This is a genomic window from bacterium (assembly GCA_018814885.1).
Classification (GTDB): Bacteria; Krumholzibacteriota; Krumholzibacteriia; order LZORAL124-64-63; family LZORAL124-64-63; genus JAHIYU01.
Genome location: JAHIYU010000098.1, coordinates 1 through 43,288 on the forward strand (window position 1 = coordinate 1; position 43,288 = coordinate 43,288).

At 66.9% G+C, this 43,288-nt stretch carries 30 protein-coding genes, 8 tRNA genes and 1 other RNA gene; 6 read left to right on the plus strand and 33 right to left on the minus strand.

What is annotated here, in order from left to right; translation table 11 throughout:
• The 7 genes from dnaX to KJ554_06060 form a co-directional block, all read right to left on the minus strand.
• On the minus strand, positions 1-1,224 hold a 1,224-nt coding region (gene dnaX, locus KJ554_06030; GenBank protein ID MBU0741898.1), incomplete at its 3' end, for a DNA polymerase III subunit gamma/tau.
• A 74-nt stretch (positions 1,225-1,298) separates the two neighbouring features.
• An RNA gene (ffs, locus tag KJ554_06035) (signal recognition particle sRNA small type) lies at positions 1,299-1,396 on the minus strand.
• 37 nt (positions 1,397-1,433) lie between these two features.
• A tRNA-Ala gene (locus tag KJ554_06040) sits at positions 1,434-1,509 on the minus strand.
• A gap of 27 nt (positions 1,510-1,536) precedes the next feature.
• Positions 1,537-1,626, minus strand: a tRNA-Ser gene (locus KJ554_06045).
• Between the two features lie 17 nt (positions 1,627-1,643).
• A tRNA-Ser gene (locus tag KJ554_06050) sits at positions 1,644-1,731 on the minus strand.
• 89 nt (positions 1,732-1,820) lie between these two features.
• The gene (locus KJ554_06055) at positions 1,821-2,264 is read right to left on the minus strand and encodes a nucleoside deaminase (GenBank protein MBU0741899.1); all 444 of its coding nucleotides are present in this window, start codon (positions 2,262-2,264) and stop codon (positions 1,821-1,823) included.
• Positions 2,265-2,344: 80 nt separating this feature from the next.
• Positions 2,345-2,421: transfer RNA gene (locus tag KJ554_06060), tRNA-Arg, on the minus strand.
• 519 nt (positions 2,422-2,940) lie between these two features.
• On the opposite strand from KJ554_06060, the gene KJ554_06065 reads away from it, so the two are divergent.
• Positions 2,941-8,754 (plus strand): fibronectin type III domain-containing protein, encoded by a 5,814-nt coding sequence (locus tag KJ554_06065; GenBank protein ID MBU0741900.1) that lies wholly within the window; start codon positions 2,941-2,943, stop codon positions 8,752-8,754.
• A gap of 67 nt (positions 8,755-8,821) precedes the next feature.
• Positions 8,822-13,435 (plus strand): fibronectin type III domain-containing protein, encoded by a 4,614-nt coding sequence (locus tag KJ554_06070; protein MBU0741901.1) that lies wholly within the window; start codon positions 8,822-8,824, stop codon positions 13,433-13,435.
• A 74-nt stretch (positions 13,436-13,509) separates the two neighbouring features.
• Here KJ554_06070 and KJ554_06075 read toward each other — a convergent pair.
• From KJ554_06075 to KJ554_06125, 11 genes are all read right to left on the minus strand, one after another.
• Positions 13,510-13,586 (minus strand) — tRNA-Arg (locus tag KJ554_06075).
• Positions 13,587-13,603: 17 nt separating this feature from the next.
• Positions 13,604-13,691 (minus strand) — tRNA-Ser (locus KJ554_06080).
• Positions 13,692-13,702: 11 nt separating this feature from the next.
• Positions 13,703-13,789: transfer RNA gene (locus tag KJ554_06085), tRNA-Ser, on the minus strand.
• A gap of 91 nt (positions 13,790-13,880) precedes the next feature.
• Entirely contained in the window at positions 13,881-15,767 is a 1,887-nt protein-coding gene (locus tag KJ554_06090; GenBank protein ID MBU0741902.1) for a hypothetical protein, read from the minus strand.
• Between the two features lie 25 nt (positions 15,768-15,792).
• Entirely contained in the window at positions 15,793-16,935 is a 1,143-nt protein-coding gene (mnmA, locus tag KJ554_06095; GenBank protein MBU0741903.1) for a tRNA 2-thiouridine(34) synthase MnmA, read from the minus strand.
• A gap of 27 nt (positions 16,936-16,962) precedes the next feature.
• On the minus strand, positions 16,963-17,754 hold the full coding sequence (locus KJ554_06100; GenBank protein ID MBU0741904.1) for a tetratricopeptide repeat protein: 792 nt from the start codon (positions 17,752-17,754) through the stop codon (positions 16,963-16,965).
• A 54-nt stretch (positions 17,755-17,808) separates the two neighbouring features.
• The gene (locus tag KJ554_06105; protein ID MBU0741905.1) at positions 17,809-19,089 is read right to left on the minus strand and encodes a hypothetical protein; all 1,281 of its coding nucleotides are present in this window, start codon (positions 19,087-19,089) and stop codon (positions 17,809-17,811) included.
• On the minus strand, positions 19,086-20,453 hold the full coding sequence (locus KJ554_06110; protein MBU0741906.1) for a hypothetical protein: 1,368 nt from the start codon (positions 20,451-20,453) through the stop codon (positions 19,086-19,088). Before KJ554_06110 ends, KJ554_06105 begins: the two co-directional genes overlap by 4 nt.
• Before the next feature lie 36 nt (positions 20,454-20,489).
• A complete protein-coding gene (locus KJ554_06115) occupies positions 20,490-20,942 on the minus strand; it encodes a biopolymer transporter ExbD (protein ID MBU0741907.1) in 453 nt (150 codons plus the stop codon).
• Position 20,943: 1 nt separating this feature from the next.
• The gene (locus tag KJ554_06120) at positions 20,944-21,585 is read right to left on the minus strand and encodes a MotA/TolQ/ExbB proton channel family protein (protein MBU0741908.1); all 642 of its coding nucleotides are present in this window, start codon (positions 21,583-21,585) and stop codon (positions 20,944-20,946) included.
• 51 nt (positions 21,586-21,636) lie between these two features.
• Positions 21,637-22,665, minus strand: coding sequence for an energy transducer TonB (locus KJ554_06125; GenBank protein MBU0741909.1), 1,029 nt, complete (start codon positions 22,663-22,665; stop codon positions 21,637-21,639).
• Positions 22,666-22,736: 71 nt separating this feature from the next.
• Here KJ554_06125 and murB point away from each other — a divergent pair, with 71 nt between their 5' ends.
• On the plus strand, positions 22,737-23,723 hold the full coding sequence (gene murB, locus KJ554_06130) for a UDP-N-acetylmuramate dehydrogenase (protein MBU0741910.1): 987 nt from the start codon (positions 22,737-22,739) through the stop codon (positions 23,721-23,723).
• Between the two features lie 104 nt (positions 23,724-23,827).
• The gene (locus KJ554_06135) at positions 23,828-24,748 is read left to right on the plus strand and encodes a hypothetical protein (protein ID MBU0741911.1); all 921 of its coding nucleotides are present in this window, start codon (positions 23,828-23,830) and stop codon (positions 24,746-24,748) included.
• A gap of 59 nt (positions 24,749-24,807) precedes the next feature.
• Here KJ554_06135 and KJ554_06140 read toward each other — a convergent pair whose 3' ends face one another.
• The 4 genes from KJ554_06140 to KJ554_06155 form a co-directional block, all read right to left on the minus strand.
• Complete coding sequence (locus tag KJ554_06140) at positions 24,808-26,352, minus strand: YifB family Mg chelatase-like AAA ATPase (GenBank protein MBU0741912.1); 1,545 nt, start codon at positions 26,350-26,352, stop codon at positions 24,808-24,810.
• A 290-nt stretch (positions 26,353-26,642) separates the two neighbouring features.
• Complete coding sequence (locus tag KJ554_06145; GenBank protein ID MBU0741913.1) at positions 26,643-27,323, minus strand: hypothetical protein; 681 nt, start codon at positions 27,321-27,323, stop codon at positions 26,643-26,645.
• A gap of 19 nt (positions 27,324-27,342) precedes the next feature.
• Positions 27,343-28,044: a hypothetical protein gene (locus KJ554_06150; protein ID MBU0741914.1), complete on the minus strand. Its 702-nt coding sequence runs from the start codon at positions 28,042-28,044 to the stop codon at positions 27,343-27,345.
• A gap of 376 nt (positions 28,045-28,420) precedes the next feature.
• Positions 28,421-28,582 carry a DUF1931 domain-containing protein gene (locus KJ554_06155; GenBank protein ID MBU0741915.1) on the minus strand — a complete coding sequence of 54 codons (162 nt, stop codon included), beginning with the start codon at positions 28,580-28,582 and terminating at the stop codon, positions 28,421-28,423.
• Between the two features lie 240 nt (positions 28,583-28,822).
• Between KJ554_06155 and KJ554_06160 the strand changes: the two genes are divergently transcribed.
• Positions 28,823-30,190 (plus strand): dipeptidase, encoded by a 1,368-nt coding sequence (locus KJ554_06160; GenBank protein ID MBU0741916.1) that lies wholly within the window; start codon positions 28,823-28,825, stop codon positions 30,188-30,190.
• Between the two features lie 54 nt (positions 30,191-30,244).
• A tRNA-Glu gene (locus tag KJ554_06165) sits at positions 30,245-30,319 on the plus strand.
• Positions 30,320-30,343: 24 nt separating this feature from the next.
• Here KJ554_06165 and KJ554_06170 read toward each other — a convergent pair.
• The 11 genes from KJ554_06170 to KJ554_06220 form a co-directional block, all read right to left on the minus strand.
• Entirely contained in the window at positions 30,344-30,832 is a 489-nt protein-coding gene (locus tag KJ554_06170) for a response regulator (GenBank protein MBU0741917.1), read from the minus strand.
• Between the two features lie 12 nt (positions 30,833-30,844).
• Positions 30,845-31,513, minus strand: coding sequence for a hypothetical protein (locus KJ554_06175; protein MBU0741918.1), 669 nt, complete (start codon positions 31,511-31,513; stop codon positions 30,845-30,847).
• Between the two features lie 23 nt (positions 31,514-31,536).
• Positions 31,537-31,917 carry a response regulator gene (locus KJ554_06180; protein ID MBU0741919.1) on the minus strand — a complete coding sequence of 127 codons (381 nt, stop codon included), beginning with the start codon at positions 31,915-31,917 and terminating at the stop codon, positions 31,537-31,539.
• A gap of 7 nt (positions 31,918-31,924) precedes the next feature.
• Positions 31,925-33,676 (minus strand): two-component sensor histidine kinase, encoded by a 1,752-nt coding sequence (locus KJ554_06185; protein ID MBU0741920.1) that lies wholly within the window; start codon positions 33,674-33,676, stop codon positions 31,925-31,927.
• Between the two features lie 4 nt (positions 33,677-33,680).
• Entirely contained in the window at positions 33,681-34,910 is a 1,230-nt protein-coding gene (locus KJ554_06190) for a response regulator (GenBank protein MBU0741921.1), read from the minus strand.
• A 70-nt stretch (positions 34,911-34,980) separates the two neighbouring features.
• Positions 34,981-37,242 carry an STAS domain-containing protein gene (locus tag KJ554_06195; GenBank protein MBU0741922.1) on the minus strand — a complete coding sequence of 754 codons (2,262 nt, stop codon included), beginning with the start codon at positions 37,240-37,242 and terminating at the stop codon, positions 34,981-34,983.
• 305 nt (positions 37,243-37,547) lie between these two features.
• Positions 37,548-38,036 (minus strand): response regulator, encoded by a 489-nt coding sequence (locus KJ554_06200; protein MBU0741923.1) that lies wholly within the window; start codon positions 38,034-38,036, stop codon positions 37,548-37,550.
• Between the two features lie 84 nt (positions 38,037-38,120).
• The gene (locus KJ554_06205; protein MBU0741924.1) at positions 38,121-40,154 is read right to left on the minus strand and encodes an anion permease; all 2,034 of its coding nucleotides are present in this window, start codon (positions 40,152-40,154) and stop codon (positions 38,121-38,123) included.
• A gap of 73 nt (positions 40,155-40,227) precedes the next feature.
• Entirely contained in the window at positions 40,228-40,779 is a 552-nt protein-coding gene (locus tag KJ554_06210; protein MBU0741925.1) for a CBS domain-containing protein, read from the minus strand.
• Between the two features lie 42 nt (positions 40,780-40,821).
• Positions 40,822-42,510 (minus strand): ATP-binding protein, encoded by a 1,689-nt coding sequence (locus tag KJ554_06215; GenBank protein MBU0741926.1) that lies wholly within the window; start codon positions 42,508-42,510, stop codon positions 40,822-40,824.
• A 386-nt stretch (positions 42,511-42,896) separates the two neighbouring features.
• On the minus strand, positions 42,897-43,085 hold the full coding sequence (locus KJ554_06220; GenBank protein MBU0741927.1) for a hypothetical protein: 189 nt from the start codon (positions 43,083-43,085) through the stop codon (positions 42,897-42,899).
• Between the last annotated feature and the right edge of the window lie 203 nt (positions 43,086-43,288).

Below are 43,288 nucleotides of genomic sequence, written 5' to 3' on the forward strand. Positions count from 1 at the left end.
CGCACCGCCCGCCGCACCCGGCAGGCGCTTTCGCCCTCCGCTGGCGGCCGGAGCCGTCCCGCCCGCGTCGCCACCGGCGTGCGGCATGCCGGTCAGGGTCTCGAAACGGCGCACCAGATCCGACAGCAGGACGCGGGATTCCAGCAAGGCCAGCTCCACCAGGAGGGCTTCCAGCAGCACGCGCGGCTGAGTGCTGCGGTGGATGCGCTCGAAGCCGCGGCTGGCGTGGTCGAGCAGGGCCAGCAGATCCTGCACGGCGAAGCGTTCGCTCTGCTGCAACAGGGTCTGCAGCTGATCCTCGGGCAGGAGGATGCCCGCCGCCAGGTCGGGATCGATGCGCAGGAGCAGGAGATGGCGGAAATTGTCGACCAGCTCACGCGCGAAATCGTCCAGGTTGCCACCGCTCGCGGCCGCGTTCTCGGCCATCTGCAGGATCCGCGCCGGGTCGTGGGCCAGGATCGCCTCGTTGAGTTCGGTGAAGACATCGGCGCGAACCAGGCCGAAGAGTTCGATGATGGCCTGTTCGTCCACGGTGTCGTCGCAGGCGGCAAGCACCTGGTCGAGGATGCTCAGGGCGTCGCGCATGGAGCCCTCGGCCTGGGCCACGACCAGGCGCAGGGCTCCGGCGTCGAGTTCCTTGCCCTCGGCCGCGACGATCTCGGTGACGCGTCCGGAAAGTTCATCGCGGGTCAGCAGGCGAAAGTCGAAGCGCTGGCAGCGCGAGAGGATCGTGCGCGGGATGCGGTTGGGTTCGGTGGTGGCGAAGAAGAAGAAGACGCGCGCCGGCGGCTCCTCGAGGATCTTCAGCAGGGCGTTGAAGGCGCCCTTGGACAGCATGTGGACCTCGTCGATGATGAAGACCCGGTTGGACCCCTGGCTGGGTGTGTACTGGGCCATGTCCCGCAGCTCGCGGATGTTGTCCACACCGGTGTGCGAGGCGGCGTCGATCTCCAGCACGTCCAGATAGGTGCCGGCGGCGATGCCGCGGCAGATCCCGCAGACCCCGCAGGGCTCATCGATCTGACCCTCGCGGCAATTGAGCGCCTTGGCGAGAAGTCGGGCCACGGTGGTCTTGCCACAGCCGCGCGAGCCGGAGAAGAGGTAGGCGTGGGACAGCTTGTCCTTGCGCAGGGCCGCGCGCAGGGTCCGGGTCACATGTTCCTGGCCCACAACTTCGGTGAAGGTCGCGGGACGGTACTTGCGGGCCAGCGCGCGGTAGGACATGGCTCCCAGGGGTGTTGGAGTGCGGACCCGGCCTCTTCGCGACGGGAATCGCCGCGAATGATCCGGATCGAGGAGCGGGCCAGGCTGGCGATGCACACGTCGACTACCGCGTACCGCTGCTACTTTCCAGTCCTGACGGAGTTAGCTCGCCGGCGTCGCACCGGGCCTGACCCACCATATCATGCGGGGCGTCCTGCCCCGGTAAAGGGTGGTGGAGATGAGCGGGCTCGAACCGCCGACCCCCACGTTGCGAACGTGGTGCTCTCCCAGCTGAGCTACATCCCCACCCTGATTTCCTGGCAACATCGACGATGGCGGAGAGGCAGGGATTCGAACCCTGGGAACACCTAAGTGCTCAACGGTTTTCGAGACCGCCCCGTTCAACCACTCCGGCACCTCTCCCCGCTCGTCATGCGGACTGGCGGAGAGTCAGGGATTCGAACCCTGGGTACCTCGCGGTACACACGATTTCCAGTCGTGCCGATTCGACCGCTCTCGCAACTCTCCGCCCGGGTCGTCGCGGGCCGCAATATAACATGTGCTTGAATATAAAGCAACTTGGGGCGGATCGCCCCGCAGCCCAGTCAGGGCTTGGCTTACCGGCCTCCGACCCCGCGCAAATCGCGGAAAAATGTCCGCAGCAGATCCGCGCATTCCGCCTCGAGGATACCGCCGATCACCTCGAAATCCAGGTTGTATGGATTCGCGGCGAGCAGGTCGCCCGTGGAGACCAGCGCACCCGCCCGCGGGTCACGCGCGCCGTAGACGATACAGCGGGGACGCCCCAGCAGGATGGCGCCGGCGCACATGGTGCAGGGCTCCAGGGTGGTATAGAGGATGCACTCGTCCAGGCGCCAGTCGCCCAGCGTCGACGCCGCGGCACCGATAGCCAGGATCTCCGCGTGAGCGGTGGGATCCTTCTGGACTTCGACCTGGTTGCGCCCCCGCCCGATGGGCACACCTTCACGCACGATCACGGTGCCGACCGGCACGTCGCCCGCGTCCCCGGCCAGCCGCGCCTCCTCCAGAGCCACGCGCATCCAGCGCTCGTGGGTGGCGAAGACTTCCCCTTCCAGACTCATGGCGACGGCCTCCGGCCCCGATGAACGGCAATGCGACGTGGTACGCCCGGAGGGATTCGAACCCCCAACCTTCTAATCCGTAGTCAGATGCTCTATCCAGTTGAGCTACGGGCGCGTCGCGTGGAATATATCACCAGGCACAACGGGCAGCAACCCGGTCCCTCGGCCCGTCGTCCATCTCGCTGCGGGAGGAATGGACCGGCGCATCGACATACGACGTATCTCCCTGAAAACAAGTTTGTTACGCGGCACGAGCCGAAAGAGCTGGACCGGGCGCCGGTCGCCTCCGGACAGATCGATTATCAATCGCGGCGGGAAATATCCCCCGATGAACTCCAGTTGAATAGAATTATCCCAGAATAATCACAATATGCCGTCATTTCTGTGATATAGTTACCTCTGGATTGTGTGGAGATGATCAATATCGGGCCCAGAACCAACGGACCTGCACCAGGGTCCGATCAGGATCCACGGCTGCATGGCCGGTGATATGAACGTTGTTCGACGAACCGCTTTCCGATACGACTGGACCGGCTCCGCCGCCCCCGGCAGGTCCCTGCCCGGACCCGGCATCGCTGCCGGCCGGATTACGCTCGACTTCCTCGCTCCCCTGGAAATTCACTGGAGGTAGACCATGTCATCGCACGACGATCTCGACACTCTCCGCATCCGGACCTCACGTCCGCTCATCCTGCGATTCCTGCTCTGCCTCGTCTTCGGCGCCGCCTGCCTGTCGCCGGTCGCCGCAGCCGGGCAGTCGATGACCGAGGGCCCCGGAGGTCCGATTCTCGTGGTCGCCGACACCGGCAATCCCTTCGGGCTCTACGCCGCCGAGATCCTGCGCACGGAGGGGCTGAACGCCTTCGCCGTGGTCGACCTCTCCGAGGTCTCCGCGCTCCTGCTCGCGGACTACGACGTGGTCATCCTCGGCGAGACGCCGCTCACCTCGTTCCAGGCCGGGCTGTTCGGTGACTGGGTCACCGGCGGCGGCAACCTGATCGCCATGCGCCCGGACGCCCAGCTGGCCGGTCTGCTCGGCCTGACACCCGCCGGCGGCACGTTGGCGGAGGGCTACATCCTGATCGACACCACGTCGACGGCTGGTCGCGGGCTCGTCGGCGAGACGATCCAGTTCCACGGCGAGGCCGATCTCTACGATCTGGACGGGGCGACAGCGCTGGCCGCCCTCTACGCGGACGCCACCACGCCGACGACGAACCCGGCCCTGACCCTGAACGCCGTGGGCGCGCTGGGCGGACAGGCGGCGGCCTTCGCCTACGACCTCAACGCGTCGGTGATCCTGACCCGCCAGGGCAATCCGGCGCTGGTGGGCCTGGACCGCGACGGCGATTCCCGCGTGCGCCCCAACGACCTGTTCATCGGAGACAACCCCGGCGTCGACGACTGGGTCGACCTGGACAAGGTCCATATACCCCAGGCCGACGAGCAGCAGAGGCTGCTGGCCAACCTGATCATCGAGATGAGCCGCGACCGCGTGGTCCTGCCCCGTTTCTGGTACTTCCCCCAGGGGCACCGGGCCGTCGTGGTCATGACCTGCGACGATCACAACGGCGGCTGGACCACCGGCCGCTTCGACCAGCACCTGGCCGAGAGCCCACCGGACTGCGCGCTGGAGGACTGGGAATGCGTCCGCGCCACCGCCTACATCTACTCCGGCAATCCCATGACCGACGCCCAGGCCGCGGCTTACACCGGCCAGGGCTTCGAGGTCGCCCTGCACGTTAACACCGGCTGCACGTCCTGGACTGACTACGCGCACCTCGAGAGCATGTACGCCGCGCAGATGGCGGGCTTCCAGGCCGCCTATCCGAGCCTGCCCAATCCCGACGGCAACCGCAACCACTGCGTGATCTGGAGCGACTGGCTCTCCAACGCCCAGATCGAGTCCGACTACGGCATCCGCATCGACAACACCTACTACTACGAGAACACGCCGGCCTGGAACATCAACGGTCATCCCGGCATGTTCACCGGGTCCGGCCTGCCGATGCGTTTCGCCGACCTCGACGGCACCATGGTCGACGTCTTCCAGTCCACCACCCAGATGACCGACGAGTCCGGACAGAGCTACCCCTTCACCGTGGACGCCCTGCTCGACCGGGCGCTGGGCCCCGACGGCTACTTCGGCGCCTTCTGCTGCAACATGCATTCCGATTACGAGGTGTCGAACGGTTCCACGCAAGCGCCCATCATCGTCGCCTCGGCCCAGGCGCGGGGCGTGCCGGTCATCAGCGCGCGCCAGATGCTGCACTGGCTCGACGCGCGCAACGCCTCGTCCTTCGCCTCGCTGGCGTGGAGCGCCAACACGCTCACCTTCGATGTCGTCAAGGACCCGGGCGCGCTCAACCTCGAGGGCATGCTGCCCGTGCTCTCGGCGACCGGGACCCTGGTCTCCCTCACCTTCGACGGCTCTCCCCTCGCGTACCTGACCGAGACGATCAAGGGCGTCGAGTACGCCATCTACACGGCCGAGGACGGCAGCTACGTGGCGCAATACGACGAGGACACGACGCCGCCGGTGATCACGAACGTCGCCCACAGCCAGACCCACTACAGCACCGCCACGATCACCTGGCAGACCGACGAGCCGGCAGCATCGCGGGTGGATTGCGGCGTCGATTCCATGCTGCTCGACCAGTCGGTCACCGGCGGCGCGTACGTGACGGACCACGCCCTCGACCTGACCGGCCTGGAAGCCAGCACGGTCTACTATTACCGGGTGACCGCGACGGATGCCTGGGACAACGCCGCCACCGATCCTGCAGCCGGCGAACACGTCTTCTTCACGCTGGGCATGCCGTGCTTCGTCGACGAGATCGTCGAGGACTTCGCCGCCGGCGATACCGGGTCCGGGACTTTCGTCGCCGAGATCGGTGACGGAGCCGTCGTCCTGGCGCCCACCGTCGGCGAGATCTTCGCGGGCGCCGCCTTGCCGCCCGACTGGGAGAACGTCGTGGCCGATCCGAACGGCACCGCCGTCGTAGGCGGCGGACTTCTGGTCCTGGACGGGGCCCGCGCCCATCCCCTCGCCACCTTCGCCTATCCGGTCGCGGACGAGGTGCGCACGCTGGAATTCAAGGCCACTTATAACACCGGCATCTATCAGCACGCCGGCTTCGGACTCACGTTCCAGGAATATCCGTACGCGATCTTCAGCACCTCCGGTACCGGCGGGGCCATTTTCATCCATACGCGTCTGGACGCCAGCACGGGCTTGTCCGAGTCGATCAGCTCCAGCTATCTCGGCGCGCCCCATACCTACCGGATAGAATGGCGCGCCGGCACCGTCGACTACTACATCGACGGCGACCACGTCGGTCAGCACGCCTACGGCATCACGACCGACCTGCGCCCGGTGTTCTTCGATCGCTATACGGGAGCGCCGACCCTGGACATCGACTGGGTGCACATGTCCGACTTCAGCGCCGCCGGCAGTTTCGAGTCGCACGTCCACGGCACCGGCGCCACGTCGTTCTGGGAGGCGGCCAACTGGACCGCCGACGTGCCGGACGGCACGACGCTGGAGCTCTACGTCCGGACCGGCGACACGCTCGTCCCCGACGGCGGCTGGACGCCATTCACCCTCCTGCCCGCGAGCGGCGCCGCAATCGCTATCAACTCGCAGTTCATACAGTATCGCGCGGACCTGAGCACGTCCGACGTCGGCCTGACGCCGGCGCTCGAGGATATCGCCATCAGCTGTCTGGTCGGGAACGACGAGGTGCCACCGATCATCACGGCGCTCACGGCGACGCCGGATCCGGAGGGCGAATCGGCGACGGTCACCTGGGAGACCAACGAGCCGGCGGACTCGTGGCTCGACTACGGCACCGATCCGGAGGACCTCCCGCTCGGCGTGGGCGAAACGGCTCTCGTCGCCTCGCATAGCCTCGACCTGACCGGGCTGGACCCGGGCACCATCTACTACTACCGCGTCACGTCGACCGACGAGGCGGACAACGCGGCGACCGAACCGCCGCTCGGCGAGCCGGCCGCCTCCTTCGTCACGCCAGTGCCGCCGGCGCCGGACTGTTTCGTCGATGACATGACGGCCGATTTCGAGGCAGGCAGCCCCGACGGCGACGTCGCCATCGCCGAATACGACGACGGCGAGCTCATCCTGATGCCCGCCGCGGGCAGCGACTTCGGCGGCGACGCGTTGCCCGGCGGCTGGTACACGTACTTCAACGCGGGCGGCAGCGCCACCGTGGGCGGCGGCGTGCTGACCCTCAACGGCGGACGCGTCGGTCCCGGCTCCCTCTACCCCCCGGAGCGTTCGGTCGAATTCAGGGCCATCTTCCGGAACGTGTCCAACCAGCATGCCGGCTTCGGCGAGACCTACACCGAGCTGCACTGGGCCATGTTCTCGACCCGCTCGGGAGGCGCACTCTACGCGCGCACCCGCCAGGACGACACATACACCGACGAGAGCATCGGCAGCGGCTACTTCGATGCGTACCATCTCTACCGCGCCGACTGGTACGTCGATCATGTCGAGTACTTCGTCGACGACGTCCCCGTCGCCAGCCACCCGATCGCCGTCACGTCCGACCTGCGGCCGCTGGTCAACGACTCCACGGCCGACGGCACCGACCTGGTCGTCGACTGGCTGCGCATGACCCCCTACGCCGCCGCTGGCAGTTTCGAGTCGCGGATCTACAACGCCGGCGCGGTGGCGGACTGGGACGCGGCCTTCTGGTCCGGCCAGGAACCCGCCGGCACCAGCCTGCTGCTCTACTACCGGGCCGGCGACACGGGCGTGCCGGACGGCTCGTGGACGCCGTACACCTCGCTCCCCGTCAGCGGCACGGTCATCGGCGAGAGTTCGCAGTTCATCCAGTACCGGGTCGACCTGGCGACCGCCGACACGTCTGTCACGCCATCCCTCGAGGAGATGCACATCGCCTGTCTGATCCCGGCAGACGAGATACCGCCGACGATCACCGACCTGGCGGCGGCGCCGTCACCGGACGGCACCTCGGTCACCATCACCTGGACGACCGACGAAGCGGCCGACTCGCGGGTGGACCACGACATCATCGAGGCCCCGTTGCGGCTGTCGGTGAGCGACCCGGCCCTGGTCACCGACCACACCATCCAGGTCGACGGCCTGATACCCGGCCTTACCTACTACTACCGCGTCACGTCGGCCGACGAGGCGGCGAACCCCGCCACCGAGCCGCCCCCCGCGCAGCCGCCAGCCACCTTCGTCACGCCCCTGCCGGCCTGCGCATTCGACGACGTGGTGGCCGATTTCGAGGCCGGCACGGGCACCGGCCACCTCGTCGCCAACACCTACAACGGCGAGGTGATGCTGATCCCGACCGAGGGTTCGGAGTTCGAGGGCGACAGCCTGCCGGGCGGCTGGTCCCTCTACGCGCAGGCTCCCGGAGGCACGGCCGTGGTGACGGGCGGCCAGCTCGTCGTGGACGGCGCCCGTCCGGGCTGCGATGCGCTCTACGCGCCGGGCCGGTCGGTGGAGTTCTACGGCACCTTCGAGAACGTGACCAACATGCACGTGGGCTTCGGCGAGACCTTCGGCGAATTGCACTGGGCCATCTTCAGCACGGGCGGCAGCGGCACGGGCCTGAAGGCGCGCACGCGGCAGGACGCCGTGCTGTTCGACACCACGCTGGCCGCCGGCTACCAGGGCGCACCGCACCTGTTCCGCATCGACTGGCAGACGACCGCAGTGGACTTCTACATCGACGGGAGCCCCGTGGCTCATCACGACATCTCCGTCACGTCCAGCCTGCGCGTGCTGGTCAGCGACACGACCGTGGACAGCTATGCGCTGGCCGTGGACTGGCTGCGGATGACACCCTACGTAGCCGCGGCGAGCTTCGAGTCGCGCATCTTCGACAGCGGTGAGATGGGTTACTGGGACGCCATCGGCTGGGTCGGCGACGAACCTGCGGGCACCGGGATCACAGTGCTGGCGCGCGCCGGCGAAACGCCGACGCCGGACGGCAGCTGGACCGCCTACGTGTCCGTGCCGACCTCCGGGCAGGAACTCCCCGTGACGGGACGTTACCTGCAGTACAGGGCGGATCTGACGACTGCGGACCCGGCCGTCACGCCTGCGCTGCAACAGCTGAGCGTCATGTGCGGCACGGCCGTGTCGGTGCCCGACCAGCCCGATGTTCCAGCCGTGACCGTACTCCGGCCGAACTACCCCAACCCGTTCAACCCGCGCACGACGTTCTCCTTCGGGCTCGCGCGCGCGGGCCGCGTCTCCCTGAGGCTCTACGCCGTCGACGGTCGGCTGGTCCGGACCCTCGTGGACGGTCCGTTGCCCGCCGGCTATCACGACGTCACCTGGGACGGGACCGACGAGGCGGGACGGCGCCTGGCGTCCGGGGCCTATTTCGTCCGCTTCGTGTCTGCCGACCACATCGGCACCGATCGCGTGATGCTCATCAAGTAGTCATTCCGAAATGCGGGATGCGGCCGACGGCCGCGTCCCGCTCTCGAACCAGATGGGGGCAAGCAACATGTTCTACCACACGTCGTCGGCGGAGACCCGCGCGGGAGCACACCTCGGCGGGTATTACTGGATTCCGGCCCTGATCGTCCTGGTCGCCCTGGTGGCGAGCGGAGGCGCCCCGGCCCTCGCGCAGACGCCCCAGGAGGGGCCCGGCGGTCCCATACTCCTGATCACCAACTACGACCTCCCCCTGTCCTACTACTACGCGGAGATCCTGCGTACGGAGGGCTTCAACGAATTCGAGGTCATCGACGTGCGGGACGTGCACATCGGCACCATGGATCCCTACGACCTGGTGATCATCGCCGAGATGCACCTGAATTCCCTCTATCCGCCCAAGTTCCAGCAGTACCTCGATCAGGGGGGCAACGTGATCGCCTTCCGGCCGGATCCCCTGCTGTACGGGATCTGCGGCGTGGCCAGCGCGGCCGACACCCTGTCCAACGGTTACCTGTTGATCGACGATGGCGCGGCCCCCGGTCGCGGACTGGTCGGCGAGACCATCCAGTACCACGGCCCCGCCGAGCTGTACGATCTGGCGGGCGCCGCCACCGTGGCCACGCTCTACGCGGACGCCACGACGCCCACCTCTCATCCCGCAGTCACGCTGCGCGACGTGGGCGCGGCCGGCGGACAGTTCGCCGTTTTCGCCTACGATCTGGCCCGCTCGGCGGTCCTGACGCGCCAGGGCAATCCCGACTGGGCTGCCCAGGACCGGGACGGCGACGGCCGCATCCGCACCAACGACCTCTTCGTGGGCGACACCCCGGGCGTGGACGACTGGATCGACCTCGACAAGGTCGCCATCCCGCAGGCCGACGAGCAGCAGCGCCTGCTGGCCAACCTGATCCTGCACATGAACCAGAACAGCATGCCGCTGCCGCGGTTCTGGTACTTCCCGAACGGCCACAAGGCCGTTGTCCTGTTGACCGAGGACAACCACGGCACGACCTGGTCCATGGACCGCTTCGAACAGCATCTGGTCGAGAGCCCCCCCGGCTGCGTCCTGGAGGACTGGGAGTGCGTCCGGTCCAGCTCCTACATCTATGCGACCAATCCCATGACGGACGCCCAGGCCGCCTACTACGACGCGCTGGGCTTCGAGATCTCGATCCACTCGAACACCGGCTGCGACACGCCGTGGCCCGACCTGCCCGCCCTGCAGGCCATCTACGACGCCCAGTTCCCCCCGTTCGTGGCGAAATACGCCAGCATCCCCAGCCCCCTGAGCGAGCGCGCCCACTGCGTGACCTGGGCCGACTACGACTCGCGCCCCATCGTCCAGTACGGCTACGGGATCCGGCTCGACGTGACCTACTACTACGAGAACGTCACCGCCTGGCAGATCGACGCGCACCCGGGCATGTTCACCGGCTCGGGAATGCCGATGCGCTTCACCGACTTCGGCGGCGGCATGATCGACGTCTTCCAGGCCACCACCCAGATGACGGACGAGTCCGGCCAGACCTACCCCCACACGATCGATGCCCTGCTGGACGGGGCCCTGGGGCCGGACGGCTACTACGGCGCTTTCACGGCGAACATGCACGCCGACTACGAGGCGTCCAACGGTTCCTACAACGCGCCGGTCATCGTGGCCGCCGCCCAGGCCCGGGACGTGCCGATCATCACGTCGCGGCAGATGCTCAACTGGCTGGACGCCCGCAACGCCTCCTCCTGGCAGAACCTGACCTGGGACGGCAGCACGTTGCTCGGCGACGTGGTGCAGGCGCCCAACGCGCTGCATCTCGAGGGCATGCTCCCATCCATCTGGAGCACGGGCGCCATCGCGGAGATCACCCGCGACGGGCTGCCTATCGAATACCGGATCGAAGAGATCAAGGGCATCAGCTACGCCATCTTCGGCGCCGGGGCGGGCAGCTACGCCGCGACCTACGAGGAGGACCTGACGCCGCCTCTCATCACCGACGTGCAGCACGCCGTCGGCGCCTACGGCACGGCCACGATCACCTGGGACACTGACGAACCGGCCGATTCGCGTGTCGAGTACGGGACCGACTCCGGCGACCTCGACCTGAGCGCCGACGCGTCAGCCCTGGTCCTCGCCCACACCCTCCAGCTCCCGATGCTGGACCCCGGCACGACGTACTACTACCGTGTCGTCTCGAGCGACTACTGGGACAACACCGCCACCGAGCCGCCGGTCGGCGCCTTCTCGTTCACCACGCCTCCTCCGGTGTGCTTCGCGGACATCGAGATCGCCGACTTCGCCGCCGGCGCCTTCGATGCGGGAGTTCATCTCGCGGCCACCGCGGACGGCGAACTCGTGCTCGCTCCGGAGATCGGCGTGGAGTTCCTGGACGGCGTCCTGCCGGCCGGCTGGTCGGCTCCTCCCGCCGATCCCGGCGGCATCGCGGTCGTGGCCGGCGGCCTGCTGACCCTCGACGGCGCGCGCGCGCATCCCGACGCGGTATTCGCCTACCCCACCGGGGACGAGGTCCGCTCGCTCGAGTTCGTCGCGACCTTCGGCGCGGCGATCAACCAGCACGCGGGGTTCGGCCTGACGCTGCAGGAGTACCCCTACGCCATCTTCAGCACCTATGGCGACGGGGCGACGCTTCGCGCCCACACCCGGCTGGACGTCGCCACCGGTCTGATCACGTCGCTGGGCGCGGGATATCTGGGAGCGCCGCACCTCTACCGCATCGAATGGCGCGCGGCCGCCGTCGACTACTTCATCGACGGCACGCCGGTGATCCATCACGATCTCAGCCCGGCCCAGGACCTGCATCCGGTGGCCTTCGACCGCTACCTGGGCGGCCCCACCCTGGCCGTGGACTGGATGCGGATGAGTCCCTACGCGACGGACGGCGAATTCACGTCCCGCGTCTTCGACGCCCTGAGCGTGTCCACCTGGGGGGCCGCCTTCTGGACGGGCGCGGAACCCGCGGGCACCGGTCTCGAGCTCTCCTACCGGCTGGGCGACACGCCCGTGCCCGACGGGTCGTGGACGGCGTACACCCTGCTGCCGGCTTCGGGTTCAGTCATCGGCAGCGCCAGCCAGTATTTCCAGTACCGTCTCGTGCTGTCGACGGCCGATCCCCTGGTCACGCCCCGGCTGGATGACTTCGCCCTGAACTGCGAACTCGGCGACGACGTCACTCCCCCGCTCATCACCGAGCTGGCGGTCGCGCCGGGCACGAGCGGTGCCACTGCGGTCGTCACCTGGCTCACGAACGAGCCCGCGGACTCGAGGATCGGCTACGGCACCGCCCCGGGGAACCTGGATACCGAGGTCAGCGACGCCGCGCTGGTCACGAGCCACAGCCTGCAACTGACCGGACTGGCGCCGGGAACGCTGTACCACTTCCGCGTGACTTCGACCGACCCGGCGGACAACGCGGCGACAGAGCCGCCGCTGCTCGATTCGCCCGCCACATTCCTCACGCCGTACCCGCCGTGTCTGGCGGAGAGCGCCGTCGCCGATTTCGCCGGCGGGGACCACGCGGGGACCTACGTGTCTGAGTCGCAGGACGGCGAGGTGATCCTGGAGCCCACGGTGGGCGCCGAGTTCTCCGGCACGGACCTGCCGGAGGGATGGACGCTGATCGCCGAAGCCCCCGGCGGCAGCACCACCGTGATGGGCGGAACCATCACGGTGGACGGCACGCGTCCCGGCACCGTCGCCCTCTTCGCGCCGGGCCGCTCGCTGGAGTTCCGCGGCACCTTCGACAACGTGACGAACCAGCACGTCGGTTTCGGCGTGACGTTCGGCGAGTTCTCCTGGGCCATCTTCAGCACCGGCGGCAGCGGCTCGGGCCTGAAGGCCCGGACCCGGATGGATGACGTGTACCTCGACGAGACGCTGCCCAGCGTCTATCAGGGCGCGCCTCACGATTTCCGCATAGACTGGAACGTCGGCAGCGTGGACTACTACATCGACGGCGAACTGGCCGCGCATCACGACATCGACGTGACGGTGCCCCTGCGCCCCATGATCAGCGATACGACCGTGGACGGCATCGTGCTCGCCGTGGATTGGCTGCGCATGACGCCCTTCGCCACCGCGGGCAGCTACGTCTCCGCGGTGTACGACGCCGGTCAGACCGTGATCTGGGACGCGGTCGACTGGCTGAGCACCGAACCCCCGGGGACCTCGGTGCTGATCTCCGCCCGCTGCGGGCATACGCCGCTGCCCGACGCGTCCTGGACCGACTACGGCATCGTTCCCGGCCCCGGCGGCTCCCTCGGCGTCGCCACGCGCTACGTCCAGTACCGCGCCGACCTGGTCTCGGATGACGATCGTCGTACCCCGGTGCTGGAAGAGGTGACCATCACCTGCGGCGCCACCACGGCGGTGGATCCGGAGCTGGCCGTGCCCGACCGCACGCGTCTCCACCAGAACTACCCGAACCCCTTCAACCCCAGCACGACCTTGCGTTTCTCGCTCGCTAGCCGGGGCGACGTCACGCTCAAGCTGTACGCGGTGGACGGGCGGCTGGTGCGCACCCTGGTCGCAGGGGAGCTGGCGGCCGGGCATCACGAGGTGGTCTGGGACGGAACCGACCAGCGGGGCCGCCGCCTGCCGTCATCCCTGTATTTCGCGCGGCTTGTCGCGGCGGACCGGACCGAGACGTGCCGTCTGATGATGATCAAGTGAGGCCATGGCGAGAGCCGCAGGGATGCTCCTACATGACGACGGCGGGCTGCCCGAGCAGCCCGCCGTCGTTTTGATGGTACGCCCAGGAGGATTCGAACCCCCAACCTCCTGGTCCGTAGCCAGACGCTCTATCCAGTTGAGCTATGGGCGCACCTGTACGAGATTTCCTGGCGGAGAGGGAGGGATTCGAACCCTCGATGAGTTTCCCCATACACGCTTAGCAGGCGTGCGCCTTCGGCCACTCGGCCACCTCTCCACGACCCGATCTGGCGGAGGGCGAGGGACTCGAACCCCCAAGGGATCTCTCCCGGCGGTTTTCAAGACCGCTGCCTTACCAGTTAGGACTAGCCCTCCGGCTGTTCATCGCGCCAGAGGCCGCAGCCGACCGCCCCCACAGAACCCGCTTCTGGAGCCTGTTCCGGGAATCACGTTGCGGCCAAGCACGTTACTTGTTACCCCTCAATTTGTCAAGAAAGCCTTTCACGCCATCCTCTATCCGCTCGCTCAGGCATTCCTTGGCCGGCGCCAGGTCCAGCATGACCCGGGGACTCGCAGCCCGGCCCTTCATGTCCAGGTTGAGGGCGATCCGGCCGTCGTCTCCCCTCAGTACGGCGGCCAGGGGCGTCAGATCGCCGAGTTCCGGCTGGAAGTCCGCGGGGAACTTGACGTTCAGGCTCATGTCGATGCCGCCGTCGAGACCGAACCAGCCGCCTCCGCGCCAATCGGTGTCGTGGCCGTCGAGCATCAGGTTCTCGATGATCAACTTGCCGTCGCGCACGAGCACTCTCTGCACCAGGTGCCGGAAGCGGATGTCCTTCAGGTCCTGGCGGTCCCCCAGGTAGGGAGAGATGTCGTCCAGCCAGGACGAGGCGTGGACCGTGCCGTCGCGCAGGGCCAGGTCGCCCGCCAGTTCCAGGGAGGCGCGCATTTCCGCCGGGGAGCCGAGAACCATGGCACCGGCCATCTTGAGGTTCGCGACGCCCTCGAGGTAGGGAACGGCCACCGGGGCCACCGCGTCCAGCAGGATCCGGGCCTGTACGCCGTCACCGTCCACCGAGAAGCTGCAGAGCGCCCGCTCGCGGTCCAGGTCGCCGAAGCGGAGGTGGCCCGCGAGGTTGCCGTCCAGGATGTCGATCCGAACGTCCTTCAGCTCCGCCGCGGCGCCCTGCAGCGTCAAGGCGGCGGAACCGCGCCAGGGCACTGTCTGCCGCGGCGGGACGATCGACAGGTCTCGGACCTGCGCTTCGACCGCGAGCCCGCTCGCCAGATCGTGATACCGGGCGCCTGGCGGCAGGGGCCAGGGGAGGTCGACGGAACCGCCGGCGGCGAGTTCGCCCAACGAGAGCGGCGTCTCCGCAAGCCAGGCGGCGGTCTCGGGAGCGAGACGGGACGTGACGTCGGGCAAGCCGCGGCGCAGGGACTCCACGTCCAGGCCGATCAGGCGCCACTGGCCGGTCAGGCGATCGCCCAGGGGCGAGGTGGCCAGGGTGCCGCTCCCGGTCACCGTGACGCCGCTCCAGGTCAAATGCCGCACCAGGAACTGCAGACGGCAGGCTGTATCCGGGATTTCCAGCTGCCCCGTGAGATCGAGGTCGCGGAAGACCTGTTCGCCCTGCTCGCTGAAACCGGTCAGGCGCAGCGCCGCGATCCGCGTGCGCACCTCCAGGCGCGAGGACCCGCTGCCACCGACGGGCGGGGGCGTGCCCGTGGCGAAAGCGTCGAGCCGCCGCAGCAGCAGGGACGCGTCGCCGATACTCACATCCTGGTGCCAGCCCTCGACCTGCAGGCGCCGGTGCTTGGCGGAATCGGACCAGGCGAGGCTGCCGTCCGCCACGGCCAGCCCGGCCACGAAGAGAGCCGCCGGCATCCTGGCGGCGCGGCCCGGGGGCGCGCCCGCGCCGCCCGGCAGCGTGGCGCCAGAGGTCGATGTCGCCTCGCCCCGGGTCACGAGTTCGATACGCGGTCTGACCAGGCGCACCTCCCCCACCTCGAGGCGTCGTTTCAGCAGGGGACCCCAGGCCAGCGACACCTCGAGCCTGTCGATACGGGCGGCGTAGCTTTCCAGATCGACCGCCGCTCCGGTGCGCGCCGCGAGGTCCTCGCCCGTCCCGACCACCGCGCCGTTGGTGAGGACCAGGCGCAACCGCGGCCACACGTCCACCTCCGCACCGACGAAGGCGGCGGTGGCGCCGGTGGCTTCCTCGATGCCGTCGGCGATCATCCCTGCCAGCCGGGAGGCCGGCACCAGCAGACGCATCGCCGACAGCAGCAGGACGACCACGGCGACGACGGTCACCACGACTCGTAGCAGGCGGCGCAGGGTCTTGGACATGCGGTTCCTCCAGGGACAACCCGGGTCAAGAAGTCGAAACGATACGCGCGCCGCCCAGTACCCGGTCCCCCGCGTAGAGCACGAGGAACTGGCCGGGAGCCACACCCCTGGCCGGGGCGGACAGGGTCACGGTCAACGTCCCGCCGCGACGGGACCAGGTCGCGACGGGCACGCCGCGTTGGCGGTGGCGGACCTGCGCCTCCACCGGCGAGGCGTCAGCCGCCCCGGCCCCGCCTTCCGGAAACGAGGGCGACGGCGAACGAAAGCCGTCACATGTGATCTCGAAGACGTCCAGTTCGTGCCGGGCGCCCGCGATCAGCCGGTTGCTTTCCGGTTCGAGCGACAGCACGTAGAGCGGTTCCGGTGCGGCGATGCCCAGGCCGCGGCGCTGACCGACCGTGTAGTGGGCCAGCCCACGGTGCCGACCCAGCACTCTTCCCGCCCGGTCGACGATGTCGCCCGGCTCGCGGCCGCCCGTCCCCTCGAAGAGGAAGGCCCGGTCGCCGTCCGGTATGAAGCAGATCTCCTGGCTGTCGGGCCGGCGGGCCGCCTCCAGGCCGAGCGCGGCCGCCGCCGCGCGTACCTGCCCCTTGTCGAACCAGCCGAGCGGGAAGACGCAGCGTCCCAGCACCGCCTGATCGATACCGTGCAGGAAGTACGACTGGTCCTTGGCCGCATCCACCCCGCGCAGCAGTCGGGTCTCGCCTCCCTCCCGCGCCAGCCTCGCGTAATGGCCCGTCGCGATCAGGTCCAGACCCAGGGCGTCGGCACGTCGCGCCAGTTCCGGGAAACGGATCGCCGTGTTGCAGCCGACGCAGGGATTGGGCGTACGCCCTGACAGGTATTCCCGGACGAAGGGATCGATGACCCGAGCCTTGAAACGATCCTCGACGCCGCCGACCCAGTGCCGGGACCCGAAGCGCGCCGCCAGCCGCCGGGCCCCGTCGATGGCGTCCAGCGAACAGCACGACCGGTTCCCGGCACCGCCGAAGGCGGCATCCGAGGTGCAGAAGTTCTTGAGCGTCACGCAGTGGACGTCGCAGCCCAGATGCTTCAGGAGAGCGAGTGCGAGGCTGCTGTCGACGCCGCCGCTCAGGCCGAGCAACACGCTGCTGCCCGGAGGCGCCGCAGCCTCGAGCTCTGCGGGCACGGGCAGGGGGAAGGTCATCGCTCACCTCGCCGGAAGCGGCCCGCATCAGGACGTCTTGTCGCCGGCCGGTTCGGTCAGGTTGGCCGGGATCTCGGCCTCCATCAGTTCCTTGATGACCCTGATGTTCTCGAGGGAACGTTCGCGGATGTCGCCCTCCTCGTCGAATTCGGCCGCGTCCTCCCACTCCACGATCGCCTCGCGGTACATCTTCGATTCGGCGAACATGATCGCCAGGTTGTAGTGGGCGAGCGCGCTGCGGGGATTGCCCTCCAGAGCGGCCTTGAACTCCGCCAGGGCATTCATGTACTGGTGCCTGCGGAAGTAGAGTGAGCCCAGGTTGCAACAGGCCTTCTCGTCGCCGGGCCGCAGCGCGATGGCGCGCGTGTAGAGTTCGGTGGCCTTGTTCACGGCCGCCATCGCCTCGGGCGTGCGGCCTTCCGACAGGTCGTCCCAGATCAGACCGGCGTTGACGAGCGGCTCGACGAAGGTGCTGTCCGACGACGACGCCACCTCGAAGTACGCCAGCGCCGAATCGAGCAGGGCGTTGGTGCCGGACGCGGAGCCCTCGCCGGGAGCCAGCTCCGTCGTGGTCGCCCGCCGGTAGAAGATGTTGCCGAGTTCGTACCAGGCGTATTTCGCCTCGGGTGTGCCCGCGGCGGCGAGACCGCGCAGGGCGGCTTCCTGCTCCTCCGCCGGCAGCTGGCGGTATTCGGCCAGGACGCGCTCCAGTTCCGACAATTCCACTTTCTCGCGGCAACCCGCGAGAAACGCCAGCGATGACAGGATGATCAGCAGGATCAAGAAGCTCGAAGCCGTGTACGCACGAACGCCATTCATCGGATCACTCCTCGGTGTGAAGCATATCAACCGCGGCGAGCGGTACCGCCACGTCTACCACCATTTCTCCAGACCGGCCACAGAGACCGAGAGACGCCAGACGCGGTCCTGGCTGCCGTTCCTGGCCACGTCGCCCACCCAGGCATGCGACAGGGCGATGTCGAGATGCCCGCTCCTGTCGCGGAAGGAGAATCCGGTGCCGGCCGACACGCGTTTCTCGATGATCTCCTCGCCGCCGACGAGATAGGGCCACTTGTGCAGCGAATATCCTACACGAAGCGGCAGATTCCTGCGACCCGCGCGGCGTTCGTAGGCCTCGGCGCGGTCGAAGCCGAAACCCAGGCGCCAGGCGTCGGCCATGACGTTTTCCCAGTCAGGGCGCCCGCGCAGTTTCGAGTAGGGCTGGCTCTCGTACTCGGCGCCGAAGCGCCAGCGGTCCGAGAGCGCCGCGGCCGCGCCCACGGCCCAGGAAGCGGGCATCTCGATCCGGTAGTCCTCCACGACGTTGCCGGGGATGCCCTGCATGTCCCGGGTGCGGATCACGTCCCATTCGTGCGCGGTCGTGAAGGCGGCGCCCACCGCCAGGCTGGGCAGCGGGTCCACGAGCAGCGACCACGTGGTCGACAGGCCGCTGAGTTCGTCCTCCAGTACTTCCGAGCTGGTCAGGAAGTAGTGGGTACCGTCGGTGGTGACCGGTTCGTCGAAGATGACGTTCACGCGCTCCCGCATGACGCCGCCGATCAGGTTGAGACTGGCGCCGAGCGACAGGCGCGGAGCGACGCGCCAGGACAAGCCGAGCGGGACCTGGAACTGGGTGCCCTCGCGCACGAAGAACTCCCGCGCGGCGTACGGGACGTGGGCGCCCAGAGGGTCCGCGGGATCGGGCAGCAGGAAGACGGTATCGAGCTGCCTGTCGTACTGGGTGCCGCGCAGGCCCTGGAAGCCGGCGCTCAGGACCAGCCGCCCCTCCGCGAACGGCGCCGCGGCCCGCAGGGTCGGCGTGCGCACCCTGTTCGTGTTGCGCGATGCCGCGCCGTCCTCGCTCCGCACCTTTTCCGCATAGCCGCTGACCACGATCACCATCTGCCGCAGGCCGGGCAGACCGGCGAGGCTGTGGAAGGACGGGATCAGCGTGTCGCTCTCGGCGAGCCCCCAACCGCCGCGTCCGTCGATGCGGGCGTCGCTGGAGCGGACATCGGCGCCGAGATTGGTCAGGGCGAAAGGGCTCTGCGCGAGGGACGCCGAGGCGGCGAGAACCGCCAGGACCGCCAGGGCGAACGCCAAGCTGCGTCCGCTCCCGTCCCCTCCCCGGGCGGCGCGCGTGAAGGAGCTCATCGGGCACCTCCGCTGAACGGGGTGTAGGTGATCTCGAGATGTGGCGTCAGGAAGGGATGGTCGGTGCCGTGGAAGGCGTAGAGCGACAAGTAGAAATCCGGCGCGTAGTTCAGGGTCGTGGCGAACCCGGTGAACGGCTCGCCGGCCGTGACCAGGAAGACCGTGTCCGGGTCCAGCACGCCGTTGACGATGCGCTGCACCGTCGAGGTCACGTCCCAGCCGACCCACTCGCTCTCCTCGAGAAGCAGGCCTTCCAGGTCCACGGCATACTGGCCGTCCACCACGGCGCCATCGTCCTCGAGATCCGCCAGCGTCACCGACGCGACGCCGTCGACCAGCGCCAGGGGGACCTGGTGCACGACCAGGGACTGGATCTGACCGTAGCTGCGGTCGAAATCGACGCCCAGACGGACCACCGCGCGGTTGACGAAGACGTCGTCCGGCACCGACGAGAGATCGAAGGAGAAGTACGGCGAGAGCCGCAGATGGGTCCGCAAGACCACGTCCTCGGCCAGGTCCGCCGACGGCGTTTCCAGCGCGTGCAGGGTGGAGACGTCCGCGACCGGTGCGATGACGAGGATCTCGTCGAAGTAGGTGGTCTCGTCCACGCCGACGAGGGAGTCGGTGATGGCGATGGTGATCGACGGCCCGATGGTCGTGTCGTCGTCCTCCCGCTCGATCTCCTGGAAACCGCGGCCGTGCATGTCCATCGATCCGTATCCGATCAAACCCGCCACGTCGGAAGCTGGCCCTTCCCTGACGATGATTCCGTTGTGACCGTTCTCCAGCCAGTCCACGATCGTGGCCGGGTTGAAGTTCAAAAAGACGTTCGCGCCGGAGGTCGTCGCGTCGATCAGCAGCTGGTCGTAGTCCGGTTCCGGCCCCGGGTAGAGCGATGTGTCGAGAGGCTCGATGAGGTTGTAGACCTCGTAGTTCTTGTCGTATCCCTCCTGCTCGGCGACGGTGCCGCCGCCGAGGTCCGGGGCGTAGAACTTGAGACGGTACAGGTTCATCCTGGCGTACTGGATGTTGTCCTCGCTGATGGTCAGCCAGTCCGGCACGCTGTCGGGCAGGGTCGAGAAATCGTACCGGATCAGCATGGAGGACGAGGCGGTGGCGCTGCTGCCGAAGTAGAGCACCTGGTTCTCGTCGTAGGGCACATCCTCGTCCTCGAGCGCCACGTGGCCCCGGGCCGTGGTCTCGTGCAGGACCCGGGTCGTGGGGGCGTTCATCTGCAATTCGACGGGCACGCCGGCGCCGACCGGGTTGGCCTCGTCGCTGGTGCAGCCCGCAAGCGACAGGGCCGCGGCCAGGGCGAGCGCCGCCGCGGCGGCCGACCGGCTCGACTGGTTCATCTCGAACATCCGTTCTCCTCGTGTAAAGAACCGAACCGACGCATACTAGGGCGCGTCCGGTCGGTCGTCAAGGCGCTCCCCGCCGGTGTCGGCGCCGCCGGCGGCGCGCGCCGACATGCTCACGCGCGAAAAGCCGCTCTCCTTGATCATGTCCATCAGGCGCACCACCCGCCCGAACTCCGTATGCGTGTCCGAGCGCAGCACGATGTTGTTCTCCCCGCCCTCGGCCAGCCGTTGCCGGAGCGCGGACACGATCTCGTCCTCGCCCAGCCGCCTGTCCTCGAGATAGATCGCCCCGTCGCTGGTCAGGTAGAGGACGGCCGGCCCCGCCATGACCGGCTCCGCCGAGGTGGAGCTCGGCAGTTCCAGCTCGATGGCCGGCTGATGCTTGAAGGTCGAGGTCACCAGGAAGAAGATCAGCAGCAGGAACATCACGTCGATCAGCGACGTGACGTTGATGATCAGGCGGTTGCCCCTGCGCGGAGGCGCGAACTGCATCTCAGTCCTCCCCGCCGGCGGCGGACCGGCCCCTGCGGAGGGTGCGTTCGCGTAGGTGGCCCAGGATCTGCGAGGCGTAGCGCTCCAGGTCGAAGATGATGGCGTCGGCCCGCCCCTGCAGCCAGTGGTGCCCCACCAGCGCCGGGATGCCGATGATCAGCCCGGCGGCGGTCGTCACCATGGCCTCGGAGATGCCGCCGGAAAGCTGCTCCGGGTTGCCCAGCCCGATGGTGGAGATGGCGGCGAAGACGCGGATCATGCCCGTCACCGTGCCGAGCAGCCCCAGCAGGGGCGCCACCGCCGCGACGATCTCGAGGATGTTCAGGTTGCGCACCAGCCGGACCGCTTCCTGGCGCCCGGTCTCCTGGAGCACGTCGCGCACGATCTGCCACTCGTAGTCGGCGTGGTCCAGTCCGGCGCGCACCACGTTGGCGAAGGGCCCGGGGTTGCGGTCGATGATGGCATAGGCGATGTCGTGGCTGTCGCTCGCGGGCAGGGTCTCCACCGCCTCGGCGACCTCGGGGAAGATGATCTTGTGACGTCGCAGGGCGAAGAGCCGCTCCAGGAAGATCGTCAGGCCGATCAGGGAGCACAGCCCCAGCGGAATCATCATCACGTTGCCGGCGCGGATCAATTCCCACATCTCGCGTCATTCCTTCGCTGGTTGCGTATCGTGATCACGGGCGCCGCGCTCTCAGCGCGCCGAGTAGATCAGCTTCACTGTCATCACGAGCTTCGGGTCCGGGAAGTGGCTCGGCAGGGGCGCCAGCGGCGCCGTGGCCCGCATGGCCGCCAGGCTCGCCCGGTGCAGGGACTCGTGCCCTTTCTCTTCGATCACGGTCAGCTCGCTCAGGCTGCCGTTCGGCTGGACGACCAGCTTGAGCACCGTCACGCCGTCGATCACGCCCAGGTGCGTGTAGGCGTAGGGCGGTATCCAGTTGGGCAGGAAATCGCGCTTGAACCGCTCCAGCCAGGGCGCGAAATCCCACTCGACCGTGCTCAGGGCGAAATCCCCGAACTGGATCAGGTCGCCGGCATCCAGACTGACAGACTCCTGGTCGTAGTCGAAACCCCGGTCGCCGGGACGGCCCTGGGTCCGCTCCAGGATGGACGGGAACGACTGCGCCAGCAGGTCGGCCAGCTCCGCGGTCGTCTGCGGCCGCTCGCCATCCGCCCCGTCGTGCGTCGGCTCGGCCGGCTCGGCGCCTTCGACCAGATCCTCGCCCTCCCGCAGGACGGGATCGGAACCGGGCCGGGGCTGCACGCCGCCCGGGGCGCCGCCAGAGTCTCCCGCAGCGCCCTGTTCTGCGGCTGCTTCGGCCGGCACGGGCATCACGACCACGCCGCCCGGACTGCCGCCGGCATCACGGCTGATCGCCACCTGCGACAGGTCGCCTGTCGACTCCGCCCGAGGCGAGGCGTTCGCTTCGCCCCCGGGCGTCATGTCGGCGGCGCGGCTGTTGCGCAAGGCCAGGAAATCGGGATTCGCGGGGGGTTCCGGTATCTCCTGACTCTCCGGCACCGAGGTATAGGTCCGCGGCAGGACGGCGGCGTCCGGCGGCGACTCGTCCAGCAACACCACCTCGACCACATCGGCCGTCTTTTCAGGCAAAGGCGGACGGGAGGAACCGACCATATCGTAATTCCAGGTCGCGGCAACCAGCAGCAGGTGCAGGAGCAGGGCGGCCAGGAAGGCGCGGACTGTTGTGCGGCGCTGGGGCACGGTTCTCCTTGACGCTCTCGGGCTCCAACCGGATTCTCAAGCCGTCTCTCTCACCCAGGAAAGGTAACACAATGCACCGACATGTCCCGCCTGACAACCGTGGAAAGGACACGGCACGGATCGCCGAGGCCATCCAGGCGATCGCCGCTCGTCACGGCGATCGGATGGGCCTGGACGTCCCCCTGAGTCGCATGACGACCTTGCGCATAGGCGGACCGGCGCTGGCGATCTGCCGCCTGCATACTCCAGAGGACGCGCGTCGGTTCCTGGAAAACGCTCGGGAGAGGGATATTCCTGTGGTTTTCCTGGGCGGCGGCAGCAACGTGCTGGCGGATGACGCGGGGTTCCAGGGCCTGGTCATGCACGTCGCGACGACCGACCTGGTGATCCGCGGCGACACGGTCCGGGCGGGGGCCGGCCTGGGATTCGACGCGCTGGTGACGGCCTCGCTGGAGGCGGGGCTCGCAGGCCTCGAATTCGCCTCGGGCATCCCCGGCACCCTCGGCGGAGCGCTGGTCGGCAACGCGGGATGCTACGGCCACGAGATCAGCGAGTTTCTCGTGGAAGCCACGATCCTGCGGGCGGACGGCCGGGTGGAGACGGTGGGGCCCGAAGACTTCGCCTTCGCCTACCGGCACACGGCCTACAAGGACCGCAGCGATCTGGTGCTCGACGCCGTGCTGCGCCTGCGGCGCGGGGACACGGCGGCGGCCGGCGAGACCCGCCTCGGGATCATCGCCGAACGGAGGCGCAAGCATCCGGTCGATCTCCCCTGTGCCGGCAGCTATTTCAGGAACCTGCCGCCTGACTCCCCGGGGGGCCGCCGGCGCGCCGCCGGCTCCCTGCTGGACCAGATCGGTGCCCGGGAGATGCGGGAGGGCGACGCGGCGGTCTTCGCGCGCCACGCCAACATCATCGTGAATCTGGGCGAGGCCGCGAGCCGGGACGTGCTGACCCTGGCGGAGCGCATGAGAGCGGCTGTCGCCGAGCGTTTCGGGGTCCGGCTCCGGGAAGAAGTGCGCCATCTGACGCGTTTCGGCTGGCAAACAGGGGCGTGAACGGTGTATTATCGGCGGACGAGGGTTTCGTATTGACACTCAGGGCCCAACGCCTGTAATTATAATCGATTGGACGATCAGCTAAGCAGGACAGGAGTCGACCCATGTCCCGGACCTACTTCGTGATCTTCTGGTGCCTCGTCGTGGCGGGCGCATCAGCGGCCCTGGCTCAGAAACCCGCCGAGACGAACGAGAAGACATACAACCTGCTGCATACCACGCTCGAGGAGCAACAGGCGGTCAGAGCCGAGGAGGAGAATGTCCCCACCTACGTGCCGGTCATCCCGGAACGCAACATGGAGCTCACCCTCACGCTCGGCTTCTGGCAGATCAACCAGGAAATCCTCGCTGCGGACGGCATCATCTACAAGTACACGGACAAGACCACGTACTTCGGCGACGTCAGTCTGAGCGGTCAAGCCGCCTTCCACCCCCAGTTGCGCCTGAACTACAATCTCCTGCCCTGGTTCTCCCTGGAACCCGTGGTGGGCTTCTCGGTCTCGGAATACCGGGCCAGGATCGCCAATGCCCTGTCCCTGTCGAACCAGGCCTTCGGCGAGGAAGAGAACCTGCCCATGCCCGTGGACGAGATCGGCGAATTCGACGCCGAGAACCGCTCCTGCATCACGCTCAGCACGGGCATGAACGCGGTCTTCTATCCACGCGACTACGGCAACTTCGGCAAGGGCCGCTGGCATCCCTACCTGCAGGGGGGCGCCCACCACACCTGGATGACCCTCAACTCCGACTACACGGACGCGCCCGCCAAGATGTGGGACCTCTCGGGCGGCGTCGGCATGCGGATCATCGCCGACGACCTGATCAGCGTGCGGATGGAGGTCATGTACCACCACATGACCGTGGACTTCGAGCCCGGCAGAGCCTTCGCCGTACGGGACGAGGGCAACACGCGCATCCCCGTCACCCGGTGGGTCGAAGGCGAAGGCCAGGTGAGCGTCGCCGATTACGACGCCCATACCCTGGACACCTTCAGCTGGGCCGTCGGATTCACCGCGGATTTCTAGCAGGCTCCCGCACCGGAGCGGCGGCCCAGGCGGCCGCCCCTTTTTCTTGTCGCCCCGACTCACCTGCGCGACAACGTCGGCAGGGCCTCTCTCCTGAATGACAGGGCTTCCGCCACATCCGACCTCCTGACGCGATGGCGCCCGGCCAGGGCCGCCACGGTATGCGCCACGCGGGCTGTACGTATCAGGGACCGGATTGACAGGCCCAGCGACCGTTTCGCCCGATCGAGATAATCCGCGCTGTCGCGGTCCAGCCAGCGCCGGCATTCCGACAGCTCCGGCGAGCGCCTGGAGCCGCCCGCGGCCCCCGAGATGCGGTTCAGCCGCGCGTACGCCGTCGTCACCTGCGACCGGGCCTCCTCCCAGAGGGCGCTCACAGCCCGCGGCTCCACCACACCGTCATGCAACGTCCAGTCGGCCGCCTCCTCCATCTCGACGAAGAGGTCGATGCGATCCAGCAGGGGGCCCGACAGCCGATTCCCGTAACGCGCCCGCGCGCTGGCCGTGCAGCAGCAGGCGCGGCGACTGCTCCCGAAGGAACCGCACCGGCAGGGATTCATGGCCCCCAGGAACTGGAAGTTTGCGGGCCAGAACCGCGCGCCCGGTCCGCGGGACACCGCCACGCGCCCTTCCTCCAGCGGCTCGCGCAGGGCATCCAGGACGGCCGGGGCGAACTCGGCCAGCTCGTCCAGGAAGAGGGCGCCATGATGTGCGAGCGTGACTTCGCCCGCCCGCAGGCCTGCCCCACCGCCGATCAGGCCGGCCCGCGTCACCGTGTGGTGGGGCGCCCGGAAGGGCCTCTCCCCGCAAAGATGCGCCCTGCGCGCCAGGCCCGCGGCTCCCTGGATGCGTGTGACCTCCACGGCCTCTTCGCAGGAGCAGGCGGGCGTCAGGGCGCCGATCGTCCGGCACAGACGCGTCTTGCCGGTTCCGGGGGGACCCACCAGCAGGGTGTCGTGCCTTCCGGCCGCGGCCAGGACGGCCAGGCGCCGCGCCGCCGGGGCGGACAGGGCGAAGAAGCTCACGGCTTCCCGGGGAGCCTCCGGCGCCCGTCTGGGTTCGTCGGCGTCCTCGCACTCGCGCAACCCCGCGCCGGTGCGATGCCAGGCGACGACGTCGGCGAGGTGGTCGGCCCCCAGCACGGTGATGCCGGGCACCAGACGCGCCTGCCAGGCCTGGACTCCCGGCACGACGAAAACGCTGGCGCCGCGCCCGGCGGCGGCGGTCACGATCGACAGCAAGCCGCGCACGGGACGCAGCTCGCCGTTCAGGGACAGCTCACCCAGCAGCACGGCATCGCGACGGACCGGCGGCGGCGGATCGTCCCGGGAGCAGGCGCTGATGCCGACGGCGATGGCCACGTCCACCGCCGCACCCTGTTTCTGGACGTCAGCCGGGGCCAGGTTCACGGTCACGCGGCCCGACGGCCAGGACAAGCCGCTGTTGCGCATGGCCGACAGGACCCGCTCGCGGCTCTCGCGCAACGTGGTTCCCGGCAAACCCACGATCTGGAACGTGGGCAGCCCGCGGCGCACGTCGACCTCCACCGTCACGTCGTAGCCGTCGATCCCGTAGACGGCGCCGCTATGTACGCGCTGGACCATCCCGTCCTCCCCGCTGCGGGTTGCAAGCGCCCCGCCGCTGCCGGATCCATGCCACGCGCGTCGACAGACGGACGGACGGACGCAGACGCGCGCCTGGCCTCCCTGCAACGGACACCGTGATCCGGAGGTTGGCTCGGGTGCGTCAACGCGTGGCGACGGCGGCCGGACTGCGGGAAGTCCGCCAGTGACGCGCGCCGCTGCCGGGGACGGCTGCCGGGGGGATCGTCATGGCCCGAAAAGAGGGAACCCCCCTGCCGGGGGGTTCCCTCGTCCATGCTAGGTATCGCGAATCAACGGAAGAGGGTCTTGACCTCTCCCCAGGTGGCGTCCTCGTTGGCCGTCGGGTCGTACGGGAAGATGATCTTGATGCCGAACACGTGGTCGTAGCCGTCGGGGACCGTGATGAACGGCCACCAGGGCTCCGAGATGCCGGTGCCGGCGAAGACCCAGTCGTTCAGCTCGTAATCCATGCTGACCAGCAGCGGGTAAGCCGCGCCGGCGACCATGTCGCAGGCGCCGATGCCAGCGCCGGAATACACGGAGAGGCCGAACGGATCGTCCAGCAGCATCTCCCAGCCATCGTCAACGGTCGCTTCGAGCAGCATCGTGCCATCGACGAAGGTGCCGGGCGCGGCGTAGTTGCCGGCCGTGCCCGTGGCGATGGGGTCCTCGAAGATGTGGATCACACCGCCGTTGAAGGTATATGTCTTCGTGCCATCGCCGATGTCGAGTACGTAAGTGGCGACGGTCATGCCGGTGACATGTACCGTGTACTGGAAGTTCACGAAGTCCATGGGAATCGGCGTCGGCACGCTCACCGGCGGGTTGGCGATTCCATAGACGGTCAGAGCGGCTCCCACCATGTCCGGCGCGGGGTCGTACATGGCAAAGCCCTCGAAGGTGAATTCGACCTGTCCCACAGCGGGGACGGCCACCATCAGCGCGAGTGCTATCATCACCAGTCGCTTCATTTTGCCCTCCTTCCGCTTGTTATCGGTACAGGTTCTTGAGACTGCTCCAGGTCATGTCCTCGTTGGGGATGGTGCCATCGTAGTAGATGTGCCCGTCCGCCTCGAGGTCATACCCATCCGGAACCGTGGGATCGACGTCCTGACCGATGAGACCGGCTATGGTCACGGCGTTGGGGTCCTGAAGTTCCTGGCCGAGTTCGCTGAAATGTGTACCGAGTTCGAATACGAGCATCCCCTGGAAGTTGCCCGAAGAGTTCGTGGTGTTGTAGGTCACCGCGAAGTTGGAGAATGAGCCATGCAGATAGACCTCACCGTCGCTGAAGGTCGCGATGACCATAGGATCGGGTGGGTCCACGCCGTAGAAGGGCATGGTGTAGCCCGCGTCGGCATAGGCCTGAGCGACGATGTCGATGGTACCGCCCGCGTAGAACATACGGTACACCCCGCCTCCCAGATCCTGCTGGCCGAGCGAGGTCAGGCCGCTGAGTACGAAGGTGTACTCGTAATCGACCAGGCTCCAGGTCAGAGGTGCGCTGATGTTGTCGGCGTAGCCGACACCGGCCAAGACATCGCCGGCGTTACTCGGCGGGAATCCCTGCACGCCGGGCGTATTGTCCGACTCGTAGAGATAGCCGATGATGTCCATCACATCAGACTGCGCGTGTGCGACACCGGCGCCGCAAAAAACGGCGAGCAGAACCAGCATCCACAGTTTCTTCATACTACCCCCCAATGTTCATGGCCCGGCCTCGGCCTAGGACCATCGCCTCATGTTGTGACTCTCTATTCACTGCACGGTCTCGCAGCAGGCGAAGCTGGGCGGGCAATGACCGGAAGCAATGATCTTACCTGCGATCGGTCTGTTTACCGCGAGCACCGTCTTCCAAGCGGTGGATATTCATACACATCCACTACCTGGGCGCTACTATATCACACATGTCTTATGCTATGCAATCAAAGAATTCGGTTAAAAATACGAAAAATGGAGACGGCTTGCGGCCCGTTGAGAAAAAAAGCGGAGGTTCCGCAAAGAACCTCCGCGTATGCAGTTACACGAGGTATACCCATATCGATGGGATGGACCCTCGTGGTATGGCCTAGAGATCGCAGGGACGAACAGTCTTGCGACCGTTGGCGATCGCGCGTTTCTCGGCGCCCTTGATCAGATCCTGGACCTTCTTGTCGAGAGCCTCGTAGAAGTCGCCGGAGACGTTGCACTGCTTGACGGTTTCCTTGGTTTTGCTCTTGCTGATAATCATGTCTGCCTCATTTCCTCCTGAAAAAGGGACGTGCGGGTGTTGATGTCGTCGCGGGCCGGAGGATTGTGGCGAATCCAGACGCCCGTGTCAACGGTCATTCGCCTGCCTGCCGTCCGACAGAACGACTTTCCGGCCGCTTTTGCGGCACACAATCGTCTCGACAGGGTAGTCCGTCAAGCATAGTTTTTAGCGTCGACCCGGGCGTTCCGCCCTAAAGGCGCACCATTCCGAGGAGGCTCCATGTCCAGCGAGCGCATCACGAGCTACCTGTCGCAGCATCTCGACCGGCACGTCGCACGGCTGTGCGACTGGCTGCGTATACCCAGCATCAGCTCCCTTTCCGAGCACAAGGGCGAGACCCGGCGCGCCGCCGAATTCATCGCCGCCGAGCTGCGCGCACTCGGACTCGAGGTCGAACTCGTCGAGACAGCGGGCCATCCCCTGGTCTTCGCCCGGAGCGAGCAACGCCCGGACCGCAGGACCCTGCTGTTCTACGGACACTACGACGTGCAGCCCGTCGACCCGCTGGACCTGTGGGACTCGCCTCCGTTCGAGCCGCGCCTGGCCGACGACATCATCTACGCGCGCGGCGCCTGCGACGACAAGGGGCAGCTCTTCACCCACGTCAAGGCGCTGGAAGCGTACGTGGCCCAAGGCGTCGAGCTGCCGGTCAACGTGAAGTTCATCATCGAGGGCGAGGAGGAATGCGGCGGCCCCGCCGTCTACCGCTATACCGAGGAGAATGCCGACAAGCTGGCCTGCGACGCGGTCGTCATCAGCGACACGAGCCTCTACAACGCGGAGACCCCGGCCATCTGCTACAGTCTGAAGGGTCTGACCTACATGCAGATCGACCTGACGGGTCCCCGCGCGGACCTGCATTCGGGCAGCTTCGGCGGCGTGGTGCAGAATCCGGGCAACGCCCTGGCCGAGATCGTCGCCGCCCTGAAGGACGCCGACGGGCGCGTCCGCATCCCCGGCTTCTACGACGACGTGCTGGAAGTGGACGACACCGAACGCGCGGCCTTCGCCTCCCTGAACTACACCGACGAGGTGCTGCGCGCGGAGACCGGCGCGTCCGGTCCCTTCGGCGAGGCCGGCTACACCACCCTCGAACGCATGTGGGCTCGTCCGACCTGCGACGTGAACGGGCTGTGGAGCGGTTATAGCGGCGAGGGCGCCAAGACCATCGTGCCGGCCACCGCCGGCGCCAAGGTCAGCATGCGCCTGGTACCCAACCAGGAGCCAGGGAAGATCGCCGAGCTCTTCGAGAAGTACGTGCTGGAGATCGCGCCGTCCGGCGTGGACGTGAAGATCTCCTTCCTGCACGGCGCCAAGGCGGTGATGGTGCCGCGCGATTCGGAGATGATGCAGGCGGGCATGCGGGCCATGGAGCGCGGTTTCGGCAAGCGGCCGGTCTTCATCCGCGAGGGCGGGTCGATCCCCATCGTGGGCACGTTCCAATCGTGCCTGAAGACGCCGGTGCTGCTGCTGGGCTACGGGCTGCCCAACGACAACATCCATTCGCCCAACGAGAAGTTCCACGTCGAGAACTTTGCCAACGGGATCCGCACGACCGCCGCCCTGCTGGAGGAGGCCGCGCGCTGACCCCCGCGTGTTGACAAGCCAGGGTGGGGAGCTTAGATTCTCGCCGCCACAGGCGTCCCCGTCGTCTAACGGTTAGGACACCGGCTTTTCAAGCCGGCAATACGGGTTCGATTCCCGTCGGGGATGCCAATACCGCTCTTTGTTCCCCAGCCGCTATTTCTCCCCGTCGTCCAGCTCCTGCATGGCCCGCAGTATGCCGAGCGGGCTCGAGCCGAGGGCCATCTTCTGGAGCTGCGTCATACGCACATCGTCGTGTTCGTACTTCTTGCGCATGCGTTCCTGGAAGGCGGCGGTCAAGGTCTCCAACAGCTGGTCGAGGTCGAAGGGCTTCTGCAGGTAGCCGAAGGCGCCGAGCTTGCTGCAAGTGAAGGCCGATTCGAGCGAGCCGTGTCCCGTGAGGATGATCACTTCCAGGAACCGATGCTCCCGCTTGAGGATCTCGAGCAGGGCGCTGCCGTCCATGCCCGGCATGCGCAGGTCCACGACCGCGAGGTCGAAGCGCTCTTTCGCCGCGATCTCCAGGGCCCGATCGCCGTCGCACGCCTTGGTCACGTCGAAGCCGCGCTGTTCGAGGCGCTCGGCGATGGAGTCCAGGAACTCGGTCTCGTCGTCCACCATGAGCAATCTGATGTGCTTGTCCATCGTTCGACTCCTTCATCCCCTTGGCGGAGCGTCCCCCTGTCGGCGACGCTCCGCGGGCAGAGCAATGGTGATCGTCCGCCGGTCATCGGCTACACGGTCGTCGATGTCCGCCGCGAGCCGGCAAGCCAGGCGGGCCGGCTCGCCGGGAGGATCGGCTGACTCTTCCGGCTGCAGCGACGCCGGACCCGAGATACGGACGAGGCGGTCGTCGCCCTCGACAGCGGCGGACACCGCGATCTCGGCGCCGACAGGCGCGCTCTCCCAGAATGCCCGCAGATGGGCGAACACGGCCTGCGAGAGCAAAAAGGGATCACCCGTCAGCCAGATCTCGTCCGTGGCCGGCGCGCGCACCAGCCCGATGCGGCGACCCTGGGCGAGGCGCTCGCAGACGCCCACGATATCGTCGAGCAGGCCGTTCAATTCGAACCGGATCCGTGGATCGTCGGCGGTGTGGGCGAACCGGTTCAGGCGCGCGATGACATCCGCGGACCGCCGCGTCTGGCGGACGATCCGCGCATGGACGTCCTGCATCCGCTGCGCGTCGAATTCGCCGCCGCGCGCGACGAGCGCCAGATGGTCGTCGAGCAGCCCCGCGATCTGTTCGATGGTCGAGTTCACGTTGTTCAGCTCGTGCGAGACGCTCGCCGTCACGATCCCGAAGAACCGCAGCGAGGAACCCACGTCCGCGTCCCGCTGGTGATCGGTCATGGCGCTCCGCCTCCGCCGCGACGCTTCCGCTCGATGAGATCGATCAGGACCTCGATGCTGAAGGGCTTGAGTAGCACTTCCTCGCCTCCCTCGGGCAGGGCCGCGGCGCTCGCGGCGTCGCTGCCGTGTCCGGTGGCCATCAGCACCAGGATCCCGGGGAACTCGACGGCGATCAAATCCCTGAGCGAAAGCCCGTCCATGCCCGGCATCTTCAGGTCGATCACCACGACGTCGAAGCGTTCGCGCCGCAATTGCGACAGGGCGTCGGCGCCGCTCGTGGCGGCGGCCGCCGCCAGACCGCGGAATTCGAGACGTTCCACCATGGTGGTGACGAGCTCCTCTTCGTCGTCGACCAGCAATATCTTGTATTCCGCCATGCCACTCCTATGTGCTCGGAGCCTTGCGCGGCAGGACCACCGTGAAGACAGTGCCGGCGCCCAGCTCGCTCCGCACCGTGATCCTGCCGCCTAGCTTCCGTACCAGGTCGTAGGTGATCGACAGCCCCAGTCCCGTGCCGAACTCCCCCTTGGTGGAGTAGAACGGCTCGAAGATCGATTCCAGCTGATCCCCGGGAATGCCCGGCCCATCGTCGGCGATCGTGACCTCCACACGGTCGCCCGGGACCAACCGCAGGCTCAGCGTGAGCGTGCCGTGGTCGGGGATCACGGCGAAGGCGTTGTCGATGATGTTGAGGAAGACCTGCTGCAGCATGCCGCGATCGCTGAGGATCTGCGGCACGTCGGCCGCAAAATCACGGACCACCATGATGTTGCGATGGCTGGTCTCCTTGCCCAGGAAACCGAGCACGTTGGTCAGCAGGTCGCTCAGGCAGATCCGCTCCTCGCGGCGCTCCATGCGCCGCGTGAAACCCAGCAGCCGGTGGGTCACGGCGCTGCAGCGCGCGACCGAGCCGATGATGGAATCGACCGAACCGAGCACCTTCGCGCGGTTGGGATAGTCCGGGACGGCCGAGACAGTATCCTTCAGCAGCCCAGCCTTTTCGTTGATGATCGCCAGCGGGTTGTTGATCTCGTGGGCCACGCTGGCCGCTAGCCGGCCGATGGTCGCCATCTTGTTGGTGTATTCCGCGCTGTGCATCAGCTTGGCCTGCTGGATATCCGCTGCCCGGATCCTGCGGACGAGCACGGTCGCGCTCCACAGCACCACGATGATGATCAGGATGGAGCTGCCGGCCAGGAAGGAGAACAGCTCGGTGCGGGTGCGGAGCCACTCCCCGACCGGATCGACCCGGCGCTTGATCAGCATCAGCACGAAGGGGGTGTCGTCGATGTACTTGTAGCCGAGGATGTACGTCTGTCCCTTCTCGTCGTAATCCTCCACGACCTGTGTGTCCTGCGCGTAGGGCGGCACGGGCAGGGTGCAGTGGTCGAGCACCTCGCCGTGCAGGAGCGAGGAGGTCTGCAGGACGCCGTCGCGGTTGATCAGGAAAACGTCGCTGCCGCGGCCGAGATCGGCGATGGTCAGGTGCTGGGTCAGCAGGGCCATGTCGGCGGTCGCCCGCAGCACGTAGAAACCGCCCTGCTCGGTGTTCTGACGGATGGCGATCCCGAAATGCGGGAACTGGCGGTAGCCCAGGAAGACGTCGCTCAGGTGCATGCCGCGCACCTTGACCTCGTGGAACCAGTCCTGATCGGCGTAGTCGGCGCCCTCCAGGTCGAAGGGGCCGTTGTAGAAGAGCTGGCTGCCCCGGGAATCGATCAGGCCGAGATCCACGAAGCCGCCGAACGACCGCTTCAGATTCTCCAGGGTCCGCCGCAGGCTGGCGTTGCTGCTCAGTTGCGCGGCCGTGTCCTCGCTGGCCAGGAGTTTCAGTGCCGAGGTCCGTTCCGCGATGGTGAACTCCAGGGAACGCGCTATGTTCGTGACGTTGCGGGAGACCTCGTAGCGGATCTCGGCGCTGATGTTGCTGCGGAACAGGAAGTAGTTGGCGCCGGTCATGATGACCAGGGGGGTCAGGGAGACGACCAGGGTCAGCGTGACGGCGTAGCGCCAGACGCGACGGTAGCGTTTGAGGTCCTTGTCCGGACTCTCCTTCTTGCGGGCCGGCAGCTTCCAGGGCAAGGCCATCTTCAGGAAGAAGTCCCGGAAGTCGTTCCGTTGTTCCCTGGCGTTCACCGGGTCAACCGTCCTTTCCGCCGCCCCGTCCGGCCCGGCCGACCTTGCGGTAGGCCTTCCGCATGGTCTCGGCCAGCACGTCGATGTCCACCGGCTTCTGGAGATAGGCGAAGGCGCCGAGCTCTTCGGCACGCTCTCTCTCCCGCTCGCTGCCGTGGCCGGTCAGGATGATGACCTCGATACCGGGGTGATCGCGCTTGACCCGGCGCAGGACCTCTATGCCGTCGATCCCCGGCATCTTCAGGTCCAGCACCATCACCTCGGGCGGTTCGTCCACCAGGGCCGCCAGGGCCTGTTCACCGTCGTACACGACGTCCGAGACGAGGTTGCGCGTCTCCAACCGCTCCGAGAGGGTGTGCACGAACTCCCGCTCGTCGTCCACCAGGAGGGTGCGGAACGGGGGGTCGACCTCGGGCGTCGGCACCAGGCCGGGCGGGACGTAGCGCGATCCCGGCCGGCTCTGCGCACTGCGCACGCCCGGCACCGCGGCGGCGAGGGCCTCCAGCTTCCGGCCCAGGCTGCCCATGCGCATGACCGGCTTGTTGATGCCGATCACGACGTCCCCGTCCGCGGCATCGGCCTCCACATCGTATCCCCTGGCGGCGAGGACCTGCTGGACACGGGCGGCCAGCAGGAAGTCAGCGGCGGCCCGGCGGGAGGCGTCGGTGGTCCTCACGCTCGGCTTGTGCACGCTGTCCTCGACGATGTCGACCGCCGCGTCTACCGTCGTGTCCTGCATGGCCAGCACGACATCGTACATGTTCCCGGCGTAAGGGTCCCGGTCCAGGATCCAGCGGGTCCAACGGCGGCGCCGGGCATCCTCCTCGACGATCGCCTTCTGGGCCTCCGCGCGGGACAGACCGCCCGTTTCGCGCGCCACCTCGATCCGGTAGTCGGTGTTCGCGATCGCGCAGACCTGCAGCACGTGGGCGATGCGCCGGGGCAGCAGCAGCCCGGCATAACCATGGCACACCAGGTCGTCGCGCTGCACGAGTTCGGCCAGCGCGCACCGCAGGCTCGCGAGGTTCTTCTCCCGCTCGCGCGTAAGGCGGTTGAAGAAGGGAGGGGGGCCGTACATGACGCTCGCCAGCCTGTCCGCCGAAACGCCCGAACGTCCCGACGCGAGGTCGAGCAGCTCGTCGTCGATGCGGTCCCAGCCCAGACGACGGCAGACGGCGTCGGCGATCGCTTCGCCGTGGCAGTAGACGCCGCTGAAGATGGAGATGATGGCCATGGCCCGGTTCCTCCAATCCTGCTTGTTCATTCCCGGACCGCCGCCCTCGATGCCGCCCCGGCGGATGCGGTCACACGTCGGACTTGGTGCGCGTCACGGACCGGGTGCCATCCCGAACCGCGGCGGTGGCCCCGGCGTCTTCCCGGTCGCGGCCGCGCAACAGAGGACAGTCGGAGATATCCGTGCTCGGGCAAGCGCAGCTGTGGATGTGCTCCACCGCCTTGGTCACGTTCCGGTAGAAATGATCCGCGCCGATCTTCTCGTACAGGTTGGTCCGCTTGAGGACGTCCAAGACGTGGTCGTTCAAACCGGAGAACGAGATGTCGACCCCCGACGTCCGCAGCTTGCTCACCAGGAACGACAGCATCACCTCGCCGGACGAATCGAGCTCGTTGATGCCGTTGCCGACCAGCAACACGTGCCGCAGGGCCGGTTGACGCGACGTCTCGCGCAGCACCTCGGTCTCCAGGAAGTTCACGTTGGCGAAGATCAGCGATTCGTTGAAGCGGATCACGCTGACGTGGTCGCAGGTCTCCAGACCCCAGCGACTGGCGTTGTGGTAGTGGCCGTCGGGCCCCAGCGACAGGACCGCGGTCGCCGGGCGCATGTTCCGCAGCAGGTACAGCCCCAGCGACAGCAGCACGCCGATCATGATTCCCCTGTCCAGATGCGGCGCGAAGTAGAGCGTGCACACGAAGCTGATGGCCGAGATGATCCCGTCGTACTTTTGCGCCTGCCAGGCGTGCACGAATCCCTTCACGTTCACAAGTCCGCTCACGGCCATCATGATGATGGCCGCCAGCACGGACTGGGGCAGATGGTACATCAGCGGCGTGAAGAACATCAGGGTGGCGACGACGACCAGGCTGCTGAACACGCTGGAGAGCCCGGTGACCGCGCCGGCCTGGATGTTGACCGCGGAGCGCGAGAACGAGCCCGACACGGGGTAGCTCGAGGCGAACGAGCCGACGATGTTGCCGATGCCTTGCCCGATCAGCTCCTGGTTGGGATCGAGCCGCTGACCCGTCTTGTTCGCCATCGCCTTGGCGATCGAGATCGCTTCCATGAAGCCCAGCAGCGAGATGATGATCGCCATGGGGAACAGGTCGCGCATGACGCCGAAGTCGAACCGCGGCGGCGCGATGCGCGGGAGTCCCCTGGGGATCTCGCCCACCACCGGGCCGCCCCCCATCATGGTCAGCTGCTCCTGCCCGAGCAACTTGTTGCGCACCTTCAAGCGCCAGCGGCCGGGCAACCGCTCCGCGTCCGGGGGCGCCTCGCCGGCCGCATAGAAGACGTGGTCGCCGCCGGGACCGCGTACGGCCGTGAAATCGAAGTCCCGCAGCCGCTCGCGCAAGGCGCGATTGCGGGCGGACAGCTCCTCCTCCCTGATCTCGAGCCTCGCCACCTGGGCGCGCAGCTCGATGGCCGCGAGGGAATGGCCGCCGTGCGTCTTTTGCGCCTCCTTGAGCCTATGGCGCTCCGCGATCCGCGCGTCCATCACCTCGTCGATGCGGACCAGGTTCTCGTCGTACTCACGCGCCAGCCGCTGCAAATCCGCGGACTGCACCGCGTCCAGGGGGATCTGCCGGTTGTTCTCGAGTCCCATGGACCAGGAGATCAGCGTCGTGACGACGACGGCCAGCAGCACGTTGGGAATCTTGGGGTTGACCCGCTTGAGGGACCACATCAGGACGAAGGCGAGCAGGCCGAGTCCGAGCGTGGGTAGATGGGCCTTGTGCAGGGCGATCTCGACGGTGCGGTAGACCGTCTCGTAGTGATGCTCGGCCTTGTCCACCTCGATTCCGAAGAGCTTGGGCAGCTGAGATGTGGCGATGATGATGGCCGCTGCGTTGGTGAAGCCGTTGACCACGGGGTGGGACAGGAAGTTCACCACCATGCCCAGCCGCAGCACACCCAGCAGGAACTGGAAGACGCCCACCAGGAAGGCGAGCAGGATGGCGTATGCGATGAAGCCCTCGCTGCCGGCCGTGGCCAGGGACGACAGGGCCGTCGCGGTCATGAGCGAGACGATGGCCACCGGGCCGGTGGCGAGCTGATGGCTGGAGCCGAACATGGCGGCGAGCATCGGCGGCAGGAAGGCCGCGTACAGGCCGTAGTAGGCCGGCAGGTCCGCCAGCTGGGCGTAGGCCATCGACTGCGGGATGAGCACCAGCGCCACGGTCAAGCCGGCCACGAAGTCGGCCTGCAGCCCCGCCAACGAATAGCGCTCGAACCAGTTCAGGAAGGGAAGCAGGCGCAAGACTCTCGCACGGAGGGACTGCCCGGCCGGTTCCCGCTCGGGACCCGAATTCGAGTTTGCGGTCGCCATCGACGACTCCTACCGGGACGAGCGAGCAGCTAGACTCCGCTCCCGGACAATGGGTTGCGTGCATGAACCCAACGAACGCGACGATGTACGATCCTACCAGCAGCCCGGCCGGCTATGCAATGTGTCATTGGGGGCGCATCGCGAGCGAATCGGTCGTAAAAAGGAACCTGCGGGCCCGACGTCACCCGGCACGCGGGTACGCGCGTCGCATCGCGTCGCGTTACAGCAAGACACCGGTGAATTCACAGGAACGGACGGCACACGAACGCTGGCCGACAAGCCGCAGTCGTAACGGAAACACACGTTCACTTGATCCCGTCGTCCAACTCCCGCATGGCGCGCAGAATGCCGAGAGGGCTCGAACCGAGAGCAAGTTCCTGCAACTGTTTAATGCGTTCCTGATCCAGCTCGAACTTCTTCGTGAGGCGCGCTTCGTAGGCATCCTTGAGCACCTCGAGCAGATTTTCCAGCTCGTACGGCTTGGGCAGATAGCCGAAGGCACCCAGCTTGGTGCATTCGACGGCAGACTCCATGCTGCCGTGACCGGTCAACATGATCACTTCGAGGAATTTGTGCTCGTCCTTGAGGATCCGGAGCAGTTCCCTGCCGTCGATACCGGGCATCTTGAGGTCCAGGATGGCCAGATCGAACTTGTCCTCGCGAGCAGCCTTTACCGCGTCCTCGCCCCGGCTGGCCTTGGTGACGTCGAAACCGCGAAGCTCCAGCCGCTGGGCTATGGAATCCAGGAACTGGACCTCATCGTCCACGATCAGGAGCTTGATTCTGTTTTCCATGTCCAGTCTCCTTGCTGCGCGCGACCGGCGCCTGCCCATTGCCGCAACTTGGCGCGGCATGCTCGATGCCGCTTCGATCCTGCCTCAAAAACCGATCCAACGCCAGTAGCCCCTGATGACCCAGAATATCAGCACGACGAAACAGAGCAGCAGCACGACTATACCGTGCTTCATGAAGTCCTTGAGGGTGACCAGCTGTTCTCCGGTGATCGGGTCTTTGGCCAGAGCATATACGATGGCGTTGTTGGGGGTGCCGATCACCAGCATGTGCGCGAAGGAGGATGCGAAGGCCGTCGCCAGGCCTACCATCCAGGGATGCGCATCGCTGATGATGCTCATGGGGACGGTGATGGGCCCGATGGCCGAGACCGTGGCGCCGTCGCTCATGAAATTGGTGGTCAGCCCCGTGAAGACGGCCGCCGAAATGGCCAGCCCTTCCCCGGTGGTCAGGAAGTCCGGCAGCAGGCCGATGAAGCCGTCGGCGATGTAAAGAGCCGCCCCCGTCACGGCCAATCCCTTGCCCAGGGCGCAGGCGCTGGCGTAGAGCGCCACCACCTCCCAGTGGATCGAGGCGACGTCCTGCCAGCGCATGATGCGCAGCACGTTCAGCACCACCAGCGCCAGGATCACCGGGCCGCCCATGCCCAGGGTGTCGCTGCAGGTGACCCACAGCGCGATCAGGCCGACCAGGACGGCCGCCGTGATGTATTCCTTGCTGTTCATGGGACCGATCTTGTCGGATGCGCGGTGCACGATCGACGAGATGTTCAACGCGCGCGTCTTGATGCGTCCGCGCAGCGACAGGTAGAAGTAGGCGGCGATGACCAAGCCCATGACCGGGACGAACGGCAGGCCGTACTGCACCCACTGCCCGAACGTCGGGGCCACGCCGTAGTCCGCGAGGATGCCGATCATGATCGCGTTGCGGCCGCCGGCCGCCGGCGAGCCGGGTCCCCCGCAGTTGGCGGCGAAGTTGAGTGACAAGATCAGCATCACCGCCAGCGCGGGGTCCTTGCGCACACCCGCTTCCTGGGTCGAGGTGGCGTAGACCATCATGAGCATCGGCACCAGGAACGCCACGAGGGCGTGCTCGGAAAGGAACGAACATGCCATGCCGAAGAGCGGCAGAAAGATGAACATGTAGCGCGGCAACGACTTCGCCGGCCCCAGCAGCAGCAGACCGATGCGGCGGTCGAGTCCGGTCCGGTTGATCGCACGAGCCATGGCCAGGACGCCGAAGATGAAGATGACCGCATCCTTGGCGTAGGCCTTGGCCACGTCGTCGGGCCGCAGCACGCCCAGGAAATACATGGCCACACCCACGAAGAGGGCCGTGATCCCGATCGGCACCGCACCGCTGGCCCAGAACAGCGCCGCCACGACGAGCGTGGCGAGCATCACCTGAGCCCGGCGCGCCGCCTGGATCACATCCATCCGGTACGCGGAGCGGCTGGTCCCGTTCCCGCGAACCTTATCTCCCACCTTGTAGTGATCGGCATAGTACGCGGATATGGTCTCGCCGGGCGCCAGGTCCCGGTAATAGGCGTAACCCAGGTGGATGTCGGCTGCCGCGTCGGCCTTCGGCGCCGACAGGAGCTGGACCATCCGCTGCGGCGCTGGCATCAGCGTGATCCCTGCAAACAGCAGGACCCCCAGCAGGATCACACCGGGCCGGCTGTTCTGGGACCCGATCAGCCATTTGAGCAGGGATCCCTTCTCCACATTGGGGATCTCATGGCGCGCCCTGGCATGCACCACGTCCGCCCGTGCGTCTCCGATCGTCGCCACCAGGCGGTCCAGATCGCAGGGCTTCTCCAGATAGGCGTAGGCCTCGAGCTTGCCCACCTCCATGGCCGAGTCCAAATCTCCGTGACCGGTCAGGAAGATGACGCGGATCTCGGGCCGGTATTGCCGTATGTCGCGCAGGACCTGCTCGCCGCTGGGCCCGGGCATCTTGCGGTCCAGGATCACGACATCGATCTCGGGATCGCCGCGCACGGCCTGGACCGCCGCGATGCCGTCGCCGACGGCCTCGTTGGTGAAACCGCGCATATTGAGGCGCTGGGACAGGGTCTCGCGAAAACGCGTCTCGTCGTCCACGATGAGGAGTTTCGACATCCGCTCAGCCTCCGGAGTTCGGGGACCGTTCACGACGGGCGCCGTCGTATGCCTGCGCGCCACGATTCGCCCGTCAGCCGCATTCCCGCGAGGTCACGAACTGCGAGATCTCCCTGAACAGGTCGGACAGACGCAGGACGCCGACCACCCTGCCGTCGCGGGTCACCGGGAGCGACTGGGTCTGCCACATGACGAACAGGTGGATCGCCTCGGTCAGTGAGCGGTTCTCGTCGATGCTGGACTCCACCGGACGCATCACCTGCCCCACCTTGACGGTATGAGCCCTCCGGCAGACATCGTCTATGTTGTCCTGCCAGAACCGGTAGTTCTCCATGACCGAGTTGACGAACACCTCGTTCAACCCCGCCTGGGACAGTCGTTCCACGTCGCCCAGCACGGCATACTTGGGCTCGAGCGCCTTCAGGAAACCGTGCATTCCCAGCTTGCCGACGATGTTCCCGTCCCGGCCGCGCACCAGGACGGCGCGAGGGTGGGACCGGCCCGGTGCGAGCCGGGTCTGGGCCCGTTCGAGGGCGTCCAGCGCGTCGCGGAGCGAGGCGCTCTCGCTCACCACGGCATATTCATCCAGCGGCAGCATCAGATCCCCGACACGTTTCCCGTCCATGCGTTACTCCTCCTGGTCGACGGCGGCGAGCCGGGAGCCCGTTCAGTTCAGGGGCAGCGAGATGGTGAACGTGCTGCCCCTGCCCGGCTCGCTCTGCACCGAGATCCTGCCGCCGAGACCCTTGATGATCCCGTAGCTGACCGACAAGCCGAGTCCGGTGCCCTTGCCGACTTCCTTGGTGGTGAAGAACGGCAGGAAGACCTTTTCCAGTTGGGCCTTCGTCATGCCGCAGCCGGTGTCTTTCACGGCGATCGTCACCGAACTGTTCTCCGCCCGGGCCGCGATGGTCACGACCCCTGCGCCAGCAATGGCATCGACGGCGTTGTTCACCAGGTTCAGGATCACCTGCTTGAGCTGGTTCCCGTCGGAGACGATGGCGGGAAGGTCGTCCGCGTAGAGCCGTTCCAGCCGGATATTCGCGAGTGTCATCTCGCGGCCCAGGAAACCGTCCACCACCTCGTCGATCAGGGTCCGCACGTCGTGACGGGCCAGGCTGATGTCCGCCCGGCGCACGAAGCCGAGCAGCTTGCGCGTGATATCGCGGCAGCGATAGACGGCATCCTGGATCGTTTCCAGGCGCGGCCGCAGATCCTCCCAGCCCACGTTCTGGCCGAAGGCCGGATCCATGAGATCCTGCATGAGACCCGCCTCCTCGCTGATGATGGCCAGCGGGTTGTTGATCTCGTGCGCGACGCCCCCGGCCAGTTCGCCCACCGACGCCAGCTTGGCGGCCTGTTCCAGCTGCGCCTTGGTCTGGTCCCGCTCCTCCTCGATCCGCACGCGCATACCCGCCCGGACGATGGTGGCCACGAGGATGAGCAGGATGATGAGCAGTGAGATGGCTGCGATACGGTAGTCACCACCCAGGACGAGACGGCTCGGCGGCCGCACCGCGGACTGGGCGATCAGAGCCCAGCGCGCCTCCGAAAGCCAGGCGTAGCCGTAATACACCGTTTTCTCTCTGGCCCGCACCTCTTGGAATCCCACCGCTGGCTCCACCGGGGGCACGATGGCCGATTCGGCCAGGGGGGTGCCGACGCCCGGCGTCACCATCTGGTAGGTGCCGCCCCGATTCACGATGGAGGTGTGCACCTGTCGCGCACCCTCCAGGGAGGTGATGAACGCGTAGATCTGCTCGGGATCCAGGGTGGCCCGCATGGCCAGGAACGCGCCCGATACCTCCCGGCGGTAGGCGATGGTGAAGTGAGGCTTCTGCCTGAAACCGAGGTAGATGTCCGTGATCACGTAGCGCTCGCCCGTCTCACGAAGTTCGCGGAACCAGGCCTCCTCATGGTAGTCCCGCTTCTCCAGTTCGGGGAAAGGACCGGCGTAACCGACCTGGACACCCTCGCCGTCGAACACGCCCACATCCACGAAGCTGTCGGAGGCGAGGCGCAGATCCCGCAGATATGCATCCAGCGAGGCGCGAGAAGGGTTGACCTCCAGCTTCGGATTCTGGATCAGGTTGGCGAGGTTGACTGCCCGCTCCCGCAGGAACAGATCCAGCATGTGGGACTGGTACTCGGCCATCGACTGCAGTTGCTGCCTGCGGGCTTCATCCTGCACGCGCAGGGATTGCAAATGGAAATAGCAGGTGAGCAGTACGAAAGGGAGCAGGTAAATCAGGATCAGCTTGAAGATGGTCCGGCGCATCAACTCGCCGTGACGTGAGCGGTCTCCCACAATCTCCGCGGCCTGACCGTCGGCGTCCTTGCGGAAGAGACGGGGCATGCGCCCTCTCCCCTGAATCATGTGCAATAGCGACCGGTCGCGATCCGGCGCGGCGTGCTAACGTCCGCGCGCGATCGGCACCGCTGCCGGGACAACCCATGAAACAGCGACATAGAGCCTGACTGCCTGTTCGGCAGCCGGCGCCGGCAATGACCGGCGCGGCATCAGAATCACACCGCGATCAATACTAATGGAGGTAAAAGGCGAAAGCCAGCCTCCGCTGGGCGATTGATGAAGATTTTACGAGACGAGTATCCCCGGTGATGTGGACCGCGATATCGGATCGATGGTCCTGCGGCTCGGCAAAGCCCTCCACGCGCGTCGTAGCTACACGTGGTGCATAGGCGGAGCAATGGAGCCCCATTGCCGAGAACGCCAGTCTCTCCCTAGCCGGCATAGACTTCCACCGTCTCCGGCTCCCCCTCGCGCCACCAGGCGACGAGCAGTCCCGCGGGAACCCCGACCAGGAAGAAGAACATCTCGATCGCCTCCGGCACGTCGGCTTGCCCGCCCTCCGGTTCGATGATGTGCACCAACACCATGAGCGGCACGAAGACGACGTCGATCATGGCCATGGACTCGTATCCGCCGAGGGCCAGGTAGATCGACTTGAAGCCCCCCCCATCAGCGCCAGGGCGAGTTATAACCGAAAGTTGTGGATGACCTGATCAAAAGAGGTGGCGTATCCTCCCCATTGACGTTTTCAAATCTCTTTGAAAGGAGAGGACACGCCATGGGGAAGAAGATAGCCCAGATGGGGCCGCCAGGTCCAGAAGAA

Excerpts from the sequence above, each read along its gene's own strand:
- KJ554_06055 (MBU0741899.1), bottom strand. The coding sequence starts at position 2,264 with ATGCGCGTGGCTCTGGAGGAGGCGCGGCTGGCCGGGGACGCGGGCGAC.
- KJ554_06065 (MBU0741900.1), top strand. The coding sequence starts at position 2,941 with ATGTCATCGCACGACGATCTCGACACTCTCCGCATCCGGACCTCACGT.
- KJ554_06070 (MBU0741901.1), top strand. The coding sequence starts at position 8,822 with ATGTTCTACCACACGTCGTCGGCGGAGACCCGCGCGGGAGCACACCTC.
- KJ554_06090 (MBU0741902.1), bottom strand. The coding sequence starts at position 15,767 with ATGTCCAAGACCCTGCGCCGCCTGCTACGAGTCGTGGTGACCGTCGTC.
- mnmA (MBU0741903.1), bottom strand. The coding sequence starts at position 16,935 with ATGACCTTCCCCCTGCCCGTGCCCGCAGAGCTCGAGGCTGCGGCGCCT.
- KJ554_06100 (MBU0741904.1), bottom strand. The coding sequence starts at position 17,754 with ATGAATGGCGTTCGTGCGTACACGGCTTCGAGCTTCTTGATCCTGCTG.
- KJ554_06105 (MBU0741905.1), bottom strand. The coding sequence starts at position 19,089 with ATGAGCTCCTTCACGCGCGCCGCCCGGGGAGGGGACGGGAGCGGACGC.
- KJ554_06110 (MBU0741906.1), bottom strand. The coding sequence starts at position 20,453 with ATGTTCGAGATGAACCAGTCGAGCCGGTCGGCCGCCGCGGCGGCGCTC.
- KJ554_06115 (MBU0741907.1), bottom strand. The coding sequence starts at position 20,942 with ATGCAGTTCGCGCCTCCGCGCAGGGGCAACCGCCTGATCATCAACGTC.
- KJ554_06120 (MBU0741908.1), bottom strand. The coding sequence starts at position 21,585 with ATGTGGGAATTGATCCGCGCCGGCAACGTGATGATGATTCCGCTGGGG.
- murB (MBU0741910.1), top strand. The coding sequence starts at position 22,737 with ATGCACCGACATGTCCCGCCTGACAACCGTGGAAAGGACACGGCACGG.
- KJ554_06135 (MBU0741911.1), top strand. The coding sequence starts at position 23,828 with ATGTCCCGGACCTACTTCGTGATCTTCTGGTGCCTCGTCGTGGCGGGC.
- KJ554_06140 (MBU0741912.1), bottom strand. The coding sequence starts at position 26,352 with ATGGTCCAGCGCGTACATAGCGGCGCCGTCTACGGGATCGACGGCTAC.
- KJ554_06145 (MBU0741913.1), bottom strand. The coding sequence starts at position 27,323 with ATGAAGCGACTGGTGATGATAGCACTCGCGCTGATGGTGGCCGTCCCC.
- KJ554_06150 (MBU0741914.1), bottom strand. The coding sequence starts at position 28,044 with ATGAAGAAACTGTGGATGCTGGTTCTGCTCGCCGTTTTTTGCGGCGCC.
- KJ554_06155 (MBU0741915.1), bottom strand. The coding sequence starts at position 28,582 with ATGATTATCAGCAAGAGCAAAACCAAGGAAACCGTCAAGCAGTGCAAC.
- KJ554_06160 (MBU0741916.1), top strand. The coding sequence starts at position 28,823 with ATGTCCAGCGAGCGCATCACGAGCTACCTGTCGCAGCATCTCGACCGG.
- KJ554_06170 (MBU0741917.1), bottom strand. The coding sequence starts at position 30,832 with ATGGACAAGCACATCAGATTGCTCATGGTGGACGACGAGACCGAGTTC.
- KJ554_06180 (MBU0741919.1), bottom strand. The coding sequence starts at position 31,917 with ATGGCGGAATACAAGATATTGCTGGTCGACGACGAAGAGGAGCTCGTC.
- KJ554_06190 (MBU0741921.1), bottom strand. The coding sequence starts at position 34,910 with ATGGCCATCATCTCCATCTTCAGCGGCGTCTACTGCCACGGCGAAGCG.
- KJ554_06195 (MBU0741922.1), bottom strand. The coding sequence starts at position 37,242 with ATGGCGACCGCAAACTCGAATTCGGGTCCCGAGCGGGAACCGGCCGGG.
- KJ554_06200 (MBU0741923.1), bottom strand. The coding sequence starts at position 38,036 with ATGGAAAACAGAATCAAGCTCCTGATCGTGGACGATGAGGTCCAGTTC.
- KJ554_06205 (MBU0741924.1), bottom strand. The coding sequence starts at position 40,154 with ATGTCGAAACTCCTCATCGTGGACGACGAGACGCGTTTTCGCGAGACC.
- KJ554_06210 (MBU0741925.1), bottom strand. The coding sequence starts at position 40,779 with ATGGACGGGAAACGTGTCGGGGATCTGATGCTGCCGCTGGATGAATAT.
- KJ554_06215 (MBU0741926.1), bottom strand. The coding sequence starts at position 42,510 with ATGCCCCGTCTCTTCCGCAAGGACGCCGACGGTCAGGCCGCGGAGATT.
- KJ554_06220 (MBU0741927.1), bottom strand. The coding sequence starts at position 43,085 with ATGGCCATGATCGACGTCGTCTTCGTGCCGCTCATGGTGTTGGTGCAC.